We start from the raw sequence: 57671 nt of genomic DNA, 5'->3' as shown, positions 1-57671 counted from the left end.
CGTTATCGATCTAGCCGATTCACTGATGCCATTAGGTAAAGAAGTGGTGCTGGTGAATGCCGTTAAAGCGCAAAATGCTCAAGGCAAAAGTTTAGATTCGATCAAAACATTAGATGAAAAATGGATCGCCACCGCAGGGATTGATGATTTTATGTCGTCCTTGATGAACAACGAAGCGGCCAAGTTTCTCACCACCTTCGAAGCCAGCCAACCTTACTACCAAGAAATTTTCCTCATGGATAATCAAGGTGCTAACGTCGCCATGACCAGTAAAACCTCGGACTACTGGCAGGGTGACGAGGATAAATGGCAAAAATCCTTCGCCAATGGCAAAGGCGATAAGCACATAGGTCCAGTCAAATTTGACACTAGCTCCCAAGCTTATTTGGTACAAATTTCGATACCCGTCATGGATGGCGATGCCGCAATTGGTGCTATCACCATCGGGATCAACCTAGATCAATTCGGACTCTAATTGCCAGAGAACGCCAGTGATGGGCCGCATCCGCTTTTATTCAGTGGTTATCGCGGCCCTCACCTTTCAATGCATCAATCAAGGAGGGCGTGACTATGGAATGGTATAAAGATCTTTCCGTTAACCAGAAACTGACTTACCCGAGTCTGCTACTCGCTGGCGTAGTCATCTTCGCCTCTTCAACTGGCATCTTAGGGCTTAAAGCATTAAATAACAGCGCAAATACGCTCGCACTCGAATACTTACCGAGCCAATCTGAACTGCTGCAAGCTGATAAAGAGCTTTACCAAGCGCAAGTCGCCGAACGTAGCCTGATGTTCGTTAACGTCGGCACGGACTCCTATAATAGCCTTCTAAAACAGCACACTAATAGTATATCCCTAGTCAAAGAACACCTTAATCAGTTTGCTGATGTGACCACTAGTCCCCTCGCAAAAGAAAAACTCAATGAATTAAATCGCAGTTTCGAGATATGGCGAACCACTACCTCTGAAATCAGCAATCAGCGCACCCAAAATGGCCGTAACGGTCGCACGACCGCCATTGATCTGAGCTTTGGCCAAGCAGCGACGCAATTCGAGCAGCTGCATCAAAATATTAATCAGCTAATCGATGACTTAAACAGCAATACGGCAGCAGCTGTCACCCAAGTGGATGATGACGCCTATCGTGGGCAGCAGATGCAGTTAATTGCTTTAACGATTAGTATCCTGATCTGCATTCTGTTCATCGTTGCCTTGCCTAAACTCATCAGTAAGCCGCTCGCAGTTTTGCTGGCGAAAATCCACGACATTACCGATGGTGATGGTGATTTGACCGAGCGAGTCCAGCTAACCTCTAAGGACGAGCTTGGTGATCTCGCCAAGGCATTCAATCATTTTCTCGATAACTTACATGGCATTATCTCGCAATTTAAACAATCCACTTCGGAGCTTAATGTCGCCGCCGAAGGACTAGCCAAAACCAGCGCCACGGCAAAACATACCTTGATGGATCAACAGGCTGCCACCCACAGAATCGCCGATGCCAGTGATCACATTGCTGCCTCTGTGCAAGAAGTGTCAGTCAGTGCCAGTCATGCCGCCGATGCAGCCAAACAAGCCGATATCTTTACCGCCGATGGCCAAGAAAGAGTGAAAAAAACCATCAATGTAATTCGTGAACTCGCAGGGGATGTAGGCTCGGCAGAAATGCAAATCAACAAACTCGAGCAAGAAGGCCAACATATCGGCCGCGTGCTTGAGGTGATCCAATCTATTGCCGAACAGACCAATCTATTAGCCCTTAACGCAGCAATTGAAGCGGCGCGAGCGGGCGAGCAAGGACGCGGCTTTGCTGTGGTTGCCGATGAAGTGCGATCTCTCGCCTCTAAGACCCACCAATCCACTGAAGAAATTAAATTGATGATCGCCAATGTGCAAAATGGCACCCAAAGCGCTGTGGCGGCAATTAATATCGGTAATGAAAAGGCCATTTCGAGCGTCGAAGCCGCCAGTAATGCCGGTGAAGCCCTAGCACATATTGCAGAAATGGTGAGTCAGATCAGCGAGATGAATAATCAAATCGCCCTCGCTGCCAAAGCGCAAACCACTATGGCCAATGAGAGTCATCAAAATATTCAACACATTGCCGAACAGTCGGAGGACAGTTTACGCAACACTGATGAAATCTACGCCGCAAGCGTACAACTCTCGTCAATGGCGGGTAACCTCACGGCGCTGGTCAGTCGTTTTAAACTGTAATTTGTCGAGAGTGAAAGTTTTTATATAAGTTACCTTTTGTAAATCTGTGATGTTTGAAAAGTCCCCTTTACCGAATAAGGGAGCATAAACCTGTCGCAGTGATTATCTGAATTCAGGTGCTCCCTTATATTTAAACAGCAAAGCTAGCATCGATTAGCAGCGCTTAACCACGAAGCCTCTTGTCGCGCGTAGATTGACCAACATAGGTAACATCAGCGCGAGGATCACTATCAGCATCCCCACCAATTGCATTTCCGTTACCGCCTGCCCCATGGCTAACGCCGTTAATGCCGCAAAAACGGGCACGAGATTAAAAAAGACCGATGCCTTAGCGGGGCCAAGCGCCTTAACCCCGTTAATCCAAAACAGATAACCGAGCACAGTGGCGAATAAACCTATATAGAGCACGCTAGAAAAAGCCGTTGCCGACAGTCCCATCAACTCCAGCCAAGGGTGAAACTCACCTCGGCCAAGCCCAATCACGGACATAGACACACTGGCAGCTATCATACTCAGCAAGGTAAATGGCAATACAGGCAACCAATGGCCAACCCGTTGCGAACAAATGGTATAACCACTCCACGCCAACATGCCGGCAGCAATCATCACATCACCTTGGTTAAAACTGAAATTGAGCAACTGCTGCACACTGCCGTTGGTGATCACTAGCAATACGCCCGCCAATCCGCCCACTAAGCTAAACACTTGTTGTCTGCTGAGCCATTCACGCTGTAATAGCGCGTTGACGATTGAAGTCACCAGCGGACTGAGCGCCATAATCAAGGCGCCATTGGCGGCAGAGGTGTGCTGCAGCCCATTAAATAACGCCAGATTTAAGCCGCCCACACCAATCACGCCCACCAGCGCTATGACAATGTATTGCGCCAAACTCAATTTGGGCCAAGCCTGACGAGTAAAAACGATATATAACGCCAGAGTCACCGCCGCAATGGTAAAACGCCAGAATACGAGGGATTCACCTGACATCTCCTCCAGCACTCGCTTAGCAATGGGAAACACGCTGCCCCAGCTAAAAACGCAAATCAGTAGACAAACGAATGTCATGTAAGGTGTATGGGATTTCATATCGGACTCTAGGGAGATAATTGGGATTGAGCTTAGTTTATAAGTTTCATATATTATTAAAACATACAAGATTGAGAGCTTAAATTCCAAATATGAAACTTAATTATTCCTTAGACGATATGCGCTTATTTTGGGTGGTGGCACAACAAGGGAGCTTTAAGCTCGCGGCGCAGCACTTAGGCATTCCACCTTCGACCTTAAGCCGACGAATCAATCTGTTAGAACAATCATTAGGCCTGCGTTTACTGCACAGAGACGCCCATAGAGTCAACCTTACCGCCACAGGTCAGCGTTATCTCGAACGCTGCGGCCCGCTGTTTATCGAGTTAAACCAGGTATCTGGTGAGTTACATGCGGATAAACATCAAGCGGTTGGCAAACTGCGGATCTCGGCGCCCATCAATACAACCTATCGCTGGCTAGGTGAATCACTCAACGCCTTCCAACGGCATTATCCCAATATCGACATCGACTTAAGCCTGTCGAACATGAATATCGATGTCAGTGAAAACGCCATCGATATCGCCTTTCGAGTGGGTGAACCTAAAGATCCCGATTGGATTGCAAGGCCGCTCACCACGATTAGCTTTGTGCTTTGCGCCAGTTCATCGGCAACCCAGTGGCATGCACTGCAATCCATAGAAGCACTCGAACAACATCCGGTTGTCATCGCAAAGCCCGTAAAAACATGGCGCTTACAGCACAATATCACAGGGCAAGATTTCGAGTTTGAGCCGAGGGGTAACATCAAATTAGCCGTCGATGATATGGCGATCGCCAGTCAGGCTGTGGTGGCGGGGCTCGGCATTGGACTCATACCCATCAGCATGGCGAGTGAACAGATACAAAGCGGCAAGCTCGTTCAAATACTGCCAGAATGGCAAGGTATTCCGCGCACCGCCTACTTGATGTATCGCGATCGGGACAATTTACCCTTGCGGGTCAGACTGTTAATTGATTTTATGTTGGCGAATCCACCCGAGGCTTATTGAGCCATTCAGGGATGAGTCTGCGGCGTATCGACTCAATAAACGCCTAGAGCGCTAAATCAAGCTGAGTCTGGGCATTTGGGATTTCGGGCACTGCGAGGATAGAATCGGCGAGGCCGACCGAAATACCTAATAGGCGAATGCCGCGCCCCTCTTGCCTTGCCATCGCCTGTGCGAGTAGATCATAAAACATCACAATCGAGACTTCATCACTACGATGCTCAATGGTGGTTTGCTTGAAATCATTAAACTTGAGCTTGACCACTTGCTTGTGAATTTTGCGTTCCTTAGCGCTGCGGCTCAAACGTAGGGCTAATTCTTGGATCAATCCCGGCATCACTTGTTGGCACTGCTCTAGGCTATAAATATCCTTCGCCAGCGTAGTTTCAACACCGACTGATTTACGCTCCCTATCGGCGGAAATGCCCCGTTCATCGATACCTTGGGAACGCTCAATCAACACGCCACCAAACTTGCCGAATCGCGCCAATAACTCAGGTTTAGAATAGGCTTGCACATCACCACAGGTATTGAGCCCAAGCGAGGAGAGCTTTTCGGCGGTGACTTTACCGACACCGGGAATTTTACGCAGCGATAAGGTTTTAACAAAATCAGGAAGTGTTTCAGGAGTAATCACATATTGGCCGTTTGGCTTATTCAGATCAGAGGCAACCTTAGCCAAAAACTTCACCGGTGCTATGCCTGCCGAAGCGGTTAACCCCGTTTCGGCTAAGATATCGCGGCGAATGGCCTGCGCAATCAAGGTCGCCGAGCCCTTATATTGTTGGCACTCACTCACGTCTAAATAGGCTTCATCTAAAGAAAGCGGCTCAATCAATGGGGTATAGCGGGAGAAAATTTCACGAATTTGCAGCGACACATCTTTATAAACCTGCATCCGCCCAGGAACCAAAATGAGATCGGGACACAACTTAAAGGCATAAGCGGTCGCCATCGCTGAACGCACACCGAATTTACGTGCCTCGTAACTGCAAGTGCTAATAACACCACGACGATCGCTGCTGCCGCCCACAGCTAAAGGCTTGCCACGGTATTCGGGAAAGTCGCGCATTTCCACTGCCGCAAAATAGCAGTCCATATCGATGTGAATAATTTTTCGCACGTTGAATTCCTCCAACGCCAAAATACTGTATATAAAAACAGTAATCAAGTGTTCGTCATCAATTTAGCGAGGATCAGGCGGGAAACCTAAAATTAAAAGGAGCGCCTAAGCTCCTTTTGTGAGTGCACTATGAATGATGCCGTTATTGAGCTGATGGTCAGTGAGCAAACAGTTCACTGACCAACTCAGGCTTAAATCTTAAATTGGCCGATATTGCGAGTAAGTGCGCGGGTCATATCCTCAAAGCCTTGCAAGCTTTGCGATAAGTCCTGACTCGAAAGCAAAGACTGATCCGACAACCCCCGCACATTATCGACATTGAGCGCCACTTCCTCGGCCGCCACGGCTTGCTGATCGATTGCTACGGTTATTTCAACCGTTTGCTGTTGGATTGACATAATCGCCGTCGCAATATCATTCAGTGCCGCTTCGACCTGAGTCGTTAGCTCTTGCCCCGCTTTCGCTTGCTCAACGCCCGATTCCATCACTTGCTCAGCCTGCAATGCGCTTTGTTGCAAGGTTTGGATAATGCCTTGAATGTTAGCGGTAGAATCTTGGGTACGCGATGCCAACGTGCGCACTTCGTCTGCCACCACAGCAAAGCCACGGCCTTGCTCACCCGCACGCGCCGCTTCAATCGCCGCATTCAATGCCAATAGATTGGTTTGTTCGGCAATGTTACGGATCACGCTCAAGACTTCACCGATTTGCTCTGAGCTATTGCGTAAGTGTTTAATCACTTTCGCCGCCGCAATCACTTGTTGCGACAGTGCCTTCATCCCTTCGGTCGCACGGGAAACAATCTGTGTACCATCGTGGGCTTGAGTTTGCGCCTTCTGGGCAAAATCATTCGCCCGTTGTGCACTGACAGCCATTTCTTGGCTGGTTTGCGCCATTTGCGTCGCGGCGGTGGCAACCGAATCTATCTGCTGCTTTTGCGATGAGACCGACGACACGGCTAAGTCGCAGATTTGCCGCGCATCGACAACACCCGTGCCTACCTCTTGGGTTAAGCTGCGCGTATCCAACAACATATGCTGCACTTTCTCGGCAAAGCGGTTAAAAGCATCGCCAAGTTTGCCTAACTCATCTTCCCGATCCATTAGAATACGTTTCGATAAATCACTGTCACCTTCGGCGATATCTTCCATCGCATCCAATAACTTAGCTAACTGACGTCTAAAAGGCAGCAACATCAACCATACTGTCACGCCCATTAGCAGCATGATACCTATGGCAACCATACTGGCATTCCGGAACGCGGCGGTCACCGGCGCTTCAATCACTTCGTGAGGCAACATAAAGGCTAAGTGCCACTTTTGTTTGGGATAATCGCCGCCCACAGTCACAAAGATCACCCGCTGGGGAACGCCATTAAATGTAACATTAGCAAACCCTTGCGCTTCCCTTTGCATCTGTTGTCGTAATGCAGAAAACCCTGATGTGTCCTTAAACTGAGTATCCACTTGATTCGCCAAGGAGCCCGGCGGGAAACGCTCGGAAAAACCAGGGAAATACACTAGCTTGCCTTCGTCTGTCATTAAGAAAGCTTGGCCAAAATCACGGTATTTAATCGGTGCCAGCAGGGATTTACCAATGGTATCAATCAAGATATCCATGCCGCCAATGCCAATCAGCTCACCATTCGCCGCATAAACGGGGGTTTTAACCGTAGCAGAAATTGAACCATCGTTCGCATCGACCGCTGGATCGCCAACAAAGAGCCCGGCTTGATCGATCGCTTCCTGCCACCAAGGTCGTTTGTTGGTGTAGTAATCTGGATCGCCATCAAAACGGCCATTAAGGTCAAAGTACTCGAAGGTATTGGCCGAGCCAAAAAACACCGATTTAACATCACTATCGCGATCAGAGAAAGACTTAAAGTAACCAATAATGTCTTGGTACTGGCGATCAGCCGCGAGTTGACTGCCACGGGCGTGATACTGAGTAAACCACTTCACTAAACCCGGCTCGGCAAACACTGAATGGATCACTTGGCCCTTAGCAATAAAGTAACCGCTAATCTCATTGGCTTTTAAGGCAACTAACGCCGAAATATCCGCATCGACCTGCTTTCGCGTGTTATCACTTTCTTTCGTCACCAACAAAGCGGCGACTAAGGTAAGCAGTACAGCAAGCGCACCAACGATAGTAACCACTAACTGCAAACTTAGAGAACGTTTCATATATCCCATCAATCTTCCCGTCTGGCTGACCAACAACTTAACAATATGGCTCGCAAAAATAGTTTTACACGGTAACAATTTTTACCTGTTAACAACAGATGAAATCGCCATAAAAAACGTAAATAAGTATTTGTAAAGAAAGGATATTGAACGTATAACAGGATTCGCTAAATTTAAGGCGGATTGCAGAGGATGAGTTTGTAGAGGCAGAGTTATACAGTCAGATAGACTATATACAGATTGGATAAATAGGAAGCGGTAGAAATAAGATCAGCGAGATAGTCTCGCTGATCTTGATTTAGCAATTACATCTTAGTTTGCAGGTAGTTTTGCAGCCCGACACGGTCGATAAGTCCGAGTTGTTTTTCGAGCCAATACATGTGGTCCGACTCAGTATCGTCGAGTAACACTTCGAGGATTTCGCGGGTTTGGTAATCTTGCTTCTGCTCACACAGGGCAATCACTTGGCGCAAATCGTCCGCGACCTTGTACTCGTAGGCGAGATCATTACGCAGCATCTCTTCCACATCTTTACCTATGTTCAACGCCTCACGGGCGGCAACATTAGGCGTTCCTTCGAGGAATAAAATACGCTGTACTAATTTGGCCGCATGGGCTTTTTCATCATCGGACTCATGGGCGATGCGCTCATAGAGTTCATTCAAGCCCCAATCTTCGTACATATGGGCATGGACAAAATATTGATCCATTGCCGAGAGTTCTCCCGTTAGGAGTCGATTTAACGCATCGATGACGTCTTTATCGCCTTTCATATCCCGCTCCTATTGGTCGCTAATTTGCGATTGTAGATAATTTTGAATACCGGTTAGCGTAATGAGCTCTTGCTGCGACTCGAGCCAATCTAAATGCTCTTCCTCATCTTCGAGAATGTCTTCCAGCAGATCGCGGCTCACATAGTCTTGCTCGGCTTCACACAGGCTAATGGCATCACGCAGCAATGTAAGCTGCTCTTGCACCATGGCCAGATCGCAGTCGAGCATTTCTTGGCTATGTTCACCAATACGAAGTTTCTCGAGTTGCTGCAGATTTGGCAGGCCTTCCAAAAACAGTACGCGCTCGATGAGCTTATCGGCGTGCTTCATATCTTGGATGGATTTTTTGTATTCGACGTGATTTAGCTTCTCAAGGCCCCAGTGCTTAAACATGCGGGCATGGAGAAAATATTGATTGATGGCGGTCAACTCACAGGTAAGCACCCGATTCAGTTGCCCAACCACTTTAGGATGACCTTTCATAAGTTACTATCCTTGGTAAGCGTGAAAAGATTGATCTAAATCAAGCTTCTAGCCTAGTACAATTCAGCAGCTAACTCAAATTATCTTTATATTTCACCCACTTAATGATAACAACCATTCTCATTTCCGCTTAGATTAGCGCGCTATCTCCCTCATATCCCAAGGATAAATTTAAGTGAATCATCTAGGCTGATAAGTTTCAGGCAAAAAAAATAGCCTCCAGATGGGAGGCTATTGTCGGAACAGACGATTTAGAGAATGTTAGATAATACGGTCTTTTGTTAACTTCTCACGACGCGCTTCTTCAGCGGCCATACGACGTTTACGTTTGTCACAAGGGTCATCACAATCGCACGCTTTCTCAATCCCTAGAACACCTAAACCGCCACAACTTCCTTCAACGGCTTTGCGCTTGATGAGATAACCAATCGACATGAGCAAAAAGAATAATAACAAAATCACAAATGCCGCGATAAAAGAGGTCATGGTTTACTCCAAAAACTAAATAAGGAAAGGCTTGAAGGCGTCGCTATAGTAGACCTTAAATCCGTCGCCTTGCTTTTCGATAAGCATTATCGCCAAGTGTTCCTTCTTGGCAAGCTCCAATGATGCTTCTGTACCCAAAACCATCATAGCCGTCGCAAAACCATCGGCTGTCATACAATTTTGATGCAATACGGTCACGGATGCTAGCTTATGATTTATCGGCAAACCGGTACGTGGATCAATTATATGGGTAAAACGTTGGCCGTCTTCCTCATAATAATTACGATAATCACCCGAGGTCGCCATCGCCATAGTACCTGGTGAGATAACCTGCTGTACGGCTTCAGAACCGTCATCGGTTGGTTGCTCTATGGCAACGCGCCAAGAGCTACCATCGCCTTTAGCACCTTTAATGCTGAGCTCACCACCAATTTCAACTAAATACCCAGTCGCGTGATATTTATCAAGAATGGAAGCCACTTTATCAACCCCAAACCCTTTGGCAATCGACGATAGGTCTACGTATAAATGGGCGTTGTGCTTAGTTAGACGGTTACCTTCAATGGAAAGTTCACTAATACCGGTTTTGGCTTTTGCCGCATCGATATCGGCCTGACTAGGGACCTTTGTTGGACGCTTATCTGGCCCAAATCCCCACAGGTTAACTAAAGGACCTAAGGTAATATCAAGTGCCTTATCCGTCACTTGATATAAGCGTACTCCCTCTTGCACCACTTTGATGGTATCCGGTGAGACTTCAACGCTTTGCTCCAATGGCAACTGGTTGAAACGGGATAATTCTGAATCAGGGCGATACGTCGACATCTGATCATTGACTAGCTCAAGGGCTAAATCAATTTCCGCTTGAAGTAACTGCGCTGTCGGCATCTGCTCATTCGGTACGACTTTAATATGGTAAGTCGTCCCCATAGTGCTGCCCGCTAACGAAATGACTTCGTTCTGCTTAGAACAGGCTGAAACAAAAAAGGCCAGCCCTACGAGGACTAGCCAGTTAAATGAATGCTTTAGTGCTGAGGTATTGATCTTTAAGGTCTGAAACATAGTGACCTACTACTCTTATTTGGGCCCTTAAATGCAAAAGTTGCAGATGAGAGATTATCCTCAACATCTGCAACTTTTCTATCTAGGACTAATGAACATTAGCCGCCGAAGTCATCCAACAGGATGTTTTCGTCTTCGACACCAAGATTTTTCAACATACCAATTACGGCAGCGTTCATCATTGGAGGTCCACACATGTAGAACTCACAATCTTCTGGTGCATCATGGTTTTTCAGATAGTTTTCATACAATACGTTATGAATAAAACCTGTGTAACCATCCCAGTTATCCTCTGGTTGAGGATCTGAAAGTGCCACATGCCATACGAAGTTATCATTCTCAGCAGCTAGGCCGTCGAAGTCTTCTACGTAGAACATTTCACGCTTAGAACGTGCACCGTACCAGAAGCTCATCTTACGTTTAGACTGAAGACGCTTCAGTTGGTCGAAGATATGTGAACGCATTGGCGCCATACCCGCACCACCGCCGATAAACACCATTTCTGCATCGGTATCTTTCGCGAAGAATTCACCGAATGGGCCAGAAATTGTCACTTTATCGCCAGCTTTTAAGCTCCAAATGTAAGATGACATCTTACCGCAAGGCAGTGTCAGGTTACGTGGTGGAGGCGTAGCAATACGCACGTTCAGCATGATAATACCGAACTCTTCTGGGTAGTTAGCCATTGAGTATGCACGGATAGTTTCTTCATCAACCTTAGATTCAAGATTGAAGAAACCGAAGTGTTCCCAGTCGCCACGGTATTGTGCAGGTACATCGAAATCTGCATATTTAACATGGTGAGCAGGTGCTTCGATTTGAATATAACCGCCAGCACGGAATGGTACAGATTCGCCATCAGGAATTTGCAGCTTCAGTTCTTTAATGAAAGTGGCTTTGTTATCGTTAGAGATAACTTCACATTCCCATTTCTTGATACCGAAGATTTCTTCGTCAAGCTCGATTTCCATATCGTTCTTAACGTTAACCTGACAAGAAAGACGACAGCCTTTACGGGCATCACCTTTGCTAATGTGGTCAAGTTCTGTTGGCAGAATATCGCCGCCGCCAGACTTAATCACCACGCGACATTGGCCACATGAACCACCGCCACCACACGCACTCGATACGAAGATACCGCTGTTAGCCAAAACGCCTAACAACTTACCGCCAGCACCGGTTGTAATTGCTTTTTCAGGATCGTCATTAATGCCGATCGTGATGTCACCGCTAGCCACTAACTTAGACTTAGCGAATAAAATCACTAATACCAAGATGAGGACGATAGCAGTAAACATACTCACACCGAGGTAAACCTCGAGCGGAGTAGATTTAAAAATACCAAGAATATCCATTAACTTATCCTTAGAAGGTCCAATTCAAGAAGCCGTTATGTGTCTCTTACAGAGACACACCAGAAAACGACATGAAACCTAAGGCCATCAAACCAGCAGTGATAAAGGTAATACCTAAACCACGTAGGCCGTTAGGCACGTCGGCATACTTCAGCTTCTCACGGATACCGGCCATCAATACGATAGCTAATGCCCAACCCACTCCTGAGCCGAAACCAAACACCACACTTTCGCCTAACTTGTAGTCACGCTCAACCATGAATGATACCGCACCGAAAATCGCGCAGTTCACTGTGATCAAAGGTAAGAAAATACCTAATGCGTTGTACAAAGGTGGAAAGTACTTGTCCAGTGCCATTTCCAGAATTTGAACCAAAGCCGCAATCACACCGATAAAGGTAATGAATTTCAAGAAGCTTAAGTCAGCTTCAGGTGCGCCAGCCCAAGCAAGTGCACCAGGAGCTAGCAGCCCTTGATAAATAACTTGGTTTGCTGGGACAGAGATAGTTAACACTACAACTACCGCAATCCCTAGGCCCATGGCTGTGGTGACTTTCTTAGACACAGCCAAGAAAGTACACATACCTAGGAAGAAGGCCAGTGCCATGTTTTCAATGAAAACAGAGCGAATTAACAGGCTAATATAATGTTCCATCGCACTTACCCTTTTGCTTCAACTTGCTCTGGCTTATAGGTACGAATAATCCAAATCAAAACACCGATCAGGAAGAACGCACTCGGAGGCAGTAGTAGCAGACCGTTTGGTTGATACCAGCCGCCATCAGAGATCTTGTGCAGGATTTCAACACCGAACAGAGAACCGTTACCAAACAGTTCACGTACGAAGCCAACAGCTAACAGAATTGCACCGTAACCTAAACCGTTACCGATACCATCCATAAAGCTCATCATTGGCGGTGTTTTCATCGCGTAAGCTTCGGCACGACCCATTACGATACAGTTCGTAATAATCAGACCGACGAATACCGACAGCTGCTTAGAGATCTGATAAGCATAAGCCTGCAGCAATTGGTCAACCACGATTACCAAAGAGGCAATAATGGTCATCTGTACGATAATACGCACACTGCTTGGAATATGATTACGGATCATTGAGATAAACAGGTTCGAAAACGCTGTTACCGCAGTTAACGCCAACGCCATTACCAGTGCAGTTTCGAGCTTGCTCGTTACCGCTAATGCACTACATACACCAAGTACTTGTAAAGCAATCGGGTTGTTGTTGACTATAGGTCCGGTCAGAACCTGTTTCAGTTCTTTAGCGTCAGACATTAGTTGAGACCTCCATTGCGTGCTTTTTCAATGAAACTCGCAAAACCTTCTTTCCCTAACCAGAATGTCAGTGAATGTTGCACACCGTTACTCGTTAAGGTTGCGCCAGATAATGCGTCTACACCGTATTCAGTGCTAGCAACAGCTGGGTTTTTCGTTACGCTGATAGCGAGTTTACCTTGCTCATCAAATAACTTTTTGCCATGCCATTTCGCTTTCCACTGAGCATTTTGCACTTCGCCACCTAAGCCCGGCGTTTCGCCTTGCTCGTAGTAGACTAAGCTTTGCACTGTGTTTAGGTCAGCATCCATAGCAAGGAAGGCATACATAGTAGACCAAAGGCCATAACCATGGATTGGCAGAATCACACTGGTCAATTTACCTTGTTCATCACGAACGAGATAAACCACAGCGTTATCCGCTACGCGTTTCACAGAAGCAATGTCGTTCTCAGGTACAAATGAGGTTTTCACATCACGAGACGCTTTACGTTGATCATAAGTGTCAGCATCAACACCATCAACCCAAGCACCCGTTTTCAAATCGACCAGTTTAGCTTCGATGTGTTTGCCGTATGTATCCAGAATTTGCGCTTTGGTGACCTTGCCAGCTTTAGTATCGATAAGACCAGCGGCTTCCAGAATGTACTTTTGCTTATCGAGCAGTTTATTTTCTGCTTGAGTCGGTCTCAGTAACACTGCTGCAGTAGACACAAATATCGCACAAATTAGACATAGGCCAACGACGATAAATAAGGTTCTGCCGAACGAATCTTTATTACTAGCCACGGGCAATCCTCCGCTTGATATTTGCCTGAACCACGAAGTGGTCGAACAATGGCGCGAACAAGTTAGCAAACAAAATTGCCAACATCATGCCTTCAGGGAATGCAGGGTTAATCACGCGGATAAACACAGCCATTGCACCGATCAAGATACCGTATGCCCATTTAGCTTGGTTAGTGAATGACGCTGACACTGGGTCTGTCGCCATAAACATCATGCCAAACGCAAAACCACCTAACACTAAGTGCCAGTACCAAGGCATTGCAAACATTGGGTTAGTGTCGCTACCGACAACGTTCAACAGAGTAGAAATGGCAATCATACCGACCATTACACCGCCAACGATGCGCCATGAAGCGATACGCGTGTAGATGATGACCAAACCACCTAACAGAATCGCTAATGTAGACACTTCACCAACTGAACCTGGAATGAAACCGAAGAACGAATCCCACCAGTTTTGGTTAATTGCGTAATCTAATGTGCCCGCAGCAGCTTGGCTCAGTGCAGTCGCACCTGAGTAGCCGTCAGCCACAACCCATGAGGTATCACCCGACATGTTCAACGGATAAGCGAAGAACAGGAAGGCACGACCCGCTAGTGCTGGGTTTAAGAAGTTACGCCCTGTACCACCGAACACTTCTTTCGCCACGACCACACCGAAGGTGATACCCAGCGCCACCATCCATAATGGGATAGTTGCTGGCAGCGTTAAAGCGAACAGGATAGAGGTAACGAAGAAACCTTCGTTGACTTCATGACCGCGGATAGAGGCAAACAGCACTTCCCAGATACCACCGACGGCGAAGGTCACCGCGTAGATAGGTAGGAAGAAACAGGCGCCATACCACATTAACGCAGGCCAGCCAGAGTTTGCCGTCAGTTCGGTACCGAACATGCTGAACAAGCTCACTTGCCATACGTCAGGGGTAGCAAAACCAGCCACTAAAGCTAATTGAGCTTGTAACCCTACGTTGTACATACCCACGAACATCGCTGGGAAAGCACAAGCCCAAACCGTAATCATCATACGTTTTAGGTCGAGGTTATCGCGAACGTGGGTTTTGCCCTTGTTCACTTTACCTGGGGTATAAAAAATTGTGTATGCCGCTTCGAATAGGGCATAAAACTTTTCGTATTTACCGCCTTTTTCAAAGTCGGGTTCAATACGTTCGAAAAAATCTTTCAAGCTCATTAGCCTTCCCTCTCGATCGTATCTAAACAGTCACGCAGATATGAACCGTAGTCATACTTGCCTGGACATACGAACGTACACAGTGCGAGATCTTCTTCATCTAACTCTAACGCGCCTAACGTAGCAGCACCGTCAAAGTCACCTGAAATCAAGTCACGCAACAACATAGTAGGAAGAATGTCCAATGGCATTACACGCTCATAGTTACCAATTGGCACCATAGCGCGGTCTGAACCACCTGTACTGGTCGTCATACTGAACAGACGAGAAGGAGCAAGATGTCCTAAGAATGCACGAGTGATAGAATATTTGTCTGAGCCTGGTAATACCCAGCCTAAAAATTCTTTCTCTGTACCTTCTTCTAACAGACTTACTTGAACATGGTAACGACCTAAATACCCTTGTGGGCCAACGGCTGTACGACCATTCAGAACAGAGCCTGAAATCAGACGAACATTGCCATCTAAGGCTTCACCTGCGGTTAATTCAGTCATGCTCGCGCCCACAACAGTGCGTACGAGTCTTGGCTTAGCCGCTTTAGGGCCTGCGATCGCAATAACACGTTCGGTATTGAGTTCACCCGTCGTAAATAGCTGACCAATTGCTATTACATCTTGGTAACCAATATGCCAAACGGTACGTTTTGCAGAGGCAGACAATAAGAAGTGAATATGAGTACCGACTAATCCTGCAGGGTGCACACCAGCAAATTCTTCAACTTGGGCGTTTGCGGCAGGAATATCAGCGCCAGGCGCTTTACAAAGGTAAACTTTACCGTCAGTAAGTCTTGCTAAGACCTTAAGACCATTAGCAAAATCTTCTTTATGCTCACGGATCACCACAACGGGATCAGCGGCAAGAGGTTGAGTATCTATTGCGGTTACAAAAATACCAGCAGCAGAAGAGTCTACAGCAGGAACTTTGCTAAAAGGACGAGTACGCAAAGCAGTCCATAAACCTGATTCGATCAGATTGTCACGGACTAACTGCGAGTCGAGCGTATCGAGTGCAGTGGCATCATATTTAGCAAAGGCAACGCTTTCGTTTCCTTCCACTTCAATGACAACAGACTGCAGAACACGCTGGGCGCCCCGGTTAATGTCTAATATAGTACCACTGGCTAAAGCCGTATATTTAACGCCTAAATTCTTCTTATCTTCAAAAAGAACCTGGCCTTTTTGTACTTTATCGCCCACTTTGATTTTCATCGTTGGACGTAAGCCAATATACTCTTCACCCAAAGTAGCTACATGTTTAATGGCTGGGCCATTATGGATAACTTGCTCTGGTCCGCCTGCTATAGGCAGTTCCAATCCTTTCTTAATTGTAATCATATCCACAAGCACTACGTTTGAAGGAAAGACAATGCGCCGCGTTCCTGCTAAATACTTAGGTTTTAAACAAAACCTACTGCATTGAGCTAGCGCAGATTTATCACAGAAATGCGATCGCAATCACGCTGGTCGCGCGCATTTTACCCCAATTGACTTGGCATCGCCACGAAAATTATAGGTGATTTCAAACCTAAAATACGGATTGAAAAGAATCATGCGCTACGGCGTTCACCTTCCGACCTAGTGACTGATCAGAAAGAGAGAATATTACGGCCACTGGGTACTATAGCATTAATAATTAAAGATTTAATTTAGCAAAAAGTCGAAACATTCACTAAACGCGGCTTAAATCGATCTTATTTGTTTCAATTGATTTAAATTCAAACGAAATAAAATTCAACTTAAAAGCGCCATTGATAACCTAAATAGCTAATACGTCCATTTTCCGATCGAATTCCGCTATTTGATGCTGTTGTGACTAATGTCTCATCTAAGAGGTTTTCTATCCGAAAATAAATCTCATGGTGACGGTTAAAATGATAATTCGCCGCTAAATCTACCCGCCATTGTGCGGCGACAGGCTGTAATTCGGCGCCGAATTGGCCCATTTCGCGCTCCGATTGATAAAAGACATTCGCATGCAGTTCATATTCTGCGTATTTCATCCCAGCACTCAACTGCAGTTGCTGCTCAGGTAACCAAGCCACCCTATCGCCAGCCACGACGCAGCCTTGGATTTCATTGCAGCTATTGGTTTGATACTCGGCATTCGAATACTGATAATTTAACGCTAAAGGTAACTGCACACTGCCCAGTTCCCACTGATAGCCAAGATTCAGCTCAACCCCTTTGGTCAGCACATCCACGACATTGCCTTGTACCCACAAACGGCTGTCGGCACACTGGGTATACGCATCGCAATTGACATGCAGATTATCAAAATCTTGGACGTAGGTTTTGATGTCAGCACTAAAATGCTCGCTGGCATATTGGGCGCTGACTTGATATTGCAGCGACACTTGTGCCTCTTGCTCAAGATTCCCCGCACTCGCGGCGGTCCATGAACGTCGAATATCCGTACTAAAGCGCCAATATCCAGCATGATATAAAACGCCAAGTTGTGGCATCCAATCGCTGTCGGAAAAATCTGCCGCTTCGAGTCCGGCGTAGGCTAAATTGACCTTGCGATTGACGTCCACTTTTTCATAGGCGAGCGCGAGTTTGAGCTGCAATCCGTCCCAATTAAACAAGGAATCGATGGCCGAGGTGAATGCGGTCGCATCATCGGTATAAGCCAACAGCGCATTGGGTGCTTCACTCACTAAACTCAAGTCCTGCTGCCATAGACTCTGCTGATCGCCAAGGTGCATCTCGGCTTTATCCGTATGGTAACGGGCGCTATAGCTAATTTGATGAGCGCCATACTGATTCACAGATTCAGTTTGTACCCCAAAGGAGCTGAAATCATTGTCTTGTTGTAACGAGGCGACCGCGACGCCATCGACTGTCGGCTGCCGTTCAAATGCGGCCAGCGCAGCTAAACTCTGGGTATCGAGCATTTGCCCATCAAATTGATTGAGTTGATTTAATTGCTGCGAATAGGATTGATAGTAAAAGTCCGTGATGACTTTATGCCCACCACTAAGCGCAACTTGGTGCGATAGTTGATACTTATGGTGTCGCCCTTGATGCTTATCTCCAGCCGTGGCTGAATACAAACTCATCGGGTCTTGTTGCCAATCGGCCTGCGTTAAGCCGAGTTGGGAGCGATAGCTATCATCATCGAGGAACTGGTAGGTAAACTCAGTCACCTGCGGACTTCGGGCGCCGAGTAAACTCGCGGCGTTGATTTTAAATAAGATATCAGTGGTTTGGCGGTCAGTATCTTGACCATTGAGTAAGTGATCGGCACCGCTACCATCACTGTAGTTAACCGCGAGTATCATGCCGTATTCTTTTTGCTTCACGCCCCAATTCACATCGACACTGTAGTCTGAGTCGGTATTGCCTTCGAGTGTCACTTTACTGTTTTCCGCTTGCTCGGCCACAGGTAAGGTTTGATAACTCACCACCCCAAACGCCCCTTGCCCACCAACCGCCATATTCGCCATTGGCGTGACAGTGACACTCTGTTGTTGCAGCAGATTGGGTAATAGTTGTAATTGCGGTGCAGAATAAGGCGCAGGTGAGAAATACACTCTATCTTGCAATACGGCCACGCCTTGACTCGCGCTGCGCATATTAATGCTTGCTGGATTTCCGTTAAGATCTGCAGGTAAAACCGTCAAAGCCGTTAACTGGCCTAACGCTAAACTGTCAGCAGTGGAGTGGAATGTGTCATTGAGCTGATTCAGTTCAAGCATTTGACTGTGGAAATCATCGGCGAACGTTGTGTTAGAACAGGCAAGAGATACAGAAATTGCACAGAGTGATACTGTGAAGTAACGACTAGGCATACCAAGCTCCCAAAAATTTTGTTAGCGTACGGTGTTTTTGTTATTAACTTGTAAAATAGCTGAATTTGTTTGAAAAAAAAAGCGACTCTCGTCGCTTTCTCTCATTAACTTCAGGAAACTGAATTTACTGGCTAGGCACTCTTATACAAGTAAGAGTACAAACCGTTACAGATTACCTAGAATTTCGTCGCTTAATTTCAAGTCATCATTGCGATTCACACTTACGCCAGCCGCAATAATATTACGGGCGATATCTTGTGCCTGCTCTAATGAATGCATCTCATACGTACCACATTGGTATTCGTTCAGCTCAGGGATTTCAGACTGCTCAACCACTTTAAGCACATCTTCCATCGCAGCTAACCACGCATCGGCCACTTGGCGCTCAGTCGGCTCACCAATCAGACTCATATAAAAGCCGGTACGGCATCCCATTGGCGAAATATCGATGATCTCAACATTGCTACCATTTAAATGGTCACGCATAAAGCCAGCGAATAAATGCTCCAGAGTGTGAATACCACGCTCACTGAGAATATCTTTATTCGGTGCGCAAAAACGTAGATCAAATACCGTAATCGCATCGCCCTTTGGCGTGCTCATGTGCTTAGCAACACGAACTGCTGGGGCATTCATTCGAGTATGATCGACGGTAAAGCTATCAAGTAATGGCATAAGGATCTCCAAATTCTCAGGGCGATATCAACGCCACTGTAAGTGTCTATTTATGGCTTGCAAGCATAACACCAAATGAATTACGCCGATAACAAGATAATTTAAGATGAAATCATCTCATATAAATCAGCTGTTAATGTGACAGTGAGTGCTAAAAACACCACGCATTTAGTGTTGACGCTGTTGGCTGTAAGCATCCTCAGATATTTTATGATACTGGCGCACACCTTGCTCGTAGGCATGATAGGCGGCGTACACTTTGCGCATTAAGGGATCTTGATTAGCTTGCTCTTCAATCACTTGTTTAGAGATTTTCTCAAGTTCCAACAACACTTTCGGTGGAAACGCCTTAAGCACAACCCCTTCATCATTCACTAAGGTTTCAAGGGCGGCCACGTTACGGGTCGTGTATTCATCAAGCATATCTTGATTAATGGCTCTCGCCGCGACTTTAACTATGGCTTGTAAATCTTGAGGTAAACTCTCGAAGGCGGCTTTATTAATCAAGAATTCCATATTAGAACCCGGCTCATGCCAACCAGGGTAATAGTAGTACTTCGCCACTTTATGTAGACCGAAAGCAAGGTCGTTCAATGGCCCTACCCACTCAGCCGCATCAATCGAGCCCGTTTGCAGTGCACCATAGAGTTCACGCCCCGCCATATTCACAGGAATAGCGCCGACACGCTTTAATACTTCGCCGCCCAAGCCCGGCATACGGATCTTCAGTCCCTTAAAATCGGCAATCGTATTAATCGGTTTATTGAACCAGCCGCCCATTTGCATGCCCGTATTGCCACCCGCGAGGGGAATGATGCCAAAGGGGCGATACACTTCATCCCACAACGCCATGCCACCGCCGTAGTGAAGCCAGCCGTTCATTTCCTGCGCCGTCATGCCAAAGGGAATCGATGAAAAAAACTGCGCCGCGGGTGCCTTGCCTTTCCAGTAGTAAGAGGCGGCATGGGCCATTTGAATTTTACCCTGACTCACACCATCAAATACGGCAAACGCTGGCATTAACTCACCCGCGCCATAAACGTGGATCTTTAACCGACCGTTAGACATGTCATTGACTAAATGGGCGAAGCGTTCTGGAGCCATACCTAAACCGGGGAAGTTTTTGGGCCAAGAGGTCGCAAGGCGCCATTCAATAGCGGGAATAGCTTGGGGGTCATCCGTTGCAGCATGGGAAACGGCTACGCTTTGCGCGTCACTGGCTGCGGGATTACAACCACTCAGTCCCATCAGCAGCATTAAGACGAGTACACTCCCAAACTTACGCATTTTTAATACTCTCCCTGACATCAAACGAGCCCATGGTTCTAACAGACGTGAACATGCTCTCAGGACAGAGCTCCGCAGTCGAATCACCCAAACCCTTAAAATAGAACATATTGTTAACACAGAAACGCCTATAGGGAAACCAGAAACTCGGGTAAGGAAACCAGAAAATGGCCTTAGTTTGACCTAAAACAAAAAGCCACTCGATGAGGAGTGGCCTTGGGATCTAAGCTAATTAACTTTGTAGAGCTGATTAATTAGTCTATTGATTAACTGCAATAATTTTTAATTAACCGCGACAATTTGGCGTATTAGGCACTTGTGCATTCGCATCCCACTCACTTTGAGTGAAAGTGTGGATCGACAAGGCATGCACGCCATTAGCTAGCTCATGGGCTAAGTGAGTGTTAACCAATCGATGACGGGCCAAGAGGCGTAAACCATCAAACTGCTCGCTCACGAGCACAACTTTGAAATGGGTTTCTGAATTCGGTGGCACATGGTGACGATTACTTTCGTTGATCACTTCTAAGTGCGTCGGCGAGAAGCCTTCGGTTAACTTCTGCGTGATAGTGTTAGCCACTGTGCCCTGCGCATGAGTATTGGACATATTCGAGTCTCAGAATGGTGAAATCCAGTGGCCGCAGAGTACTGCTTCAGGTGGAAAAGATCAAATTCACTTATTCGGTTTGCTGATCTACGACCACATTATATCTCACCTTATTTGGCAGGCAGTTCGCAACCACAAGCAGTTAACAGTAGGCATTTAACAACGGGCATTTAACAACGGGCATTTAGCCATGGAAATTAACGATGAGTTGTCTAAAGGTGTAGTTCCAGCGGGGCTCTTTTATTTTCAAGCGTTTAGGTAAGCTGTGTAACCAGTCGTTTTGCATGGGCCAATGCATGATCAGCAGATCGCCGCTGTGCAAACTGATGTTGTACTTGGTTTGGCTGTGTTTATGCTTAAGCACAAAATCCCGCGTGGCGCCTAAGGTAATAGACGCAATATGGCTACCATGGGCAATTTCTGGTTCATCATCGCTGTGGGCTCCCATGCAATCTTTACCATCTGCGTAGCGATTGACTAATACCCCATTGCTGGTCAAGCCATAATCCCGCGCTAACTTTTCCCTCAACTTGTGGGCATATTTAGGCCAAGGTAAGGCGCGGATAAACAGTCCTGAATATAAATAGTCGCAGCCCGAGTCGCCAAACCACACTTGCTGGCGGGGAATCGCGTGAAACTGACCGAATACTTGGATTTCAGGGCGACTTAAGGGATAAGTCTGTGCTTCTTTCATCAGCGCCGCTTGCTGCTCAGCATTAAGATAACCCCGCACTAAGGTGATGGGCGGTGTGGGTTGCTCAGCTTTTTTCGAACCTTGTTCGGCCATGCTCAAACTTAACTGCAAATCAGGATCCGCCGCTGCATCAAGCTCAAGTTCAGAAAACAAGTCAACCCTTTGGCCGCCACCTTGATTGTCACTCTGGTCACGCTGATTATTACCTTTGGCATCATCTTGCTTGTTCACCACCCTCTCCTATCGAGCCGTTTAATTACCGCTTCGTCCACAGCAGGGCTGCATTTAGGACGATACATTAGGCCTATATATTAGGGCTATATATTAGGGCTAGACATTAACCCTTAATGCAGAGCCGTCGCACTGCGCCATGAAATCTGCGATAATCTGCGCCTTAATTTATTGGCGCAGTGTGGCACATGACAACACAATTTTCAGTAGCGGGTGTTGAACTCGAACTTTTACGGTATCCAGCTCAGCAGGAATCTAATCTTCAAGCTTGGGATGCCGCCGATGAACACTTACTCAAAAGCCTTATTGAGTCAGAGCAAGCCGCCGTGCCAACCGCCATTATCAACGACAGTTTCGGCGCCTTAAGCTGTGGTGTATCGAAACTGAATCCAAGTTGGCCACTGTGTGTTGAAACCGATGCCAGAACCAGCTTTTTAGGCACAGAACAAAACCATGGCCGCAATCAGTTGCCGCTGGATAATCTGCAATGGTTTACCAGCCGCGATACCTTGCCAGAAAACTTAGCCTTAGTATTGATGAAGTTGCCTAAAAACTTAAGCTACTTTGCCCACCAGCTAACACGCTTATCGCAAGTGTTACCCGCTGGCACTCGTATATTAGTGGCAGCCAAAGCTAAATCGATTAATGGCGCCTTGCTCGATGTCTTTGCTAAGCATTTAGGCCCAGCAAGCGCTAGTTTAGCGTGGAAAAACACCCGAGTTATTACCTGTGTCAGCGATGGTAAATCCAGATCATTAGCCAAAGAAGTGACTTGGGCCGTACCCGAATATCAAATTGAGATCAGCAACTTAAGTAATGTGTTTGCCGCCAACAAACTCGATATTGGCGCACGCATCATGCTCGAAAACCTGCCGAAAGGGGATTTCAAGTCGATTGTCGATCTCGGCTGTGGCAATGGCGTGCTGGGACTGCGAACCGCACAGTTATTCCCTGAAGCTGATATCCACTTTATCGACGATTCCGAAATGGCGGTCGCATCAGCCAAGGCAAACTGGGCTCGTAATCAATTACCGACAGATAAAGGCCACTTCTATTGGGACGACTGCATGACGCATCTGCCAGAAGAAGTGCAACCGGATCTGGTGCTGTGTAATCCGCCCTTCCATCAAGGTGAAGCCATTACCGATCATATCGCGTGGCAGATGTTTTTAGACGCTCGCCGCCGCTTAAAAGACGGGGGGATTTTACATATCGTCGGCAACCGCCATCTGGCTTACCATGTGAAATTGCAGCGCTTATTTAAAAACTGCACCACAGTCGCCTCCAACGGTAAATTTGTGATCCTGCAGGCGCAAAAGAAATAATTCTGCCGCTAATTCCTGCCACTATGAGTACTTTAATCAGAGCCAGCAATGTCTGGCTCTTTGTTAAACTTAACCCGCTAAAATATTGTTCTACTCCACTATCAGCACTTTGTGACACTCGCTATGGCTAGCCGAAATCCCCTGCCGCAAGTACAATCCTATTGCAAAGGTGCTTAAGTACTTAAATTCTTAAGCGCTAAATGTTTTTAAACTATTAGTTTTTAAGCTGTTTTTTTAAGCAATTAGATTCTTAAGCACGAATTCTTAAGCACTAATGGTTAAACACTAAGCTTCTACAGCAATTAGGCACTTAACTAGGATTGAGATATGCCGTTAAAGGATGACGTCGCCCAACTAAAAGCTGAGCTGGCACAATTACAGTCGCTGCATTTATCGCAGCAATCTTCGCTCAGCCGCCAGTTGGCAGAATTTTCAACTAAGCTCGATACCTTAAGTCAGCAAATTGCGACTGAAGACGCCTCAGATACCACTGTCAGTATGGCAGCGGGTACAGCATCAATTGCGGCTGTAATCCCCGCCGCCGATAAGGCGCCCACATTAACCTACGCGGCACACACACCAATCCTTGAGTCCACTCCCGTAGAGCCAGTTCCTGCAGAACCCAACCCATGGCAGCAAAACGCTGTGCAAGGAGACCCTTGGCAAAGAAACACAAAAAATACCTCAGCAGAACAAGTCGCTAAAACCGAATACCAGGCGCAGGGCCAACAACTGAGTGATGAAGTCAAATTACAGGCAAGCGTGCAAGTGGCGAGTCAATTTGATGATCTGTTATCCCAAGGATTAGCGGCCATCATGGCGCCCTTTGGCGCAATTACCGAACAAATCAAATCCTTCTACCATCATTATCAAGCTAAGGGATTAGGGCCAGTCTTCTTGATGACAGTCGCAGGGATCATCACCCTGACCTTAGGCTTTGGTTATTTACTGCAATATTCAATCAACCATTGGTTTTCAGAACTAGGCAAAGCCCTACTCGGTTTTGCCAGCGCGAACGCTATCATAGCCGGCGGGATTTTTATTCGCCAAAAACGCGCGGGCATGGCGGACTTTGGCTCAGGGATAGTCGGATTAGGCCTTATCCTAAACTTTCTCTGCGCTTACTTTATTGGGCCATATTTTGAAATCATCCCCAATAGCGCGAGTTTTATCTTACTGTTATTGATCACTTTGGCAGGTTATGGCCTGTCAATGCGCTTAGATGCCAAAGTCATTGCCGTCATCGCCTTAGTCGGCGGCTCGACCGCGCCTATGATGCTGTTATCCCAAAGCTATGCGCCGCTGCTGTATCTTCCTTATTTACTGCTTATTGGTGCCGGCGCCCTTGCCCAGAGTCGTAAGTTAAAGTGGCCGCTATTAGTGGAAATCACCGCCCTGCTGCACATTGGCTGCATCGAAGCCTTTAGTTATTTTGTGCCATTGCCACTCACCGACTTTGGCGGCGGCAGTCTGCTGGCGCTTATCAGTATTAATGCGACCTTTTATCTCTACGGCATCATCGGCTTGATATTTACCCAGCAGTTTACCCATCAAGATAAACAACCAAGCAATACGCTGAGCCATCGCATACTCGCCCTGCCAATAGCACTGCTCGCCTTTGTGCTATTCGAATTAACGCAATTTACTGAGTTCGCAGGAGAAATCTTTGCGGTCAACGCGCTGATTTGTGCTGCCCTCTATTGGCAGCTAAAAAGCCGCTTAGAAAAAGCCCGCAGCGGCTTATTATTGGTCTTTGCAGGAAGTTTTGCCGGATTCGCGGCGCTGTATTTACTTAGCCATGATTTCCTCGGCTTAGTCTTACTGCTCGAAGCCTTATTACTGTTATGGATTGGCACCAAAGAAGAGCTAGTTTCAGTGCGCGCCGAAGCCTATGTATTACTGCTAATGGGATTAGGGCTAAATGCGTTTAGCGTGCTGGATAGCATGGCACTGTTAGAATCCAGCATATTAGATGCCTTAGCGATTTCACTTTTGTCGGCCTTTGGCTTTTCGCTGATAGCGCTGGCCTTAAGTTGCGCCGCCTTAATCTTTGCCATTCGACTATTAACATTCACCCATGTGCCACTTTCTGCGTTAGAACATCAGCTTTGCAGAATACTAAAAGAACTATTAAGCGGTTTTTATGTGGCGACAATTATCCTCGCGGCTTACCTTTTGAGCAGCGATTACTACCTCGCCATCTTGCCACTGGTCAGCCTATTACTGCTGTATTTAAGCGCAAAGGACAAACTCGTTATCAGCGAATTTGCCGCTTGGATTTTGCTATTACCGCTGCTCTTTAAGGTCGTTGAAGGCATAACGCTCACTGACAGTTTTAGCTTTAGCGCCCAGCCGCTTATGGCCAAACTGGCACGAATTGAGTTATTTACCGCCTTACTCTTGGCCCATTATTGGTATCGCCACCACTATAAAGATGCGCTATTTGCCAAAGCCGCTTACAGCGTGCAAATCTGCTGTTACTTGCTGCTGCCGCTTATTTTACTGCCCAAAGTTATCCGCAACTATTGGGAATATACCGCTATCGCCCTTTGGCTGAGCACCTTTATGAGCCTAGGTTTAGCCTATTTTGTTAAGCATAAGAGTTTGAACATAGAGGCCAAAATCCTCACTTGGCTAGCGGTTCTGATGACCGCCTCGCTATGCCTTATTCATGCTTGGCAAGGACTCGCGGCGCTGACCGTTGGCGCCCTGTTTATGGGCTTCACCCTGCTTCGTTATCGCCAATTACCCGAAACATGGCGCCCCTTGCTGCAGCTACAATGGCAACTGAGCCCTTATTACTTTGCACTGGTATTAGCCGTAATCGTTTATGGTTTTAATCATTCAGAGCTAGTAGGAATAGCGATGACAGCGTTAGCCTTAAGTGGTTATTTTGCATTGCTTATCCAAAAAAGTTTAAGCAAAAGAGCTGAAGGCCAAGCCTCACATAGCATGAAGTTAACCCTAGTTGCCGAAATCCAAGCCGCAATAAAGGAAAGCTACCATCTCGCCTATGGCCTCACTTTAGGCTTAGCCCTGTTGCCCATCATGTTGCATTTTGAGATCACGCTTGGGCTTAATCGTGATAATGCCTCGTTTGTGTTAATCGAGTTTTTATCACTAGCACTACTAGCAAGGCTTATCTTGCAGCACGGCGCAGCAATACGCTTGCATAGACGTATCTTGCCATTACAAGGACTTAAGTGGGGTTGGCATCTGTTACTCGCCTTGAGTTACTTCATGTGGAGTTATAGTTTTGATAGCATGATTGCCGCCCCACTCAGCGCTATTTTATTGGTTATCCATGGCAGTGTGTTGATGTTTATCAGCTTAAAACCACAAAATGCCGATATGATCCGCCTCGCCGCAGGGCTATTTATCCTATCGACGCTCAAGGTGCTATTACTGGATATGGCGTCCTTCGAGCTAGTGCAAAAGGTCATTGCCTTTATGCTGATCGGGGTTATTTTACTTACCGTTTCTTACTTCTACCAGAAGGCGAGAAATCGATTGCAGCAAGATTAACATCGTTTTAAAAGCACTAAAAAAGCCGCCATCGAATTAAATCAATGGCGGCTTTTTACTGTTAACGATTTAATAAATCGATGGGGTATCAGCTATTCGATATGGGCTACTTAATAAGAACTACTTGCTCACCAGTGCCTTATCGAGCGCCTGCGCCACATCATTAATGATGTCGTCGATATGCTCAATCCCAACCGAGATACGGATAAGATCTTCTGACACGCCCGCCCTTGCCAGTTCATCGGCATCGAGCTGTCTGTGCGTGGTACTCGCAGGGTGACAGGCTAAGGATTTCGCATCGCCGATGTTCACTAAACGCAGGATCATCTGCAGCGCATCGATAAAACGTCCACCGGCAATTTTACCTTCTTCAGGCGTGGCCGCTTTAATCCCAAAGCTAATGATCCCAGAGGCTTTTCCGCCAGTGATCTTGTGGCAATTATCCTGATAAGGGCTGCTTGGCAACGCGCCGTAGTTCACCCAACTCACCGCCGGATGCAACACCAAATATTCGGCTAATGCTAGCGCGTTCGAGCAATGGCGCTCTATTCTAAGGCTTAGAGTTTCAAGGCCTTGCAACAGTAAGAATGCGCTGTGCGGTGAAAGCGCGGCGCCGGTATTACGTAGCGGTACCACACGGCAGCGACCAATAAACGCCGCAGGGCCAAAGGCTTCGGTATAAACCACACCGTGGTAAGAAGGATCGGCTTGGTTGAGTAAGGCAAATCTTTCTTTATTGGCCACCCAATCGAACTTGCCAGAATCGATAATCACCCCGCCAATCGTCGTGCCATGGCCACCTATGTATTTGGTTAAAGAGTGGATAACAATATCAGCGCCATGCTCAAACGGGCGACATAACACTGGGGTTGCGACCGTATTATCGACAATTAAAGGCACGCCATGCTTATGGGCAATCTCGGCTAAACGCTGTAAATCGACAATATTGCCCGCGGGATTACCAATCGATTCGCAGAACAAGGCCTTAGTTTTGTCGTCGATCAGCTCATCGAGGCCTTCAAAATCATCGAAGGCCGCCATACGCACTTCTACGCCTTGGCGCGGCAGCGTATGGGCAAACAAATTGTAAGTGCCGCCATAGAGCTGACTGGTGCTGACAATATTATCGCCAACTTGAGTCAGGGCTTGAATAGCATAGGTAATCGCCGCCATACCCGATGCCACGGCCAGCGCACCTATGCCGCCTTCAATGGCTGCGAGACGCTGCTCTAGCACGCTAGTAGTAGGATTCATGATCCGCGTATAAATGTTACCTGCGACTTTCAAGTCAAATAAATCAGCACCATGCTGGGTATCATCGAAGGTATAAGAGGTGGTTTGATAGATAGGTACCGCGGCCGCTTTCGTGGTCGCTTCTGACTCATAACCGTAGTGTAATGCCAGTGATTCAAGCTTCATTTTACCTTCCTTCAACAGAGTGCTGTCCTTGATCCAACCCAAAGGATTGCACAAGATTTGTGCATACTCAACAAGCTAACAGATAGACATCTGGAAGTCTAAAACTTTTTACCTCAGCATTTAACTTCTGACCGAAAACCCCAAACAACAAAGCGAGCTAACATAACAGGCTCATATAAAAAGCTAACCTAACGAGTTAGCACGAATAGTTACGGATAAGTTCGGCCAGCACTACGACAGCAGAGACTATCTCTGGCGAGCACTCGTATGAGGCATTCAAGCGCATAAAATGGCGGAACTCGACCTGATTACTAAAGAGATTTCCGGGAGCAATACTGATCCCGCGCGCTATCGCCTGAGAATAAATTTGTGTGGCATCCATGTGTGCAGGCAGCGCTAACCAGAGAAAATAGCCGCCTTGTGCAAAGTTAACTCCCACAGACTCGGGCAGATGCGCGCGCAATAGCTGATACATGGCCAATTTGCGATCGGCTAACTTTTTACGTAACTGCTTCAAATGGCGCTCATATTGTGCCGACTGAATAAAATCGGCGATAGCAAGCTGCATGGGCGCGCTGGTCGATAGCGTCGACATAACTTGCAAGCGCTGTAGCTTCGGCGCATGCAGTCCCGCCGCCACCCAGCCGACACGATAACCTGCAATCAAAGACTTAGAAAATGAGCCACAGTGCAGCACCCGTCCTTCGGTATCGAAGGCTTTTACAGGCCTTGGCGCACTGGAGCCGACATAAAGCTCTTGATAAACATCATCCTCAATCAGACTGACCTTATGCTCGTTTAGTAACTGATAAAGCACCTGTTTTTTAGTATCCGACAAGCTACAGCCTAGCGGATTTTGATGTTGACTCATCAACCAGCAGGCTTTCACTGGGTAGGTTTTTAACACTTCCGCTAGCGCCTCGAGATCAATGCCCAGTTGTGGATCCGTCGCGACCGCAATGGCCTTAAGTTTAAGCCGCTCAATCGCCTGCATCGCGCCATAAAAGGTCGGGGATTCAATGACTACCCAATCCCCCGCTTGAGTTAGGGTCGCTAAACTCAAGTTCAGCGCCTCCATGGCCCCCGAGGTAATGATGATTTCATCGGGTGAAATGCTCATGCCCAATTTGGCATAACGTTGGGAAATCGCCTTACGCAGCCCCGCATTCCCCGGCGGTAAATTATCGGCAGCAAAAGACGGTGACATGTGCCGAGTGACCTTAACTAACGAGCGCGCCAACGCTTGCTGCGGGAATAAACTGGGATCGGGAAAACCTGAGCCAAAGGGCACTATGCCCGCCTGTTTTGACGCCTGTAAAACAGAGAAGACGAACTCGTTAATATCCACTTTATCAGAGAGATAAATCTGCCGCTGACGGTCGGGATAGCGAAAGGTTTCTGGCTGCGGCGCCACTAAATAACCCGATTTTGCCTGCGCCGTAATCACGCCTTGGCTTTCCAATAGCTGATAGGCATTAAGCACTGTCATCAGACTCAAACCCGAATCAGCCACCGTTTGGCGCAGCGACGGCAACTTGTCCCCCGCCTGCCAGACGCCTTGGGCTATTCGTGTCTTTAATTCCTGCGCTAACTGTTCATATTTCGCCATCTGTTATAGCCAAATCAATATATTCTGTGTCTGTTATAGCCAGCTTATCCCATGCTCTAATGGCACACAAGCTTTCACCGCTGGGCCAATATTAGGTTCAGTGGACACTGCATTAATGAATGCCTTTGTAACGAGACTATTATCTCTCGAGGAAATTATGTTTGATTTTGATGCCACTGTACTTGCTAGGATCCAATTCGCTTTTACTATCTCTTTTCACATTATTTTCCCCGCCATCACTATCGGCCTCGCCACTTATTTAGCGGTATTAGAAGGCTTATGGTTGAAAACGGCGAATCAGGTGTACCAACAACTCTATCAATTTTGGTCGAAGATTTTTGCTATTAACTTCGGCATGGGCGTGGTCTCTGGCATTGTTATGGCCTACCAATTTGGTACCCATTGGAGCGCGTTTTCCGCCTTCGCGGGCAGCGTAACTGGGCCGCTACTCACCTATGAAGTGCTTACCGCCTTCTTCCTCGAAGCGGGTTTTCTGGGGGTCATGCTATTTGGTCAGCAGAAGGTAGGAAAAAACCTGCATTTCTTCGCCACTTGCATGGTTGCCACGGGCACGATTATCTCGACCTTCTGGATCTTAGCTTCAAACAGCTGGATGCAGACGCCCCAAGGTTTTGAAATCGTGAACAATCGCGTCATTCCTGTGGATTGGTTTCAGATAGTGTTTAACCCTTCATTCCCCTATCGTTTAGCCCACATGACAGTAGCGGCATTTATTTCGTCGGCTTTCTTTGTGGGCGCATCGGCGGCTTGGCATTTACTCAAAGGTAACGACACGCCCGCAATCCGTAAGATGTTGTCTATGGCGATGTGGATGGCGTTAATCGTCGCGCCATTACAGGCTGTGATTGGTGATTTCCATGGTTTAAATACCCTTGAATATCAACCAGTAAAAGTAGCGGCGATGGAAGGCCATTGGCGTAATGAGGGCGATAAACCCACACCGCTGATCTTGTTTGCCATTCCTGACATGGACGCAGAGAAAAACCACTTCAGCCTTGAAATCCCAGGGCTGGCGAGCCTGATTTTAAAGCACGATTTAAACAAACAAGTGCCAGCCTTGACTGAGTATCCCGCCGAGGACAGACCCAATGTGTTGTTAGTGTTTTGGAGTTTTAGGGTCATGGTCGGCTTGGGCCTATTGATGATTTTTGCCGGACTGTGGAGCGCTTATCTCAGACGCAAAGACAAGCTCTACAGCAACAAACACTTTCTGCGTTTTGTGTTGGTGCTCGGCCCCGCAGGACTGCTCGCGACACTAGCGGGCTGGTTTACGACCGAACTTGGCCGTCAACCTTGGGTGATCCAAGGATTGATGCGCACTCAGGATGCCGTGTCTTCCCACAGCGTTACCCACCTGAGTATCAGCCTAGGAATTTTCATCGTCAGTTACTGCGGCATCTTCGGCGTGGGTTATAGCTATATGATGCGACTCATCCGCAAAGGGCCAGATATAGCGGCGACAAGCCATTAGCGTTAACGCAGATGGCACTCGCTTTACTTATTCAATCTTAAACATATTTAAGGGCTCACCATGGAATTCGATTTACCCTTGATTTGGTTCGGGATCATCATTTTTGCCACCTTAATGTATATCGTGATGGATGGCTTTGATCTCGGCATAGGCATACTGTTTCCCTTTATTCACGACGAGGACGACAGGGACATTATGGTTAATACCGTCGCCCCCGTTTGGGATGGTAACGAAACCTGGTTAGTGCTCGGCGGCGCCAGCCTGCTCGGTGCCTTTCCCCTCGCCTATGCCATAGTGCTCGAAGCGCTGACTATACCGCTGCTCATCATGCTGCTGGCACTGATTTTTCGCGGCGTGGCATTTGAGTTTAGATTTAAGTCGGGCGCAGAAGCTAAACCATTTTGGGATAAAGCTTTTATGTTCGGATCTATCACGGCCACGTTTTCACAGGGCGTAGTGCTGGGGGCGTTTATCTCAGGCATTTCGGTCAGCGAGCAGCAATTTAGCGGAGGTAGTTTCGATTGGTTAACGCCCTTCTCACTCTTCTGTGGATTTGGCCTTATGCTGGCCTATGCTTTGCTCGGCGCGACTTGGCTGATAAAAAAATGCCAAGGCGAGCTTAAAACGACCATGCAGCAACTCGGCAGAGCACTGACCTTATGCTTACTTATGACCATAGGTTTAGTCAGTTTATGGACGCCTTTTGTGCAGCCCAATATTGCCCTGCGCTGGTTTAGTTTGCCGAATTTATTCTACTTCGCCCCAGTGCCAATACTGGTATTAGCCTGTGGCTGGGCCTTGATGAAATCCTTGCGCCGCGATGATAACTATCAGCCATTTCTACTCACCTTATGCCTAGTTTTTTTAGGTTTTAGTGGACTAGGGATCAGTATCTGGCCGCACATTATTCCCCCCAACATCAGCCTTTGGCAGGCGGCAGCGCCCGATAGCAGCTTAAGCTTTATGCTCGTCGGCGCGCTGATGATCATCCCGCTGATTTTGGTTTACACCTTTTGGAGCTACTACGTGTTCCGCGGCAAAGTGACTAAAGATGCAGGCTATCACTAACGATTGCTCAAGTAAGACATGACCTCAAAATGCTGCCGAAGCGACTCTGCCTAGGCAGCGGACTCTATTCAAACGGCGAGCTCACTTTAAGCAACGAATTCAATTAAGGCTTCAATTGAAACACTGGCTAACACCTAGGAGATAAACATGATGACCCCAACTAAATCCCTCAGCTATCGACTCGGCTGGTTAGTGCTCATTTGGTGCACGAGCGTCAGCTGCCTGTTCCTCGTCTCCATGTGCATTAAAATACTGTTGAAAGGCGCGGGATTAACCACCTAAGTGGATACTCAGTACTTTACAACTTTAAAAGCGAATATTAAGGCTTAATTCAGTTAGCTTGCATAGCATAGCGTTAAAATATACTTAAGCATCACAATCACCGTGCGAAGGTATTATTCGAGCGTACATTGTGAGTGAGTGCATTAGTGAGTTATTTAAGTGAATTAGTGTGCTATTTACTTAATGTGTATTTTATCACTAAGCTCACAGTGCTCGATTTATTTTACGCGTGCTAGGATTAAATTGACTAAGGTTAGCGTTAATATCAACAAAGTTAATTTTGTGTTAAGTCAGGATTTTACTGTTGATAAGTATACTCAGCAATATAAACTTGGTTAGGCTTGCATTATTTTTTCACTTGGCCTATGGTATCAAGCAAGTAAACATGGCTTATTTAGTAACAGTGCTAGCTAATAGATTTATTCAACAGCATTATTAAATAAATTAAGCTACTAGCGATACTGATAGACAAATAATCAATCGAACACCACTTTTGACTGGAGATGTAAAACTATGTTTATCAATGCATTTTCATCACTATCTTCCCATGTATTAGCTAGCACTCTTAGCTCAACGTGCTGTTTGGCTAAATCATTCCGTTTCTCTCTCAAATTCCCAGTCTAAGCCGAGCGTCACTCGCGCTCGGCAGAACTTTAATACTCTGGTTAAATAAGCACTGAATACAGTTACTCATCTTTTGAAATTCTTTGCTTGTACTTTTACTTGGTTATTTAAGAGGCAGGAATGGCATATTCATTTTTTAGCGGTCTATTTCAGAATTTTATTCTAAAAACCGAAACCTATTATTTACAGAACAGTTTTAATGCCTCCCTGCGCCCAACCGCTTTGGCTGGGGTGATTAGCAAGCTTGAGCAGCTCAAGCATGATACGGCGAGTGATAAAGTGACTGTAGGGCGGGAGATCCGCTTAGTTAATCTGCAGGATCAGCAAGAGTATCAAATTGAACTCGTGTATCCACCAAAGCACAAACCCAGTGCAGGACGCTTCTCTGTTATATCCGATTTAGGCGTCAGCTTGCTTGGGCGGTCTAAGGGCGAACTGGCTGAAGTGAGTATTTTAGGCAAGCCGGTGCTATTTATGATTAATGATATCAGCCTAGCGAAAAAGCCTAAAAAAGCTAAGTAGCCAGCTGATTCAAGCAGCGTTATTTTTAATGGCCATTTAGCAGCTTATGCCCGAGTTCAATTCCGAATTTCGTTCAAGTGTTAAGCCATTTTTAGATAACGTATTTTAAAGATAAAGTGTGTTCAACTCCAACTCCGTGACAACATGCTTCAACTCGCTATTAGCGGCGGCTTCTAGCGGTACTTTCAACATAATAGGATAAGAAGGAATGTTATTTTGAAGTCATTAACTGGCCGCGTTATTTATTAAAGACAGGTATTAAATGAATTTAGCACTGTAATTAACGCCTTTTGCCACTATTTACACTAAGTCATGGCAGCGCTTTAAGGTAAAACAGCAAAAGGGTTAAGAGGTTTAGGTTCGGCGCCTCAATCGTTAAATTCATTTTTATGCGTCCTTTATAAATAAACCGACTCAATTTAAGCCTGAAATAAAAATTGAGCCCAACTATCGAAACCGAATTGCGGCGCGGATTCGGATAGTGACCTTCACTTTGGAGTCTATATCTATGAGTAAAGAAAAAAACAAAAAACCGCCAATGAAAACCTTAAAAGAGAAGCGTCAGGATAAACGGAACCGCCAAAAAGCATCCGACTAATTTATCCAACAATGTAAAAATCCCTTAAATCCTCTCTTTAAATAGGCCGAGAATAGGGTGCTAAATGCTTTGGCACCCTATTTTATTTCTCGGTTTTATCAGCTTATCGCTTCACAACACCGACTAGCGTTCGACTTAACACACTCTCATTTTTCAACACACTAAGCTTATATGCCATCACGCTAAACTTATGCGCTATCACAATCGACGGCGATACTGCTCCGGCGAACACTGGGCATACTTTTTAAACATAACGATATAAGGTGAAGTTTGGTTGTAGCCGAGCGTTAATGCCACCTCTTTTATAGCCAGTCCCTGACGCAGCAATTGTAATGAATAGATAAACTTATGCCTTTGCCTTAACTCGGTAAAACTCATCCCCAGCGCCTCTTGGCAACGACGGGCTAAGGTACGCTCTGTGGTATGTAATTCACTTGCCCAAGATTTAAAGGTCTTAGGACTCGCGGGATCGGCTTCGAGTGCCAACAACAGCGGCTGTAACAGTTTATCTGAAACGGTGGGCAAAAATTGCGGCAGGGCTTGGCCGATAGTGAGCTGATCGAGCAAAACCTCAACGAGGCGCTTATCCGCCGCCGAGTTTGCCACTCTGACTTGCCGCTCCCGCAGATCGTTCACGATCGATTGGGCAATAGGAGTCACAGCTAACAAACAGGTCTCTAGGGGAAACGCCGCAGCCCGCTCGACATCTATGTTCATCGAACAATAATGGATACTGCGCCGAGTATAACTTTCATGCTCTATCCCCGCAGGAACCCAAATCGCATATTGCGACGGCGATAAAAACCGTTGCCCAGCGGCATGTAATTCCATGATGCCACCGCTGATTAACTGCAATTGTCCCCATGTGTGTTGATGCTTAGGCGTCACCGTATTAGGCAGGAAAGCTTCATAGTTAAAGAAGATATCCGCAACTGGCTCTTGCTCTGCCGTGAGGGGATGGTAAACCGTACGCATTTTGTCTGTCCTCAAAGCCTTCTAGCTCAATACATTCTCTTGTTTAATAGTGCTCAACTGGTTTAATCGCGCTCAAGCTATTTTGCTATGCCATAGCACTCTGTCCGCCGGGGAACTGACCTTGTCTGATAAGCGATATCTATATCATAACCGACCATGGATAATTGCCAGCAATTATTATCTGGATGCATAAGTGCTAGGTCATAAGCAAAGTCTCTCATTCTCAGTCGCTAATTCTAAGTCACTCATGCTCAGTCATTTAGAGTTAGCCATGTAGACTCAGTCGCTTATGTTCAGTCATTCATGCCCAGCCACGTAAGCCAGTATCGAAAGGCAAGATCATGTTGTATTTGTTTCCCCTGTTGGCCGTATTAATTTGGGCAGGTAACTCGATAGTTAACAAGCTCTCATTTGGGATTATCGATCCTGAAGCCATAGCGTTTTATCGTTGGTTTTTCGCTATGTTGCTGTTAACGCCCTTTGTCGCGCGTCGTGTGTGGCAAAAGCGCCAAATGATACTGCCGCTGTTACCTAAATTCGCGACTTTGGCCATGCTAGGTATGGTGCTCAACCAGAGTCTGGCTTATTTTGCGGCGGCCACCACCACGGCGACAAATATGGCATTGATCACCTCACTCGTGCCCATGATCAGCCTGTTTTTAGCCGTGCCCTTACTCAAGCAGAAGCTGTCGCCATTAGCCTTTGGTGGCACGCTGATCTCCCTCGTTGGCTTAATTTTTATGTTGAGCCACGGCGATATGATGAATCTTGCCATCGGCGTCACCCAAGGAGATTTGTTATTGCTGATCAGCGCCTTTGTATATGCACTCTATGGTGTATTACTGAAACGCTGGCAATTACCACTGCCCACTTGGGAATCGGTTTATATTCAAGGACTCATAGCTGTATTCATGCTGACACCGCTGCTGTTCAGTAGCCCGAGTATGGCGATCAGCACGCAATCGGCACCACTGATCCTGTATGCGGCAGTTGCGGCCTCGCTGCTCGCACCGTGGGCTTGGATCAATGGCATCAGCAAACTCGGCGCCGATCGCACCAGCGTGTTCTTTAATTTAATGCCGATTATTGCGGCGATACTGGCGGCCATTATCCTAGATGAAACCTTGGCCATTTATCATTACATTGGCGGCTCTATGGTCATCATGGGTGTCATGCTAGTGCAGATAAAGCCTAAGCCAAAAGCCATACCCACCTTAGCTTGCCCCGAATAACATAAGCTCAAGCATCAATGCCCTGGCTGCACAGTTGGGGCTATTCATCTTCTTTCAATGGGCACAAAACTTCGCACTGAATCCCATCGCAATTTACTGCATGTAAAAGCAATTTCATAAATAACGGCTAAGCTATTTATTAAGTTATTAATGGAGATGTTCCTATGTTTAACAGTATTCGCGTTAAGTTTTCGCTGATGTTTGCCATTATGGCGACAGCGCTCATTGTTATGGCAGTCACAGACGCCATGCAAAGCCGTGCGACGGTAAAACAGATGCAAGAATTCAGTCAGTTATTTAATCCTGCGATTTCGGCAATTCTCAATGCAGACCGCGATCTTTACCAAGCACAGCTGAGTGAAGAAGTGTTATTAAGGGAAGAATTATCGGCCGAGAATCGCAAGAGTGAGATTGATAATTGGCAAGAAAACGTCGACCAAGCCCGTGACCGAATGGGCGAGTTTAAAAAAATCCTTAAAGACCACCTGCTCGTACTACAATCCACCAATGGCTTTGAAGCGCAATTTTCCCTTTGGTATCAAGCATCATCTGAAGTCATTAACGCTGTCAAAAGTAACGACTTTGCGCGAGCTAAACAGCTTCACGAGACCAAATCCAAGCAAGAGTTTAAGGCCTTAAGAAGCATCTACAATGCAGCGGGAGAAGCGGCCGATAACCGCGTAAAAGAGCTAGACTTACAAGCAACTGAACAGGCAACCACCCAAACCCAAATATCCCTCACCATAGCCAGCTTAGTGGCCATAGTCGCCCTGTTGATTGCCTACTTTGGCCCTAAAATCATCGTTAACGCGATTAAAGATATCACCAGCAGGATCAATGACATTGTTGATGGTGACGGTAACTTAACTCAGCGGATCCCCATCAAACGTCAGGATGAAATCGGTGAGCTTGCCCATGCCTTTAACTTGTTTGTAGAACAACTGCAGCAGATGGTTATCTCGATTATTGGTCAAACCAAGGATGTAAGCCAAACCGTTGAAAGCCTTGCGACTAAGTCCACCACCACAATCAACATCAGCCATGAACAAGAGCAGTTTGTTGATACCATAGTCACAGCAGTCAATGAAATGAGTGCGGCCGTAAGAGAAGTCGCCAGCAATGCCCTACACACAGCGACCGAAATCACTAAGGTAAACGACCAAACGGTGGAAGGTAAAAATATCCTCGCCCAGTCCGTTAATCATATTCAGCAACTATCTGAATCGGTTAAGAATGCCGTGTCAGTTATTGAAAAACTCTCAGTCAATTCAGCCAATATTGCCTCAGTGCTCGATGTGATCCGCTCTATTGCTGAGCAAACTAACCTCCTTGCCCTTAACGCGGCCATTGAAGCGGCGCGCGCTGGCGAGCAAGGCCGCGGCTTTGCTGTGGTCGCCGACGAAGTGCGTACACTGGCAAGTCGCACCGAAACCTCGACCCAAGATATTCAGCGTATGATTGAAGAGTTACAACGCGGCGTAAATGATGCGGTTAAAAGCATTGAATCGGGCGCCAGCCTGACCACATCAACTGTTACCCTCGCCAGCCAAACCCAAGATGCATTGGATGAAATCCTAAACTCCACCTCTAAGGTCAGCGAGATGTCCACTCAAACGGCAACCGCGACCGAAGAGCAAACCCATGTAACCGAAGAAATTAACCGTAACTTGACTGAATTATCTGATAAAACAAGATACTGCAACTTAGTCATTCAAGAGACCCAACAAATCGTCGTCAACACTAAGGCTATTTGCAGTAACCTACAAAAAGAAGTGGCGCGATTTAAAGTCGCCTAAGCTGGCCGGTTGCTAACGACACATAGTTAGCGACACATAGTTAGCGACAAGCGGTTAGTGGCAAGCGGTTAATAGCCAGGCCGCTCGTGACAAACAGCTAAAACGAAAAGAGTGCCAATTAGGCACTCTTTTTAATGTGTTTTAACATGGGATTTTTAATCGAATGCTTTTGAATTGGGTTTCAAATTGGTCTTTGATGTAAAACTTATCAGCTACGGTGACGCCTAAAGGATTGAACGCGAATTTTACGGCCATGATAATAATGCCAAACAAAACCTGAAAACAATAACATCCCCAAAAACGCATGCAATAAACTGGCAAACAGTTGGGCTGATTCTGAGCTCAAGTAATACAGTCCCACACCCGTTAACGCTAAGGTGATAAGACTGAGTGACATCACTAAGCCACTCCAATGGTTCAATTTTTTACGCCATCCTGCCCGAATATGACTGTGCCAAAGTGCACCAAGTAGCATCAACAGCAACCAACCTAACAACACATGCATCACCACTGCGGGTAACCGTAGTTCACCGCTGAGGCCAAAATCCACTTCCCACTGCAACTTAAACTCCATCACCCAAGGCAGCATAAACAAGCCTGTGAGCGTGGTGACGCTAATGGCAAGAATAATTAGCCAAAAAAACCAATTTGGATAGCCAGTTAATTTCTTCATAGGAAAATGTTATACACTCAGAACGCAGCTTTTCCTTAGTAAATTCAGTAAGGAAAACTGCAAATAGTACCAAAGGAATGATTATTCAAAACTGACTAATCGACCACCTAAGTGAGCAATTTTGTCAGCGGCGGAGTCAGAGCTTAGGTAACCCGCAACCTTAGTCAAGGCATCGGCGCGCCAAGCAAAGGGCGCACTCACACTGACAATACGTTCACTTTCAAGATCGATATTCACATCAGTAACATTGCCCGTGGGCAGTAATAACGCAGGATAATCATGGCTTAAGGTTTGTGACACCCGCGAACTTGCCAGCGCCATATTGCTCACGCAGATCTTTTGGCTCAATCCCTTTGGGCCGCGGCAGAGTACATTTAAAGAGGCACTGCCAAAGACTCTTAAATCGCCACCGGCATTCACCCAACCACCGCCAACGCCCGCACGGCGCAGCTCACTAACCGCCATATCAACCGCATAACCTTTGGCTATGCCATCTAAGGTTAAAATGAGTGGCCTAGCTAATCGTACTTGATTATCTTTTATTTCAATATCTTGCCACTCACCTTGCAATAACAAAGGCATACCAAGATAGGCAGGTAAAGCACCTCGGGACATCATTTCCCCGCCGACAGTACAATTGAACAAGTTGTTGCTCGCCTTGCCTAGCCACTTAGCTAACTTGAGCACTCGTAAACTGTCTTGGCTTACACGAATCCATGTCCCTGGCTGGCGATTTAGCTGATTTAACTCACTGTCTTGCTGATGAAAACTCAGTAACCGACCAATATGCGTCACACGTGAAAAAGCCGCTGTCATCGCGGCTTCTAAGGCTTTATCCTCAAGTGGGATCTCACTGCCAGAATGTGGCAGTGACTCGGCGGCAATTTCCACCAAAGTCCCGAGTAAGGGTTTAGCGCGACGTATCACGATAATGCCGTCTGTGACAGGAAGAGTTGATGAATAACCAACAGACGCTTCACACCATCGAGTAAATTACGGCAACTCAAGGTCGCGCCGCTAATATTGGTGACATCCTCATCCAGTTTAAAGGGATCGTTCAGTGTTTTACCGTGGAACTGTTGGCGCCAACTGGCCTCGCGCACTTGACCGCCATGGGTCTCGCGGTAACTCAACACTTCTAAACCTAACACTTCACCTTGCGGGCTAATCCCCACGGCATAAGTAATGTATTCATGTTTACCGACCACATCATCAACCATAAACCAACCAAGAAATTGCCCGTCTTTCTCCACTTTCCAAATCGGCTGTTGATCTTGACGCTGACGCACGCCAGACAAATCTTTGATCTGATCTTTCGCATCTGAGCTCAATAAGGTTGGCCGCTCGCTAAATACGGCCGCTTGATCAAAAATCAATGCCTGCGCCTGTGCAACCGTTAAATAGTCAGCAGCAAAAGCGGGCACGGTCACCACGACCATGGGCATAAACCACAAGCTATTCCAATATGTCTGCGCCATTTCAATACCTAATGTTAGTGAATATGGGATAAAAACGAGCCATCCTTGGCGCTCACTCTGGCGGTGCAGCCTATTACATTCGCTGCAACAGCCTTCATTGAACCTAGATTAAAAGTTAAATGCGACCTTCAATCTGATTTCTTGTTCTGTTTTTTCAATCAGATGCAAACTGGTATCGCGCTGACCTTGGTACTGCTCACCACCGCCACTTAACTGTGGTAACCAAGTCAGCGTCGCCCACCAATCGGCACAGCCATAATGCAATGAAGGGCCAGCAAAGAAGGACCATCGTTCTTGACCAATTTCAGTTTCAAATTCAGTTTCAAAAAGCACTTCGGCGCTAACGAACCAATTAGGGGCGAAACGATAGCTTAAGCCTGTGCCCATTTTCAATTCCAGTTCCATCTCTGGAGCCGTCGACCATTCGAAATCTTCTGGTAGATTAGCGATAGGGGCGCGGTCGGCATAGGTTGATTCCATGCCTAAGTTCCCCACCCAAATTAACTCACCTTCGAGCATGTATTTTTGGGTTTGCAGACCAAGATCTAACGACAAGGTGTCTTTGTCTTGGCCAGAATGCACATCAATCCAGTCGTAGTCGAGGGAGGCTGTCATCGACAAACCTATGTCATCCTTGGCTGGGCTTAAAAACATATAGCTTAGGCCAACTTCGGCGCCAGAGGATTGAAAACCAATTTTTTTCTCTGCCGGCAAATAACCATCGATGATAAGCCCACTGGTGTCTAAGGACATAAACTTAGCAGAAGCTGACACCGCCAGTTTATTCGTTAGGCCATACTCGAATTCAGTTTCGTAGTTAATACCTCTGTAGGTGCCTTGACCCTTATCATTACGCAGGGTGATCTTTTGGTACAGTTCGATGGCGTCTTTAGGCATAGCTTCAGCGCCTTTGACATAACCGAATAAATCTTCACCGGCGATCGCAGTATGGTTCAACCCTAAAGTCAGTAAAGAGACGGCTACGAGACTCAAGCCATGGCGAGAAGATGTATGCATTTAAACAAAGCCCCAAAGAGTTATTAACATAATTTGTGCGGATTCTATTAAACTCTCTAGTACAACGCAAATCGTTATCATTAGTGTTTTATAGGTTTTTTATGCGGTTAACACTTTTTTACATTTGAAAACAATGAATTGATTGTTAAGGTTTAATTAATATTATTTTGTTATGTGAACGTGATTAAGCCGCTAAACGAGCGCTGCAAGCTAATAAGCAATAAAAATGAACTTAACTCGATGGATCCAGCTCATCTTCTTCGCCTTCTAAACTCATATCGACACTCACTCAGTGCATCAAAGCTTCAAGGGAAATAAGGGCGATAAATAGCCAACTTATCCCATCACCCCGTGCCACAGCTTAAATTTCACGCTATTCCATTCAGTTGCAATACACTCTAAATCAGATAAAAACCCGCTAACTTAACCTGAATGCAAACTGATAACACATTGATTATAAATTCAAATGTAGACTGAGCTTCATCTTATACAACCTATTAATAACCTAGCGATCACAACGGAAGTAAAAACATCTAGACGTCTAAATTGACAGGTTGGCGGGGATCAAATATGCTTTGCCTCAAGTTGCTAAGATACGATGCCGAAGCGACACTAAATTTAAGCGAGTTTGACTGCTAAGGATCCAGCGGAAAGAACTCTAAGCGAAAGAGAGATAACATTTGAGCAATCCAACACCAGCAACACAGCACAGCCCGGCATCTTTCATTGCCCTGTTGCCATTATTTATTTTCCTTGGTCTTTACATTGGCGCGGGTGTGTATTTCCAAAGCCAAGGTGTCGACTTCGCCTTCTATCAATTACCGAGCGTTATCGCCATTTTACCTGCGATTATTCTGGCGTTGATTTTATCAAAGCAGAAATTGAATCAATCGATTGATACCTTTATTGGCGGTATTGGTCACAGCAACATTATTGCGATGTGTTTGATTTATCTATTAGCAGGCGCCTTTGCGGCGGTCGCTAAAGCCACTGGCGGCGTCGATGCCACCGTTGCTCTGGGTTTATCACTGATCCCATCAAACTTGTTGCTACCCGGTTTCTTCGTGATTGCGGCCTTTATCGCAACAGCCATGGGGACATCAATGGGCACCATAGCTGCTGTCGCCCCCATCGCCCTCGGCGTGGCCGACCAAGCACAAATCGACTATGCCCTGATGGCGGGTGCGGTCATGTCTGGCGCCCTATTCGGTGACAACTTATCGATTATTTCAGATACCACGATTGCAGCTACTCGTACTCAGGGCTGTGATATGAAAGATAAATTCCGTGAAAACCTGATTTTCGCTATCCCAGCATCACTGCTAACCTTGATTGCCTTTGTATTTGCAGGCCAGGGCCAAGCGGAATTAGCGACGCAGAACATAGATCTCATTAAGGTCATTCCTTATCTGACCATTTTGATCTTAGCTGTGGCGGGTCTGAACGTATTTGTGGTCTTAACCTTAGGTATCTTATTAGCGGGCGCTACGGGTCTGTTTACCATGGATTACGGCGTGATCCAATTTGGTAAAGATATTTATGCTGGCTTTAGCAATATGCAGGAGATTTTCATTTTGTCTATGCTGGTCGGTGGTTTAGCGGCACTTATGCAGCAACAAGGTGGTCTTGCCTTTGTGAGCAAACAGATTGAAAAGCTGATCACGCGTTTTTCAAAGGCACAAGGTGAAGCATCATGCCGCGCCGCAGAACTGGGTATGGCTGGCATAGTCGCAGTGACTAACACATGTGTGGCCAACAATACGGTTTCTATCGTGGTGACCGGTGATATTGCTAAAGACTTAGCCGAGAAACATGGCGTGAGCCCCAAACGTGCCGCCAGCGTCCTCGATATTTTCGCCTGTATTATCCAAGGTTTGATCCCGTATGGCGCACAAGCCCTACTGATCGCATCGACCTTTAGCATCACCCCATTGGCTGCGGTATCACACGCTTGGTACTGTATGATTTTAGCCGTAGTAGCCGTTGCGATTGTGATTTTCCGCAAACGTCATTGATAGGTAGCACTGTACTTATCGCCTGTTAAACAGCAGGTTGAAATAGCTAATTAAGATGCTGATAAGTACAATTGAAGGAGCCGAATTCGGCTCCTTTTTTATATTTAAATTCATCAACCTTGGATTGATATGCGCCTTGCAAAATACCTCGCCCAATGTGGCATAGGCTCACGCCGTGAAGCCTGCCGTTTAATTGAGGCCGGACGCATTACACTCAATGGCCATATCGCCCGCCACACAGATCCCATACGTTTGGATGGATCATTAAACTGCCTCGACTGTATTGAGCTTGATGGCTCGCCCATCACTCAAGCCGAAACACTAGCCTACTGGGTATTTAACAAAGCCATAGGCACAGATTGCCGCCTGCTGGAGCAGGATGAAACGAGTCTCATACACCTACTTCCCAAAGCGCCAAGACTCTATCCCGTCGGCAGGCTCGATAAAGATTCCCGCGGCCTACTGCTATTAACTAATGATGGCGAGCTGACCCATAAACTCATGCACCCCAGTTTTACCCACAGCAAAACCTACCATGTACGCCTCAACCGGCCATTCACTGATGATTTTGTTGAACAAATGGCCAGTGGAGTGCGTTATAAAGACCTGCAAACCCTGCCCTGCCAAGTCCGCCGTCTCAGTTCGGACAGCTTTGAAATCGTACTGATACAGGGCTTAAATCGCCAAATTCGTAGGATGTCCAAGGCGCTCGGATATCACGTTATCAATCTTGAGCGCGTCGCCATAATGACACTAAATTTACGCGAATTAGCATTGGGTGAGTTACAAGAAGGTCAAATGCGGCGATTAACAGAATCGGAAGTTGCAGAGCTAAAAGCAGTACTGGCGATGAAATAAATAGATGGTTTGGATTTAAAATTGAGCTAATAGCAGACAATCGTTTAACCCTTTTACTTGTTAGGATAACGCTAGAACGAAACAATAGTTATTAAGAGACGGAGCATAATGTCAAAAATATGTTTTGAAACGGGAATCGATAGACTTAATTGGACTGTCGATACGCGTATTGATGATGCGCTAGAGTTTATTCTGACGAATACTGGATCACGGCAAGGTTGCTTATTAGCATTAAAGTCTCACTATTATGCTAAATCCTTGTTGTCTTGGTTTAAGGATGGGGATTTAGAGCAACTTCGCCAACATGCTTATACGTCGGCTAAGTTAGATAGGCTCTATACTCAGAGGGCTAGCAGCGAGTGGCAAGGTGCATTTTGTCACTTTATGGCACTGATAAGTGATCATGAGCCTTTGATAAGCTGGCACAGCCAGTTTATCTCTCCTCTTTACCGAGTAACAGGCGGGAAAGCAGTGCGCAACCGTGTGGGTTGCCCTGAATATCATGCGTTCCAAGCGATTTTAGCGCTGCAAGGTAAATGGGATTTGTTGGGGGAGCGTGCTGAATATATTTTAGCCAACCCACCGGGTCAGAAAATGGCAAAGTATCAAATTGACCAAGAGTTTTATCTTGCGCTGGCAAAAGGGGATGTACCTGCCATGGAACAGGTATTAAACAGTCTTACGGGCCCGAAAGCTAAAGTTCGCAATTTTGATGGCGCACTGGGATTAACCGAGCATTTAATGTCGTTGTTTGGCTTTATTTACGCCAAAATGGCTTGGCGTGCAGGGTATCAGGTACAGGTGGACAGTCCCTATTTACCTATGGAATGGCTGCCAATATCCCCCCTTACCACATATCGTGATGAATATGATTTTTTAGCTGATTTTGATCTATTTCAGCCTTTTACGAATGAAATGGCGCCTTTTTCGCCAGTGAGTGAAGTGGATAAACGAGTCGATGTTACTGTAGGCTCATCACCCTTTGCCTAATATTGAGAATTTATATGAGCATATTTGATATTTTTAAAAATAATTCATCAGTAAATGCCGATGGTGATATGCCTGATATCAGTTATCAGATGAATGAATATTCTGCCGATGCTCGTCGCCGTAGTGATATATTTGTCACAGTTGCAAAACAGCAAGACCTTGAGATATTAGCAGGACGATTTGGAGGTGAATATAATAATGACATGCTTGCAGCAGGTGAGAAAAACGGACAGTTTTTGTTAATGTTGGGTATGAAAACTACTGGTTCTGACGGTGGTATTCAGCTTGATAAGCTGTCAATGGGTTCTTTTCTGCAATTCTCTAAGCCTTGGTTAAATATGGTTGTGTATTCACTGCGCTTATCTGGTACGCAATTAGCTATTGCGGATAAAATTGAAAGCCACGTAAAAGATGGCTCTATTTCGCTAGCGGTTGCATTTATTGATATGGAGACAAAAAAGCTCAATATTATTCCGTTAACTGTTCAATAATAATGATATAGACATAAATTGATCTCTTAAAGAAAGGTTAGAGAACTTGCCATAGTTAAATCTCTGCTCTCATCTTTTAAACTAATAATCACACCAATGCTGATAGGCTAGCCATGCTGATTTGTGAGGCGACCATCCGCCCCATGGACGGGTCTCCACGGATGGACTTGCTGCGAGTCGGTGAGCTAATACCATAGCGCAGCTATCTCAACAGCCATCAGCAAGCCATTACACCCACAAAAAAATAGCGATAAACTCAGTGAGTTTATCGCTATTGTGTTGTTATTTCAGTATTTTTTAAACGCTACATCACGCTTAAATGCTGATAACCCCGCCACTATAGACCGCACCATTGCTGGTGCGGCAATGGATTACTTAACGATTTCCATCTCGGCTAATAAATTGTCGGCATGGTCTAAATATTTCATTACCCACAACATATAGCGGCTATCCACTTGGATAGAACGGTTGATATTATCGTCATACGCCCAGTCACCGATAATGCTTTCATACACACCATCGAACAGCAGACCGACTAATTCAGCGCGGCCGTTTAGGGTGGGTGAACCTGAGTTACCGCCCGTGGTATCTAACGTCGACAGGAAGTTAACCGGTACAGAATCGATGGCTTTCACATAGAAATCACCGTATTGCTTCTGCTTAATCAGCTCTAACTCTTTTTTCGGCGCATCGAAAGGATCAACACCTGTGTCCTTTTGCACTATGCCTTCAAGGCGAGTGAATGGCACAGCCACTAAACCGTCTTTTGGCGAGTAGCCTTTCACATGACCAACCGTGACACGCAGGCTTGAGTTCGCATCGGCATACACTGGCTTACCTTGCTCAAGATTGTAAGCAATGATGGCATCCATGTACTGAGGACGCACTTTCATCAGCTCGCCATCCAGCTCTTTTTCTTTCTTTTCTTCAGCCATATCTGTGTCATACATAGCCACGGCGAATTGAATGAACGGATCTTTAGAGGCTTTAAAATCGGCAACGGATTTATCCATCCATGCCAGACGCACGTCTTTTTTGCCTAACTCAGTTTTGGCGTACATTTTGTCTAAGGTTTTCGAAAGCTTAGCTTCGCTGAACTTTTTATCGATACCAAAGGCTTTATCCAATGCGGGTAGACGTTTGTCTTCTGGCAGTGCGGCGTAGCGTTTCAGCATATCGAATAACACGGCTTTATCGACGCTTGGCGCATAACGACGGTCGATACGCTCCATGCTCGCTTTCAGACGAGTCATATCACGCTCTTGGAAGCCAGGTTCACGCTGCATATCCGGCAGTTGTTTCTCGTTCGCTAAGCGATACAAGCTGCGCGCCGTTGGCAACATAGTCGTGCTACCAATGTAGCTTAAGATCATGTCACGCTCTTGATGCGCTTTACTCTTGGCAATTAACGCATCTAATTCCGCTAAGGTTTTACCGTATTTTGCATCACGACTGCTGTCTTTAGCTATCCACGCGGCAAGCTCAGCTTCGCGGGCTTTACGGTCCGCCAGCATGGTGGATTTACCATAAAACTCGATCATCGAGGTGAAGTTTTTCGCGTAATTTGCAAGGCTAGCAATTTGACTCTCGTACTTAATACGTTCGTCGCTGCCCTCTGGCGCGGTATCTTTAATGATCTCAATAAAGCGCTCGCGCAATAACTTACCTTCTGGATAAGCCCACTCGAACTGATTTTGCACTTCATTGGCGGTGCGATATCGGTTGGTGCGACCTGGGTAGCCAGCCACCATGACAAAATCGCCATCGCTCACGCCTTTAGCCGATACTTTTAAGAAGCTTTTGGGCTCGTATGGCACGTTATCGCTACTAAAATCGGCAGGTTTGCCCGCTTTCGACACATAGGCGCGGTAGAAAGAAAAATCGCCTGTGTGACGTGGCCACATCCAGTTATCGACGTCGCCGCCGTATTTACCCACGCTAGCGGCTGGGTTATAGACTAAGCGTACGTCGCGGATTTCCAGTTGTTTAACCAGATAATATTCAAGACCGCCGTGGAAGCTATAAACTTGGCAACGGTAGCCGTCTTCTTTTTCACATTCAGCCACTAAGGCTTTTTCTTGGCTTTCAACGCCTTGATAGAAGTCACTGCCCATTTTGCCTTCAAGCCCGCCTTTAACGCGCTCAGTCACATTGGTCACATCTTCGGTCACGTACACACGTGAACCCGGTGTGGCAGGTAATTCATCGGCGAAGGTCTTAGCTAAAAAACCATCTTGCAGCAGGTTTTTTTCTGGGGTGGAGTTGTATTGAATCGCACCATAGGCACAGTGATGATTAGTGACAACCAAGCCTTTTGGCGATACGAATGACGCGGTACAGCCACCAAGGCTGATCACTGCGTTCATTGGGAATTCGGTGAGTTTTGAAATCGATTTGGCATCAATTTCTAGCCCTTTTGCTTTAAGCTCATCGGCCATAGCGGGCAGCTGATGGGGCTGCCACATACCTTCGTCAGCCTGAGCGCCAAAACTGGCGGCCACGGCAACTGTGAGTAACCATTTTTTCATTGTGTTAAGTCCGTTTTATGTGAATGAAGCCACGCGCAAGCTGGGCCATGTTCTCGTTTTAATCGTGTTGTTTTTATCTTAAGTCACTGTATTAAAACCCAGCATCACTCGCTTTAAAACCTAAAAAGCAAAAAGTCAGGCCGGGGCCTGACTTTATCACATCGGATACACTTTATAACAGACTCAGAAAAATTCGCTTACAAAGCAAATACATTCCATCAAAGTTACCCCGCGGCGTTCGCTACAATGCTGACGCTAGCCGCGAGCTAAATACCAAGCCGTTAGATTGCAACAAATAGCTGCGCGCCCACAATCACAGCGCCTAACAAACCTGCCATCACTAAGCCCGCAGAACCACCCGACACTTGATAACCGCCCGGTTGTGTTTGGCGTTGACGCAATGCCATCACGATTGGCAAGAAGATGATCATCACCACCAATGGCACGGCTGCGAATCCCAGTACCGCCACAAAGCCTTCTGGCAGATAGAGCGCACATAATACTGGCGGAATAAAGGTTAACAGCCAGGTCTGCATACGGCCGGCAAACGTCTCTTTAGCGCGGGTTAATTCGGCGACAAAGTCATACAGGCTTAAGGTCACCCCTAGGAATGAGGTCACTAGGGCTAAATCGGCGAATAACGAAATACATTTGCTGATCCAAGGCGTATGAGCAATATCCTGCAATGCCGTCACCAGTGACGGTAATGAACCTTCAAAACCACTGACTTCATAGCCGCCTACTGTGCCTAAGGTCACCAATAGCCAAAGCACATAACAAGCGAGTGGAATCGTCGAACCGATTAACAATACCTTGCGCAGTGAAACTGCATCGCCATCCAGATAACGCACTAAAGTGGCAATACAAACGTGGAAACCAAAAGAAGTAAACACTACGGGAATCGCCGCCATCCAACTGCTGGTCATCGACTCGGCAATCGCGCCCGTTGCCATGCTGGCAATACTGACTTCAGGCAGGAGAAATAACACCACAACCACCAGCAGTAAAATCATTAACGAAAACAGGAAGCGGGACACTTTATCGACCCAAGCCACACCGAGCGCCGCAAATCCGCCGAGCACTAGGGTAAACAACAATACCGCGACTTGATTATCGAGCACGATATCAAACATATTCTTCGCTTTAAGCACTAATAGCGATGACCCACCGGTGAGATAAGCCGCAGTCAAAGCAAATAATAAACTTAAGAAAGAAGCGCCTTGAATTATCTGGCCTTTTTTACCCAGCAATTTACCCGTAATGACATGCAGATTATCACCTACACCAGTGCGTAAGTTAATTTCGAGCATCAGTAATGAGGTATAGGCAGATACGCCCCAAATAACGACGAGTAACACTAACGCCGGAATAATACCTAAAGCTGCGGTAGCTAAAGGTAAGGCTAACATACCTGCGCCAATGGACGTCCCGGCAACGATGGCGATCGAGCCTAACATTTTTGAATTCACACAATAGTCCTGTTCAATGATTAATTATTATTTTATTTGAGTAAGATTTGAACCGATAAAGCCTTGCGTCTTAAATCGAAATAAGCAACACATCACTTAAAGCAGCTTCAAAAAGCATCCAATCGGATCTCATTCCTGCAGATCAATTGGCCCCAATAGCTTTTGAATATTTCAACCCAGTAGCCATTGAGGCTAACTAAATCGGTTGCATAAAAGTGGCATGACTTTCAATTGTGATAATCCCAATAACAACATAGGTAAAATAGATAGTTTGGGACATTAACAGAGCCAAACACAGTGGGCAAGCCAGTTGTGAACAAAGATAAGTCGCGCACTGTACGGTAACAACTTAATAGCGCTGTGGTAAACGAAAACATACAAGCCAACAAAATCGCTACCTTTGTTGGAAATACGTGGGGTGCCGCATTGTGGGTGAATCGAGGTAAAACGTATATTTTGACTGTCGCGAGCGCGCTGAATATGGGCTTAAACATATTCGCTGTGTTTAAGCCCAATCACATCATGTTGAGAATCGATTAACTCAACATGTTAATTTACAGCTCAGTCCACGCCATAGTCCAAGAAGCGCCAACACCTGGCTCAAATCCTGTGGCAGAAGCCGACCACTGCATGCAATAGCCGCTATAGGGGAATGGCTTACATTGATACACTTTGCCATTTTTAGGCTGTAACACTGTGGTGCCTGCAACGTAACCTTTCACCCCTTCAGGGAAGACAAAATCCGCTTCCGGCGTTGGTGCTTGATCCTTTAAGAAGAGATCAAAGTTCTGCTGAATAACATCACCTTGTTTAGGCTCAGCTTTAACCTGCAAGTGATAATGCCCTGCTTTAGGCGCAACCACGTCTAACACTAAGCTCGCGCTGGTATTATTAACGGTTTGGCTGACAAAACCGGCAGCCGTGCCATCGTGGTTAAACAAATACGCAGACACTAACATTTCAGCATTGCTGGTGACGTCAAAACGAACCTGCGCCGCGCCGTCGATAATTTGATAATCGTCGGCAAGTGAAGTGACTTCTAAGCTGTTGCCCGGTGCGGGCGCCAGATCAAATCCCACTTCGACACGCTCAATACCTGAAGTCGTCGCAGTAAAAATGTCGTTTTTGCCATACACAGGCTCAATCACACCTGATGCATTTTTTTGTCCCGCTTTTAACTGAGACTGCTGGGCATTAATCGCGCTCGCTAATAGGAAAGGCCAATTTTGTTTATCACCTTGAGTCGCATCGCTAATGGTAATGACTGTTTGTTTAGCCGGTTGCTCACCATTGGCATCGAACACTCGGGTCATCACTTTATCGCCCGCCTTGAGATCGAGTGACGGATTGATGTCGCCCACATCGAGCCATTCACCCGGTAGGACGGGACCCGAATCTAAGTTCACATCGATAGCATTGTAGAAACTGTTGGTGGTATCACCCACTTCCCACACGGCTAGAATCACTTGATAACCGCTGCGACCTTCTGGCACATAGCAGTCATGGGTCACTAACTTAGGTGGCTGCACCATGCCACCATCGACTACGCAGAATGGCGCTAAGTCAAAGCTCGCACGGCTTAAAGCTTGGTTTTGATTCCAATCTTGGCGAGTTAAATAATAACGCCAATTGCGGGTGACATGATTGGCAGTGAACTGCCAACTGAACTTATTCCAGCCCGCTTTAATATCTGTCTTTGACCAACGGCTGGGACTCTGTTCATCTAAAGGCGAGAAAGCACCATTACCCGCACTCGCCAGTTTGCCATCCGCAGGACCTGACTCAGGAAAACCCGATGGTCCTTCAACGCTTTGCGGTTCCCATTGCACCGCGCCACAGTTGGTATTATTGCCGGTTTTACAGGCATAGGAACGTGACTCTGGCGCCACAACATAACCGTGTGCCTGTACAGAAATACTCACAAATGTATTTGCCGCCATCACTGCGGCGGCCAATAAACTCAATTTAGAAACAGGGGAAAAAACAGTAGGATTTGCCACTTTAATGCACTCCATTTGCACCCATCTTCGCCAGTATTGGCTTGGGCTTAGGTATAAAAGTGGTATTTGGGCAAACAACAGCATTAAACAGCAGTCGTTTATCTTTCACAGAAATCGAATTCTGCGGCAACTCCGCTATCTTAGTTCACTAAAAAATCCATTTACAACCTTAGACCGGAAGCTTTGCGTCCTAACTTTTCAATTAGTTTGCCAAATACGGTAGGTGTCATCGAATCACTACGAGTTAATAGTATGTAATCAAGTAGAAATGACCTGGCTAAATTAGCAACAAAAGACAACGCTGTCAAAAAATTAACCCATTTATATTCATATAATTACAGAATGTTGCGCGGTATTTTTCTGACGCCTGTCAAACATCCATTCGTGCCTACTGCGATAAACTCGTGCTTGAAACCGAAATTCACTTAGGTATAATGCCCACCTCGCTTCGGGGGAGTAGCTAACTGGATTTCGAGCCATCGTCATCTAGGGTGAACATCAACATACTTGGCCACACGCCATGGTGTTCACAGCAAATCATCGATTTGCCCAGCAAGACCTGAGCACAATGACTGCACCTAGGGGTGGACGGTTTATTGTGCTTATGTCTTAACCACCCCTAAAGGATCACACTTGGAAGCCCTACTTGCCTCAACCTTTACGGTTGCTATTGCCGAAATTGGCGATAAAACTCAATTGCTTGCACTTATTCTCGCCGCAAGATTTAAAAATAAAACCGCCATTATTTTAGGCATTTTTCTGTCAACGTTATTCAACCATTTTGCCGCCGCTTGGATTGGCCAATGGGCGATTAACTGGGTCAGCCCAGATCTTGCCCGCTATTTAGTTGCCACATCTTTCTTCGCGATAGCCCTTTGGGTGTTAATCCCAGATAAAGTCGATGCTGAAGAGAGTCGTTTCTACAAAATGGGCCCCTTCCTCGCCACCTTCATCCTGTTTTTCATCGCCGAGATGGGGGATAAAACGCAAATCGCAACGGTAGTGTTAGCCGCAAAATACGATTCATTAACTATGGTGGTTGCAGGCACAACCTTAGGTATGCTGCTTGCCAACGTACCTGTGGTGATCGCAGGCCATTTCAGCGCCGAAAAATTACCTATGTTGTGGATACACCGCGGCTGCGCCGTATTATTCGCACTCTTAGGCGTTGTCACTCTGCTGTTCTAATACCAATCGTAATAAATATCTGTTCATTCAGCGGGAGTTCAACGCGCTTTAGACAAGGCGAAGGCTTGAAGGCATAGTGGTGCCTTGAACGCAGTATAAAGCGCCTTGCCATGCCGTTAACATCAGCCGCCCTTCGGGAGCAACACAGGCATCCCACTCCTGTGTTGCATTGACTTAAAAGGGAATAACCATTTCTGCGTCAATGCGCATTGGATTGAAATGCCTGTGAGGCTCTGAACTGATTAGATATTTAATGTGATTGGTATAAATGCTTTAAAGCTTGAATTACCGCAACAAAAAGGCCAGTGATAAACATCACTGGCCTTTCTACTTACGACGGTTTTATTGAGATAAACAGTGTCGACTAAGGAAACTGAACTTCTTAGAAACGCAGTTTATAGCCCTAATGCCGTTTTGATTCGTTGGCCGTAATCCGCATCGGCTTGTTCGAAATGTGCCAGCATACGTTGCTGCACATCTAAACTCGCTTGACTTAGTGAACCCGAAATCGTTGCCACTAAGCGTGCTTTCTCCGCTTCTGAGAAGATGCGATACAGATTACCCGCTTGAGTGTAGTCGTCTTGGTTATAACGGCTATAACGCGCCGCTTCACCTTCTAAACGCAGTGGTGGCTCGGCAAAGTTTACCGGTTCAACCAAGGCATCAGCTGTGCTGTTCGGGCCATAGTTTGCTGTGGCATCAGCACCCGTTTGACTACCATGGTAAGGGCATTGTGTGCCCGCCATAGCGCCCGCACGTTGATGGTGATTTGCCTTAGCCGCATGTGGGCAGTTCACCGGCAATTGGTTGTAGTTAGCACCAATGCGGTAACGCTGGGCATCGGCATAGGCAAATAAACGCGCTTGCAACATCTTGTCGGGTGAAGCCCCTACACCGGGAACCAAATTGCTCGGCGCCAATGCCACTTGCTCAACTTCGGCAAAGTAGTTTTGTGGCAGGCGATTCAGTTCTAACACACCAATCTCAAGTAATGGATAGTCGCTATGCGGCCAAACCTTAGTTAAATCAAATGGATTGATATGGTAAGTATTGGCATCTGCCTCAGGCATGATCTGCACATTGACAGTCCAACGTGGGAAATTACCATCCGTGATCGCCACAACCATATCGCGCTGTGATGAATCCGGATCAATCCCTTTTAATTTATCGGCTTGTTCATTGGTTAAGTTGACCACGCCTTGCTGGGATTTAAAGTGGAACTTCACCCAGAAACGCTCGCCCTTAGCATTCCACAGTGAGAAAGTGTGTGAACCATAACCGTGCATTTGACGGTAGTTTGCCGGAATACCGCGATCCGACATCAAAATGGTCACTTGATGCATGGCTTCAGGGTTTAATGACCAAAAGTCCCACATGGCCTGCGGATCTTTTAAGTTTGTCTTAGGGTTACGCTTTTGCGTATGGATAAAGTCTGGGAACTTAATCCCGTCACGCAAGAAGAAAGTCGGCGTATTATTACCCACAATATCGTGATTACCGCGAGCCGTGTAGAAACGTAACCCAAAACCGCGTGGATCACGCTCAGCATCGGCTGAACCCATTTCACCACCGACGGTCGAGAAACGAATGAAGGTTTCAGTTTGCTTACCAACGCCATTGAAATGGTCGGCAATGGTGTAATCGCTTAAATCTTTGGTCAGGGTAAATGTGCCGTAAACACCGGTACCTTTGGCATGCACAATACGCTCAGGGATACGCTCACGGTTGAAATGGGCTAACTTTTCAATTAAATGCCAATCCTGTAATAGCAAAGGACCACGTTCACCCGCCGACATTGAGTTTTGATCGTCGGCCACTGGGGCGCCGTTTTGGCTCGTTAAGTACTGACTTGTTTGATGTTGTTGACTCATGCCCTGCTCCTTAGTCTTGATTGCTGGTTAACCAGGTTTCAATTAAATCGTAAATGGTGGCCATGGTTTATCTCCTTGGCTGCGACGTGTTGTCGATGGAGCAAGAATAGATAATTATCACCAAAGAATAAAACGATTAAACTAGATTCGAGTAATCTATAAAAAAGATTAGAAGCGAGATGACAAAGCAGATAAACGATTGCGCGGACTCACAGCCAATGATTCGCTCACATCATTTAAGATGCGGTTGAAAACCAACATGGCTGCTCGCTGCGATGAAGCTGAGTGCTGTAAAGCAAAGTGCGGTACAAGCAAGCGGAGAAAGATGATGCGTTGCCATTAACTGGCGGGTGAGTCGGCTTCGCGGTAAAGCTTAACCAGATAATAAGTGTCAATCAGCACGATAAAAAAGTTCACTAAGGCGACTGGATAAGCCCCAATTGCCACGCCGTAGGCCACAAATAAAGCCGCGCCGATGAGATTCCACCAGCGCAGTTTTTTGATGTTCGACATCATCAGTGATATTGCGACGACCACAGACGCCAAATAACCAACCCATTCCCAAATTGTCGCGTTATCCATATCCAATCCTTATTTATATATTATTTAAATCAAACGATTGATACGCCATTCACACCACAGGAAATAGGCTGGGCTATTGCACTTAGCACTTAGCATTTAGCGTTTAACGACAGCCGCCGTCATCCGTGAAATACAGGTCAATTCACCGGCGCTGTTATGGATTAACACTTCCCATACAGAGCTGCGTTTTCCTAAATGAATAGGCTTAGCCGTGGCAGTTAATAGCCCATTACGGGAAGCCCGTAAGTGGTTAGCGTTAATTTCTTGACCGACACAATAGTACTGCTCAAAATCCACCGCAAAATTTGCCGCATAGCTGGCAACAGTTTCAGCAAGCGCGACATTCGCGCCGCCATGGACTATCCCCAAAGGGTTATGCACCGCAGGACTGGCTGGCATAGTTGCCTTCATGTAATCGTCGCCAATCTCACTGATCTCAATCCCCAAGGTCTGCATCAAGGTGCCTTTGCCGCCCATACCGGCATCTAAACGCGCGCAATCCTCTAACGTGACAGCTCTAAACCAAATACTCATTGCAACTTCCTAGTCAATAAAACCAATCAGCAGTTTACTGCGAAGTGGATGAAGTTCAACTAGTTTGCGCTAAGCCAGTCCCGTCAATATTGGCAAAAATAAGACTCAAGCTAACCATTGTTTAGTGATACTCAACTGGCTAAACCAGACGAGAAACAATCCCCAAATTACCACCACACTCGGCATGATTAACGCGTCAGCCCCCAGCACAACAGCCGCTTGTTGAATGCAAAACACATAGCTCATTTGCAACAAAACCGCGATAAGCGAGGCAACCAGCACTTTATAGGCAAGGGATTTTCGTAATAACAACAATAGGCAGCCTAGAACGCCCGACACCACAGCAAAGCCAAATATCGCATCAACGAAAGCCGGCGTGGTTTCATAGAGTTTGATTTGATCTGGGCTCATTTGCGCCAAGGCATCCGGCGTCATGGTCATTTGGATCACAAAGGCCATCAGCCCCATGATATTCCACAATAAACTGAGCGTTGCGACAAAGTAAAACCACAGTGGCGCTTTCGCTTTAATGGTTTTCAGCGGATTTGAGACTGTACCCATACTCACTCCTAATAAAAACTGAAAAAAACAACTAAAAAAGGGATGGCGAACCATCCCTTCGTTTCAGTCTAGCTCACAAATAACACTTGTGAGTTCACCCGTTACACAGGTTAACGGCGACGACGTTGTAAACCAAACAAGGACATCAGTGCTAAACCTAAATAACCTAAAGCACCGCCATCATCTTTAGGCGTTGGCTCAGGTTTTGGTGGCACTACTGGCGCTGGGTAGCTTAAGGCAACGATCACAGGATCGTGGTCCGATGCAGAGAACGCATTTTCAGATTTAGCCAGATCACCAGAGAACTTCTTACCGTATTCAAACAGGTTAGATTCCACTGAGTTGATGTGCCAATCTTCAATATCCACTAAACGTTTGGCTAAGCTAGCATTGGCTAAAGCGTGGTCTAAGTTGCCTAGCTCGCCGTTATAGCTGTAAGAGTAAGTGCCTGCACCGTGGGCTTTCGTGTTCAAGTTGATCAGGCCATAGCCTTTTTCAATCTTGCTACCTTGGCGTTCAAATACTTTGCCATCGAGCGTCGTCCACGAAGCGGTCATGATGTCACGATCTGACTTGCTCGCATCAAAGTCGGTCAGCACACGGATAGGATCTTCCATGCCGTAGGCATTCAT

49 protein-coding genes and 1 riboswitch (2 of these 50 only partly in view) are annotated in these 57671 nt (G+C 46.5%); of the genes, 16 read left to right on the top strand and 33 right to left on the bottom strand.

Annotated features, from left to right (window positions below; all coding sequences use genetic code 11):
• Positions 1-475, top strand: partial view of a cache domain-containing protein gene (locus tag BM607_RS10610; RefSeq protein ID WP_006080485.1) — the 3' portion only. 80 nt of this gene lie to the left of the window's left edge; the window shows 475 of its 555 coding nt (coding positions 81-555); its start codon lies off the left edge, out of view; it ends in the stop codon at positions 473-475.
• Between the two features lie 95 nt (positions 476-570).
• Positions 571-2217, top strand: a complete 1647-nt coding sequence (locus tag BM607_RS10605) for a methyl-accepting chemotaxis protein (protein ID WP_071938453.1) — start codon at positions 571-573, stop codon at positions 2215-2217.
• A gap of 153 nt (positions 2218-2370) precedes the next feature.
• On the opposite strand, the gene BM607_RS10600 is transcribed toward BM607_RS10605, so the two are convergent.
• Positions 2371-3303 carry a DMT family transporter gene (locus BM607_RS10600; RefSeq protein ID WP_071938454.1) on the bottom strand — a complete coding sequence of 311 codons (933 nt, stop codon included), beginning with the start codon at positions 3301-3303 and terminating at the stop codon, positions 2371-2373.
• 92 nt (positions 3304-3395) lie between these two features.
• Here BM607_RS10600 and BM607_RS10595 point away from each other — a divergent pair, with 92 nt between their 5' ends.
• The gene (locus tag BM607_RS10595; protein ID WP_071938455.1) at positions 3396-4295 is read left to right on the top strand and encodes a LysR family transcriptional regulator; all 900 of its coding nucleotides are present in this window, start codon (positions 3396-3398) and stop codon (positions 4293-4295) included.
• A gap of 43 nt (positions 4296-4338) precedes the next feature.
• Here the strand turns inward: BM607_RS10595 and dinB are convergent, their stop codons facing one another.
• The 17 genes from dinB to BM607_RS10510 form a co-directional block, all read right to left on the bottom strand.
• The gene (dinB, locus tag BM607_RS10590; RefSeq protein WP_071938456.1) at positions 4339-5415 is read right to left on the bottom strand and encodes a DNA polymerase IV; all 1077 of its coding nucleotides are present in this window, start codon (positions 5413-5415) and stop codon (positions 4339-4341) included.
• Between the two features lie 191 nt (positions 5416-5606).
• Entirely contained in the window at positions 5607-7610 is a 2004-nt protein-coding gene (locus BM607_RS10585) for a methyl-accepting chemotaxis protein (RefSeq protein WP_071938457.1), read from the bottom strand.
• 296 nt (positions 7611-7906) lie between these two features.
• Positions 7907-8374, bottom strand: a complete 468-nt coding sequence (bfr, locus tag BM607_RS10580) for a bacterioferritin (RefSeq protein ID WP_006080476.1) — start codon at positions 8372-8374, stop codon at positions 7907-7909.
• Between the two features lie 9 nt (positions 8375-8383).
• Entirely contained in the window at positions 8384-8857 is a 474-nt protein-coding gene (gene bfr / locus BM607_RS10575; protein ID WP_006080475.1) for a bacterioferritin, read from the bottom strand.
• 261 nt (positions 8858-9118) lie between these two features.
• Positions 9119-9343, bottom strand: coding sequence for a (Na+)-NQR maturation NqrM (nqrM, locus tag BM607_RS10570; RefSeq protein ID WP_006080474.1), 225 nt, complete (start codon positions 9341-9343; stop codon positions 9119-9121).
• Between the two features lie 15 nt (positions 9344-9358).
• Positions 9359-10405 (bottom strand): FAD:protein FMN transferase, encoded by a 1047-nt coding sequence (locus BM607_RS10565; protein WP_006080472.1) that lies wholly within the window; start codon positions 10403-10405, stop codon positions 9359-9361.
• A gap of 98 nt (positions 10406-10503) precedes the next feature.
• Positions 10504-11760, bottom strand: a complete 1257-nt coding sequence (gene nqrF, locus BM607_RS10560; RefSeq protein ID WP_006080471.1) for an NADH:ubiquinone reductase (Na(+)-transporting) subunit F — start codon at positions 11758-11760, stop codon at positions 10504-10506.
• 46 nt (positions 11761-11806) lie between these two features.
• Positions 11807-12415: an NADH:ubiquinone reductase (Na(+)-transporting) subunit E gene (gene nqrE / locus BM607_RS10555; RefSeq protein WP_006080469.1), complete on the bottom strand. Its 609-nt coding sequence runs from the start codon at positions 12413-12415 to the stop codon at positions 11807-11809.
• Positions 12416-12420: 5 nt separating this feature from the next.
• Complete coding sequence (locus BM607_RS10550; protein WP_006080467.1) at positions 12421-13053, bottom strand: NADH:ubiquinone reductase (Na(+)-transporting) subunit D; 633 nt, start codon at positions 13051-13053, stop codon at positions 12421-12423.
• Entirely contained in the window at positions 13053-13841 is a 789-nt protein-coding gene (locus BM607_RS10545) for a Na(+)-translocating NADH-quinone reductase subunit C (RefSeq protein ID WP_006080465.1), read from the bottom strand. Before BM607_RS10545 ends, BM607_RS10550 begins: the two co-directional genes overlap by 1 nt.
• Positions 13834-15033: an NADH:ubiquinone reductase (Na(+)-transporting) subunit B gene (locus tag BM607_RS10540; protein WP_006080463.1), complete on the bottom strand. Its 1200-nt coding sequence runs from the start codon at positions 15031-15033 to the stop codon at positions 13834-13836. The genes BM607_RS10545 and BM607_RS10540 overlap by 8 nt, the downstream gene beginning before the upstream one ends.
• The gene (locus BM607_RS10535) at positions 15033-16367 is read right to left on the bottom strand and encodes a Na(+)-translocating NADH-quinone reductase subunit A (RefSeq protein WP_006080462.1); all 1335 of its coding nucleotides are present in this window, start codon (positions 16365-16367) and stop codon (positions 15033-15035) included. The genes BM607_RS10540 and BM607_RS10535 overlap by 1 nt, the downstream gene beginning before the upstream one ends.
• A 401-nt stretch (positions 16368-16768) precedes the next feature.
• Positions 16769-18823: a TonB-dependent receptor gene (locus tag BM607_RS10530; RefSeq protein WP_071938458.1), complete on the bottom strand. Its 2055-nt coding sequence runs from the start codon at positions 18821-18823 to the stop codon at positions 16769-16771.
• 165 nt (positions 18824-18988) lie between these two features.
• Positions 18989-19498, bottom strand: a complete 510-nt coding sequence (luxS, locus tag BM607_RS10525; RefSeq protein ID WP_006080460.1) for an S-ribosylhomocysteine lyase — start codon at positions 19496-19498, stop codon at positions 18989-18991.
• Positions 19499-19666: 168 nt separating this feature from the next.
• A complete protein-coding gene (locus tag BM607_RS10520; RefSeq protein ID WP_071938459.1) occupies positions 19667-20785 on the bottom strand; it encodes a TRAP transporter substrate-binding protein in 1119 nt (372 codons plus the stop codon).
• A gap of 286 nt (positions 20786-21071) precedes the next feature.
• The gene (locus BM607_RS10515; protein ID WP_006080458.1) at positions 21072-21392 is read right to left on the bottom strand and encodes a BolA/IbaG family iron-sulfur metabolism protein; all 321 of its coding nucleotides are present in this window, start codon (positions 21390-21392) and stop codon (positions 21072-21074) included.
• Between the two features lie 184 nt (positions 21393-21576).
• Positions 21577-22317, bottom strand: a complete 741-nt coding sequence (locus BM607_RS10510) for an alpha-ketoglutarate-dependent dioxygenase AlkB (protein WP_071938460.1) — start codon at positions 22315-22317, stop codon at positions 21577-21579.
• A 188-nt stretch (positions 22318-22505) separates the two neighbouring features.
• On the opposite strand from BM607_RS10510, the gene BM607_RS10505 reads away from it, so the two are divergent.
• Together BM607_RS10505 and BM607_RS10500 are read left to right on the top strand one after the other, a co-directional pair.
• Positions 22506-23642: a methyltransferase gene (locus tag BM607_RS10505; protein ID WP_071938461.1), complete on the top strand. Its 1137-nt coding sequence runs from the start codon at positions 22506-22508 to the stop codon at positions 23640-23642.
• A gap of 327 nt (positions 23643-23969) precedes the next feature.
• On the top strand, positions 23970-27167 hold the full coding sequence (locus tag BM607_RS10500; RefSeq protein ID WP_071938462.1) for a DUF2339 domain-containing protein: 3198 nt from the start codon (positions 23970-23972) through the stop codon (positions 27165-27167).
• 120 nt (positions 27168-27287) lie between these two features.
• Here the strand turns inward: BM607_RS10500 and BM607_RS10495 are convergent, their stop codons facing one another.
• Positions 27288-28586: an aminotransferase class I/II-fold pyridoxal phosphate-dependent enzyme gene (locus BM607_RS10495; RefSeq protein WP_011845989.1), complete on the bottom strand. Its 1299-nt coding sequence runs from the start codon at positions 28584-28586 to the stop codon at positions 27288-27290.
• Positions 28587-28782: 196 nt separating this feature from the next.
• On the bottom strand, positions 28783-30195 hold the full coding sequence (locus BM607_RS10490; RefSeq protein ID WP_071938463.1) for a PLP-dependent aminotransferase family protein: 1413 nt from the start codon (positions 30193-30195) through the stop codon (positions 28783-28785).
• A gap of 157 nt (positions 30196-30352) precedes the next feature.
• On the opposite strand from BM607_RS10490, the gene BM607_RS10485 reads away from it, so the two are divergent.
• The 4 genes from BM607_RS10485 to BM607_RS10470 all read left to right on the top strand — a co-directional run bounded on the left by BM607_RS10485 (position 30353) and on the right by BM607_RS10470 (position 34183).
• Positions 30353-31687 carry a cytochrome ubiquinol oxidase subunit I gene (locus tag BM607_RS10485; protein ID WP_071938464.1) on the top strand — a complete coding sequence of 445 codons (1335 nt, stop codon included), beginning with the start codon at positions 30353-30355 and terminating at the stop codon, positions 31685-31687.
• Between the two features lie 60 nt (positions 31688-31747).
• Positions 31748-32755 carry a cytochrome d ubiquinol oxidase subunit II gene (cydB, locus tag BM607_RS10480; protein WP_071938465.1) on the top strand — a complete coding sequence of 336 codons (1008 nt, stop codon included), beginning with the start codon at positions 31748-31750 and terminating at the stop codon, positions 32753-32755.
• 147 nt (positions 32756-32902) lie between these two features.
• Positions 32903-33037: a DUF2474 domain-containing protein gene (locus tag BM607_RS10475; RefSeq protein ID WP_071938466.1), complete on the top strand. Its 135-nt coding sequence runs from the start codon at positions 32903-32905 to the stop codon at positions 33035-33037.
• A gap of 744 nt (positions 33038-33781) precedes the next feature.
• On the top strand, positions 33782-34183 hold the full coding sequence (locus BM607_RS10470) for a GreA/GreB family elongation factor (protein WP_012090048.1): 402 nt from the start codon (positions 33782-33784) through the stop codon (positions 34181-34183).
• 796 nt (positions 34184-34979) lie between these two features.
• Here BM607_RS10470 and BM607_RS10465 read toward each other — a convergent pair.
• On the bottom strand, positions 34980-35756 hold the full coding sequence (locus BM607_RS10465) for a helix-turn-helix transcriptional regulator (RefSeq protein ID WP_071938467.1): 777 nt from the start codon (positions 35754-35756) through the stop codon (positions 34980-34982).
• Positions 35757-36097: 341 nt separating this feature from the next.
• Between BM607_RS10465 and BM607_RS10460 the strand changes: the two genes are divergently transcribed.
• Positions 36098-36988, top strand: a complete 891-nt coding sequence (locus BM607_RS10460; RefSeq protein WP_071938468.1) for a DMT family transporter — start codon at positions 36098-36100, stop codon at positions 36986-36988.
• A gap of 164 nt (positions 36989-37152) precedes the next feature.
• Positions 37153-38784, top strand: coding sequence for a methyl-accepting chemotaxis protein (locus tag BM607_RS10455; RefSeq protein ID WP_071938469.1), 1632 nt, complete (start codon positions 37153-37155; stop codon positions 38782-38784).
• Positions 38785-38992: 208 nt separating this feature from the next.
• On the opposite strand, the gene BM607_RS10450 is transcribed toward BM607_RS10455, so the two are convergent.
• The 4 genes from BM607_RS10450 to BM607_RS10435 form a co-directional block, all read right to left on the bottom strand.
• Positions 38993-39457, bottom strand: a complete 465-nt coding sequence (locus BM607_RS10450; RefSeq protein ID WP_071938470.1) for a hypothetical protein — start codon at positions 39455-39457, stop codon at positions 38993-38995.
• A gap of 81 nt (positions 39458-39538) precedes the next feature.
• Positions 39539-40384 (bottom strand): FAD:protein FMN transferase, encoded by an 846-nt coding sequence (locus BM607_RS10445; protein WP_006083954.1) that lies wholly within the window; start codon positions 40382-40384, stop codon positions 39539-39541.
• Entirely contained in the window at positions 40381-40935 is a 555-nt protein-coding gene (locus BM607_RS10440) for an FMN-binding protein (RefSeq protein WP_071938471.1), read from the bottom strand. The genes BM607_RS10445 and BM607_RS10440 overlap by 4 nt, the downstream gene beginning before the upstream one ends.
• 108 nt (positions 40936-41043) lie before the next feature.
• Positions 41044-41952 carry a DUF6662 family protein gene (locus BM607_RS10435; RefSeq protein ID WP_071938472.1) on the bottom strand — a complete coding sequence of 303 codons (909 nt, stop codon included), beginning with the start codon at positions 41950-41952 and terminating at the stop codon, positions 41044-41046.
• 680 nt (positions 41953-42632) lie between these two features.
• On the opposite strand from BM607_RS10435, the gene BM607_RS10430 reads away from it, so the two are divergent.
• The 4 genes from BM607_RS10430 (at position 42633) to BM607_RS10415 (ending at position 46306) form a co-directional block, all read left to right on the top strand.
• Positions 42633-43967, top strand: a complete 1335-nt coding sequence (locus BM607_RS10430) for a Na+/H+ antiporter NhaC family protein (RefSeq protein ID WP_071938473.1) — start codon at positions 42633-42635, stop codon at positions 43965-43967.
• A 129-nt stretch (positions 43968-44096) separates the two neighbouring features.
• Positions 44097-44825 carry a 23S rRNA pseudouridine(2604) synthase RluF gene (locus tag BM607_RS10425; protein ID WP_071938474.1) on the top strand — a complete coding sequence of 243 codons (729 nt, stop codon included), beginning with the start codon at positions 44097-44099 and terminating at the stop codon, positions 44823-44825.
• Positions 44826-44933: 108 nt separating this feature from the next.
• Positions 44934-45815 carry an Imm49 family immunity protein gene (locus BM607_RS10420; RefSeq protein ID WP_012090056.1) on the top strand — a complete coding sequence of 294 codons (882 nt, stop codon included), beginning with the start codon at positions 44934-44936 and terminating at the stop codon, positions 45813-45815.
• A gap of 14 nt (positions 45816-45829) precedes the next feature.
• Entirely contained in the window at positions 45830-46306 is a 477-nt protein-coding gene (locus tag BM607_RS10415; RefSeq protein ID WP_012090057.1) for a hypothetical protein, read from the top strand.
• Positions 46307-46677: 371 nt separating this feature from the next.
• Here the strand turns inward: BM607_RS10415 and BM607_RS10410 are convergent, their stop codons facing one another.
• The 3 genes from BM607_RS10410 to gbpA form a co-directional block, all read right to left on the bottom strand.
• Complete coding sequence (locus BM607_RS10410; protein WP_071938475.1) at positions 46678-48834, bottom strand: S46 family peptidase; 2157 nt, start codon at positions 48832-48834, stop codon at positions 46678-46680.
• 281 nt (positions 48835-49115) lie between these two features.
• On the bottom strand, positions 49116-50291 hold the full coding sequence (locus BM607_RS10405; protein WP_071938476.1) for an aromatic amino acid transport family protein: 1176 nt from the start codon (positions 50289-50291) through the stop codon (positions 49116-49118).
• A gap of 566 nt (positions 50292-50857) precedes the next feature.
• Positions 50858-52303 carry an N-acetylglucosamine-binding protein GbpA gene (gbpA, locus tag BM607_RS10400; RefSeq protein ID WP_071938769.1) on the bottom strand — a complete coding sequence of 482 codons (1446 nt, stop codon included), beginning with the start codon at positions 52301-52303 and terminating at the stop codon, positions 50858-50860.
• 122 nt (positions 52304-52425) lie between these two features.
• A riboswitch (cyclic di-GMP riboswitch) is annotated at positions 52426-52525 on the bottom strand.
• A gap of 411 nt (positions 52526-52936) precedes the next feature.
• Here gbpA and BM607_RS10395 point away from each other — a divergent pair.
• Positions 52937-53491, top strand: a complete 555-nt coding sequence (locus BM607_RS10395) for a TMEM165/GDT1 family protein (RefSeq protein ID WP_071938477.1) — start codon at positions 52937-52939, stop codon at positions 53489-53491.
• Positions 53492-53886: 395 nt separating this feature from the next.
• Here the strand turns inward: BM607_RS10395 and katB are convergent, their stop codons facing one another.
• From katB to exeM, 5 genes are all read right to left on the bottom strand, one after another.
• Positions 53887-55362, bottom strand: a complete 1476-nt coding sequence (katB, locus tag BM607_RS10390) for a catalase KatB (RefSeq protein WP_071938478.1) — start codon at positions 55360-55362, stop codon at positions 53887-53889.
• Positions 55363-55701: 339 nt separating this feature from the next.
• Positions 55702-55944: a YgjV family protein gene (locus BM607_RS10385; RefSeq protein WP_006080419.1), complete on the bottom strand. Its 243-nt coding sequence runs from the start codon at positions 55942-55944 to the stop codon at positions 55702-55704.
• Positions 55945-56040: 96 nt separating this feature from the next.
• On the bottom strand, positions 56041-56478 hold the full coding sequence (locus BM607_RS10380) for a PaaI family thioesterase (RefSeq protein ID WP_006080418.1): 438 nt from the start codon (positions 56476-56478) through the stop codon (positions 56041-56043).
• A gap of 105 nt (positions 56479-56583) precedes the next feature.
• Positions 56584-57039, bottom strand: coding sequence for a hypothetical protein (locus tag BM607_RS21930; RefSeq protein ID WP_071938479.1), 456 nt, complete (start codon positions 57037-57039; stop codon positions 56584-56586).
• Between the two features lie 110 nt (positions 57040-57149).
• Positions 57150-57671: the 3' portion of an extracellular exonuclease ExeM gene (exeM, locus tag BM607_RS10370; RefSeq protein ID WP_071938480.1), read on the bottom strand. 2091 nt of this gene lie beyond the right edge of the window; the window shows 522 of its 2613 coding nt (coding positions 2092-2613); the start codon falls outside the window, past its right edge; its stop codon occupies positions 57150-57152.

Source organism: Shewanella sp. SACH, from assembly GCF_001887095.2.
GTDB lineage: Bacteria > Pseudomonadota > Gammaproteobacteria > Enterobacterales > Shewanellaceae > Shewanella > Shewanella baltica.
This window is presented reverse-complemented; position numbering and strand designations above follow the sequence as displayed.

Bases quoted from the DNA above. Each gene is read 5' to 3' on its own strand.
- BM607_RS10450 (WP_071938470.1), bottom strand. From the start codon at position 39,457: ATGAAGAAATTAACTGGCTATCCAAATTGGTTTTTTTGGCTAATTATT.
- bfr (WP_006080476.1), bottom strand. From the start codon at position 8,374: ATGAAAGGCGATAAAGACGTCATCGATGCGTTAAATCGACTCCTAACG.
- BM607_RS10595 (WP_071938455.1), top strand. From the start codon at position 3,396: ATGAAACTTAATTATTCCTTAGACGATATGCGCTTATTTTGGGTGGTG.
- BM607_RS10600 (WP_071938454.1), bottom strand. From the start codon at position 3,303: ATGAAATCCCATACACCTTACATGACATTCGTTTGTCTACTGATTTGC.
- BM607_RS10605 (WP_071938453.1), top strand. From the start codon at position 571: ATGGAATGGTATAAAGATCTTTCCGTTAACCAGAAACTGACTTACCCG.
- BM607_RS10415 (WP_012090057.1), top strand. From the start codon at position 45,830: ATGAGCATATTTGATATTTTTAAAAATAATTCATCAGTAAATGCCGAT.
- BM607_RS10410 (WP_071938475.1), bottom strand. From the start codon at position 48,834: ATGAAAAAATGGTTACTCACAGTTGCCGTGGCCGCCAGTTTTGGCGCT.
- BM607_RS10505 (WP_071938461.1), top strand. From the start codon at position 22,506: ATGACAACACAATTTTCAGTAGCGGGTGTTGAACTCGAACTTTTACGG.
- BM607_RS10520 (WP_071938459.1), bottom strand. From the start codon at position 20,785: ATGCGTAAGTTTGGGAGTGTACTCGTCTTAATGCTGCTGATGGGACTG.
- BM607_RS10420 (WP_012090056.1), top strand. From the start codon at position 44,934: ATGTCAAAAATATGTTTTGAAACGGGAATCGATAGACTTAATTGGACT.
- BM607_RS10500 (WP_071938462.1), top strand. From the start codon at position 23,970: ATGCCGTTAAAGGATGACGTCGCCCAACTAAAAGCTGAGCTGGCACAA.
- nqrE (WP_006080469.1), bottom strand. From the start codon at position 12,415: ATGGAACATTATATTAGCCTGTTAATTCGCTCTGTTTTCATTGAAAAC.
- BM607_RS21930 (WP_071938479.1), bottom strand. From the start codon at position 57,039: ATGGGTACAGTCTCAAATCCGCTGAAAACCATTAAAGCGAAAGCGCCA.
- luxS (WP_006080460.1), bottom strand. From the start codon at position 19,498: ATGCCATTACTTGATAGCTTTACCGTCGATCATACTCGAATGAATGCC.
- BM607_RS10435 (WP_071938472.1), bottom strand. From the start codon at position 41,952: ATGCATACATCTTCTCGCCATGGCTTGAGTCTCGTAGCCGTCTCTTTA.
- BM607_RS10585 (WP_071938457.1), bottom strand. From the start codon at position 7,610: ATGGGATATATGAAACGTTCTCTAAGTTTGCAGTTAGTGGTTACTATC.
- nqrF (WP_006080471.1), bottom strand. From the start codon at position 11,760: ATGGATATTCTTGGTATTTTTAAATCTACTCCGCTCGAGGTTTACCTC.
- BM607_RS10490 (WP_071938463.1), bottom strand. From the start codon at position 30,195: ATGGCGAAATATGAACAGTTAGCGCAGGAATTAAAGACACGAATAGCC.
- BM607_RS10460 (WP_071938468.1), top strand. From the start codon at position 36,098: ATGTTGTATTTGTTTCCCCTGTTGGCCGTATTAATTTGGGCAGGTAAC.
- BM607_RS10455 (WP_071938469.1), top strand. From the start codon at position 37,153: ATGTTTAACAGTATTCGCGTTAAGTTTTCGCTGATGTTTGCCATTATG.
- BM607_RS10515 (WP_006080458.1), bottom strand. From the start codon at position 21,392: ATGTCCAATACTCATGCGCAGGGCACAGTGGCTAACACTATCACGCAG.
- BM607_RS10405 (WP_071938476.1), bottom strand. From the start codon at position 50,291: ATGTTAGGCTCGATCGCCATCGTTGCCGGGACGTCCATTGGCGCAGGT.
- cydB (WP_071938465.1), top strand. From the start codon at position 31,748: ATGGAATTCGATTTACCCTTGATTTGGTTCGGGATCATCATTTTTGCC.
- katB (WP_071938478.1), bottom strand. From the start codon at position 55,362: ATGAGTCAACAACATCAAACAAGTCAGTACTTAACGAGCCAAAACGGC.
- BM607_RS10470 (WP_012090048.1), top strand. From the start codon at position 33,782: ATGGCATATTCATTTTTTAGCGGTCTATTTCAGAATTTTATTCTAAAA.
- BM607_RS10425 (WP_071938474.1), top strand. From the start codon at position 44,097: ATGCGCCTTGCAAAATACCTCGCCCAATGTGGCATAGGCTCACGCCGT.
- BM607_RS10485 (WP_071938464.1), top strand. From the start codon at position 30,353: ATGTTTGATTTTGATGCCACTGTACTTGCTAGGATCCAATTCGCTTTT.
- BM607_RS10530 (WP_071938458.1), bottom strand. From the start codon at position 18,823: ATGCCTAGTCGTTACTTCACAGTATCACTCTGTGCAATTTCTGTATCT.
- BM607_RS10465 (WP_071938467.1), bottom strand. From the start codon at position 35,756: ATGCGTACGGTTTACCATCCCCTCACGGCAGAGCAAGAGCCAGTTGCG.
- bfr (WP_006080475.1), bottom strand. From the start codon at position 8,857: ATGAAAGGTCATCCTAAAGTGGTTGGGCAACTGAATCGGGTGCTTACC.
- BM607_RS10440 (WP_071938471.1), bottom strand. From the start codon at position 40,935: ATGGCGCAGACATATTGGAATAGCTTGTGGTTTATGCCCATGGTCGTG.
- BM607_RS10495 (WP_011845989.1), bottom strand. From the start codon at position 28,586: ATGAAGCTTGAATCACTGGCATTACACTACGGTTATGAGTCAGAAGCG.
- BM607_RS10380 (WP_006080418.1), bottom strand. From the start codon at position 56,478: ATGAGTATTTGGTTTAGAGCTGTCACGTTAGAGGATTGCGCGCGTTTA.
- BM607_RS10540 (WP_006080463.1), bottom strand. From the start codon at position 15,033: ATGAGCTTGAAAGATTTTTTCGAACGTATTGAACCCGACTTTGAAAAA.
- nqrM (WP_006080474.1), bottom strand. From the start codon at position 9,343: ATGACCTCTTTTATCGCGGCATTTGTGATTTTGTTATTATTCTTTTTG.
- BM607_RS10475 (WP_071938466.1), top strand. From the start codon at position 32,903: ATGATGACCCCAACTAAATCCCTCAGCTATCGACTCGGCTGGTTAGTG.
- BM607_RS10535 (WP_006080462.1), bottom strand. From the start codon at position 16,367: ATGATTACAATTAAGAAAGGATTGGAACTGCCTATAGCAGGCGGACCA.
- BM607_RS10565 (WP_006080472.1), bottom strand. From the start codon at position 10,405: ATGTTTCAGACCTTAAAGATCAATACCTCAGCACTAAAGCATTCATTT.
- BM607_RS10550 (WP_006080467.1), bottom strand. From the start codon at position 13,053: ATGTCTGACGCTAAAGAACTGAAACAGGTTCTGACCGGACCTATAGTC.
- BM607_RS10385 (WP_006080419.1), bottom strand. From the start codon at position 55,944: ATGGATAACGCGACAATTTGGGAATGGGTTGGTTATTTGGCGTCTGTG.